The sequence below is a fragment of the Aquitalea sp. ASV11 genome (genome assembly GCF_016429185.1).
GTDB classification, from domain to species: Bacteria; Pseudomonadota; Gammaproteobacteria; order Burkholderiales; family Chromobacteriaceae; genus Aquitalea; species Aquitalea pelogenes.
Window position 1 is genome coordinate 1 of record NZ_JAELUD010000017.1, and the last position, 56766, is coordinate 56766.

Sequence of the window (56766 nt, forward strand, 5' to 3'; positions counted from 1 at the left end):
CATCAGCAGAATCGGCAGAATCCAGATATAGCCTGCATTTTGCAGCCACACCGGGTGCACCTGTGCGCCACGGCCCCAGATTTGCGCATCGCCGGCCAGACTGCCGAACAGTGGCACGCTGATCACCAGCGGCACCACGATCTGCACCACCGACACGCCAAGATTGCCCATGCCGGCATTCAGCCCCATGGCAAAACCCTTGGACGATTTGGGGAAGAAAAAGCTGGTGTTGGACAAGTGGGACGAGGACGCCGCACCGCCAATGCCGCAGCAGGCCGCCACCAGCAATAGCAGCGGAAAGGGCGCACTGATGTCCTGTACCAGCCAGCCGACGCCAAGCGCCGGAATCAGCAGGAACAGGGTGGAAATGCCCAGCCAGGTGCCGCCGCCCACCCAGCTCCAGATGCAGGCATAAAACAGGCGCATGATGGCACCCACCAGGGGGGGGATGGATACCAGCAGAAACTGCTGCTGACCGGTCATGGCAAAGCCCACTGCCGGCAGATTGCTGACGACAATGCTCCACATCATCCAGACGTTGAAGTTCAGATGCAGGGCGAGGGTGGAAAGCAGCAGATTGCGGTTGGCAATCCTGCGGCCACGGGTCAGCCAGAAAATGATGTTTTCCGGCTCCCAGCGCTTGATGCTGACGGTCATGCCAGAGGTCTCGCAGAAGTCAAAAGGCGCGTCGTTGCAACGCAAGTCGCGCAGTATGAGCGTGACAGTCAGAGGATAAATTGCGATGCATCAACCGGGCTACGCTGAAACTTGCGTAGATGCGTCATGCAATTTCGCGCATCTTCAGGGCTTCCACGATATCCACTGCCACGATGCGGCTGACCCCCTGTTCCTGCATGGTCACCCCCACCAGTTGCTCGGCCATTTCCATGGTGAGGCGGTTGTGGGAAATATAGAGGAACTGGGTGCGTTCCGACATTTGCTTGACCAGATCGCAAAAACGGCTGGTGTTGGCGTCGTCCAGTGGTGCATCCACCTCGTCCAGCAGGCAGAACGGTGCCGGATTGAGCGAGAACAGCGAGAACACCAGGCTCATGGCGGTCAGCGCTTTTTCACCACCGGACAGCAGGTGGATGGTGCTGTTTTTCTTGCCCGGCGGCTGGGCGATGATTTGCACCCCGGCGTCCAGCAAATCCTCACCGGTGAGTACCAGCTCGGCACGGCCACCGCCAAACAGGGTGGGGAAGAACTCGCGCATCTTGGCGTTGACTGCTTCGTAGGTGCCTTGCAGCATCTGGCGGGTTTCGCCGTCGATCTTCTGGATGGCTTCTTCCAGCGTGGCCATGGCCTGGTTCAGGTCCTCGGCCTGGTTGGCCAGGTATTCGCCGCGCTTGCGTGCTTCTTCCAGCTCTTCCAGTGCCGCCAGGTTGACCGCGCCCAGCCCTTCCAGTGCACGGGCCAGGCGGGCGATTTCCGCCGCCAGCGCATTGGGCTTGATGGCGTCGGTCAGGTCGGCCAGCAAGGCGGCTTCATCTGCCTGGGCTTCCTTCAGTTCTTCGGCAAAGCGTTCCATCGCCAGCCGCGCTTCCTGATGCTTGAGCAGCCAGTCGGAGCGCGCCTCGCGCAGGGCTGGCAGCGCGGCATTGGTATCGTGCTGGCGCTGGGTGAGCTGGCGCAGTTGCTCGGTCAGGCCGTTCAGCCGGTCGCGGGTGGCAGCGAGAGCGGCCTCGTGCCGGGTACGCAGTTCGATGGCCTGTTGCATGGCCTCTTCCGGCACGGTTTCTTCCACCACTTCGGCTTCTTCGGCCAGTGTTTCCAGCCGCTCGGCCAGTTGCTGGTCGCGCTCGTCCAGTTCGCGGGCGCGGCGGGCCAGTTCGGCGGTCTTTTGTTCGGCGGTGTGCAGTTCCAGGCGGATTTCATGCAGCTGGCGTTCGGCATCGCGGGTTTTGTTGCGCGCCAGTTGCAGGCCGGTTTCGGCATTCAGCCGGTCCAGCCGTACTTCCTCCAGCTGCACCGCCAGCTCCTCCAGCGTCATGGTGGCTTCTTCGCCCTGCAGTTCGCTTTCTTCGATGTCCAGCTGGGCCTGCAGGCGTTCTTCCTGCAAGCGTTGTTGCTCGGCATGGATGAAGGACAGGCGCGCAGCACCTTGCCGTGCAGCCTGATCCAGCTTGACGTGTTCCAGCGTCACCGCGTTGAGTTCGGCTTCCAGCCGGGTGAGTGCACCTTTTTGTGCGCGTACTGCCTCGGCCAGCATGCCGTTCATGCTTTGCAGCGACTCGCGGCGCTTCTGCAGTCGGTCGATATCCGGTTGCAGTTGCTGCTGGCGAGCCTGGGCGGCTTCCAGCTGCTGCTTGCGCTCCATCAGTCCGCTGCCACTGGCGGCACTGTAAAAGCACACGCTGCTGGCGCTGATCCGATGGCCCTGCGGGGTGAGCAGGCATTCGCCGGCGCGCAGCTGGCCACGACGGCTGATGGCCTGTGCCAGGTCATCGGCCAGGTAGACGCCTGCCAGCCAGTCTTGCAGTGCGGCGTCAAAGGGTGCGCTGGCGGTCAGTTGATCCAGCAGCCGCGGCCAGTCCTGAGCCGGGCTGTGCAAGGGAGCGGCCTGACCATCCACCAGCGTCAGGGCGGCGGGGGGAATGTGCTGGCTGGAGGCGGCACGGGCATTGAGCCGTTCGCCCAGCACTGCTTCCAGCGCGGTTTGCCACTGTGGCGCAACCTGTACTGCCTGCCACAGCTGCGGGACATCGGCCAGGCCTTGCTCGTGCAGCCAGTCGCCCAGTTTTTCTCCGGCAGCTTCGCGTGCCAACACGGCGGCCAGCGCGGCGACTTCGGCTTCGGCGCGCGCCAGTTCGGCGCGTTGCTGTGCGAGTTGTTCATCCAGCTTTTCGCGCTCGGCAGCCAGGTCGGCCAGCTTGGCTTCATCGGCCACCACGCGGGCGCGCACGGCGTCCAGTGCGGCACGGGCGCGCTCGACTTCGGCCTGGGCGGCGGCTTGCTGGTCCTGGTCGGGCAGGTTCAGTTCGGTCAGCTCGCGTTGCAGGGCTTGCTGGCGGCTGGCCAGCTGTTCCAGCGTGCGGCGCTGGTGTTCGCCCTTTTGCCGGGCCAGATCGCGTTCGCGGGTGAGGTTGGCTTGCTGTGCCAGCATTTGCGCTTGCAGCTGGTCCTTGGCGCGGAATTCGGCTTCTGCGCTGGGCAGCAGGTCGGCGCCGTCTTCCAGTGCCATCTGGGCTTCTTCCAGCCGCATTTGCGCTTCTTCGCGCCGTGGTAGCCAGTCGTCCAGCTCCATGGCGGCCTGCTGGCGGCTTTCTGCCAGTTGCTGGCGTTCGTTACGGGCGCTGGCCAGTTCACGTTCTACCCGTACCTGGTTTTGCTGACGATGGCGTTGTTGTTCTTCCAGCCTAGCCAGCGCGGCATTGGCTTCAAACAGTTGCTGCTGGGCTTCGTGCACCGCGTCGCTGGCGGCGTAGTGGCTTTCGCGCACGGTTTCCAGCTCGGTGTCCAGATGGGTGAGTGCCGCTTCCATGGCGGCTTCTTCGGTTTCGATGCGCGACAGTTCGGCGCGGGCATGGGCTTCGTTGCGGCCGGCTTCTTCGCGCCGCGCCAGCGCCAGCAGGTTTTGTTTATGGGTGAGGGTGCCGCGCAGGTCGTGGTACTGGGCGGCTACTTCAGCCTGCTCGCTCAGTCGCTCTACCTGACGTTCCAGCTCCTGACGCAGGTCTTCGATACGCTCCAGATTGGCGCGGGTATCGGCAATGCGGTGTTCGGTCTCGCGGCGGCGTTCCTTGTATTTGGACACCCCGGCGGCTTCCTCCAGATAGGCACGCAGTTCTTCTGGCCGCGCTTCGATGATGCGCGAGATCATGCCTTGTTCGATCACCGCATAGCCACGTGCACCCACGCCGGTGCCGAGGAACAGGTCGGTAATGTCGCGGCGGCGCACCTGCTGGTTGTTGATGTAGTAGCTGGATTCGCCCTGGCGGGTCAGTACGCGCTTGATGGCGACTTCGGCATATTGCCCCCACGGCCCGGTGAGCTGGCCATCTGCATTGTCGAATACCAGTTCCACCGAGGCACGGCTGACCGGTTTGCGGGTAGAGGAACCGTTGAAAATCACGTCCTGCATCGACTCGCCGCGCAGCTGCTTGGCGCTGGATTCGCCCAGCACCCAGCGCACCGCGTCAATCACATTGGATTTGCCACAGCCATTGGGGCCGATCACGGCTACCAGCTGGCCGGGGACCGGAATGCTGGTGGGATCGACAAATGACTTGAAGCCGGACAGTTTGACGTGGGTGAGGCGCAAGGCGTTCTCGCAAGAATTAAGAAGCAACCGCGGCATTTTATCAGGGTGGCGGCTTTTGTTTGCTTTTGCTGCAAGACAAGGGTGCGGATGCTGTTGTGGCTTGGCAGAACTTTTGTCAGATGTGTTGTGCCATAATGCCCTCATGGAACCGTTATCGCTCACCGATCACTTTCTGATTGCCATGCCCAATATGGCCGACCCGCTGTTTGCCCGCTCGCTGGTGTACCTGTGCGAGCATGGCGACCACGGGGCGATGGGCCTGATTGTCAACAAGCCCTCGGGCATTGCCATGGCGCAGTTGTTCGACCAGATCGACCTGCCGCTGGAGATTGACCCCTTGCGCGGCGAGTCGGTGTTCTTTGGCGGCCCGGTACAGCCGGATCGCGGCTTTGTGCTGCATGCTCCGGCGGGCCATTGGCAGTCCAGCCTGGTGGTGAAGGACGACCTGGCGCTCACTACCTCCAAGGATGTGCTGATTGCCGTGTCCGAAGGGCGTGGCCCGCAGCGCATGTTGCTGACCCTGGGTTATGCCGGCTGGTCGGCCGGGCAGCTGGAGCAGGAAATCAGCGACAACAGCTGGCTCACCGTCAAGGCCGATCCGGACATCCTGTTCGACCTTCCCGCCGAGTCGCGTTACGACGCCGCCATGGCCTTGCTGGGCTTCGACCCGTCCCTGCTGTCCGGAGATGTCGGCCATGCCTGAGGGAACGGTACTGGCTTTTGATTTTGGCGAACGTCGTATCGGTGTGGCCATGGGCGAAACCATGCTGGGCATTGCCCATCCGCTGCTTACCATTGATACCGAGATCACCGACGCGCGCTTTGCTGCCATCGGCAAGCTGATCGACGAATGGCATCCCGCCCAGCTGGTGGTGGGCCTGCCCATGCATCAGGACGATACCGAACACCAGATGACCCAGCTGGCACGGCGCTTTGCCAACCGGCTCAAAGGGCGCTTTGGCCTGCCGGTATGGCTGGTGGACGAGCGGCTGACCTCGGTGATTGCCGAATCCATGCTGGCCGAGGCCGGCGTGCGTGGCCGCAAGCAGAAACCGGCGCTGGACCAGGTTGCCGCCCAGGCCATTCTCACCACCTGGTTTGAAAGTCACGGTACGGCCGTCTGAACCTGTCCATCATGCATCTTTCCCCGCGTTGGCAAACTTCCATCCTGATGCTGGCATTCCTGCTCAGCCTGATGGGCCTCATCAACCTGCTGCTGGACCCGGCCCAGGCCGTACGGCACTGGCAGGCTGCTCCCGGTCATGTGGAATCCAGCCGCATCATGGTCAGCAGCCCGGAAGGGCATCCGGACCAGACCCGCTGGGAGCCTTACGTGCAGTACCTCTATACCGTGAATGGCGAGGTCTATCACGGCGACCAGCTGTATGCGGTTGCCACTGCCTTGCCCGGCGATCACAGCAGTGCCGAAGACCTGACACGGCGCTTTCCCACCGGCAAGGCCGTGGTGGTGTATTACAACCCGCAAGAACCGGCGCGCTCGGTGCTGATCCGCGAGGGCGACAGCAGCATCGGCAGTGGCCGTTTCATTCTGGCGGCGCTCAGCACCCTGTTCGGCTGGGCCTTGTGCGACCGCTTGTTGCAACGCTGGCGCCATGTAAGGCGGCTTAGGGCCAGTGCCCATGGTTGAGAAACTGCTGCAAGGCCTGATGTTGCTGGCCGGGCTGGCTGCCTTCGCTTATTTGTGGTGGCTGGGTGCCAAGGGCGATGCGTCGGCCAGTTGGCCCAGTGCCGTTGGTACCGTGCAGGAAAGCCGGCTGGAGCAACGGCAGGTGAATGCCGGCGGCGATCGCGACAATACCTGGGAATATTTCCCGCAGCTGCGTTATGAGTATCAGGTGCAGGGTAAAACCTACCAGTCCGGCAACCGCCGCTTTCCCAATCCCGGCTACAGCCGCAGCCAGCAGGAAGTGGCGGCCATTCTGGCGCGCTATCCGGCAGGCGCACAGGTGCGGGTGTATTACAACCCGGCCAATCCGGCCGATGCTTGCCTGGAAACCGGCCAGCACTGGACGGCATGGGTTGGCAAGGCCATTGCCTTGCTGATTGTCGCGGTGGCGGCCTGGCTGCTGTTGCGCGCTGATTAAGCGGCTGCAGCCGCTTGATGCCATCTGCCGGGCTGATGGTTTTCCTCCGGCAAATCACTCCCGGATTGCCCTGTCCGGGGATAAAGCAATTTATCCCCCCGTCTGATTCAGCCATAATGCGGTAAAAACCAAGCTGCATGGCGTTTGCATTGACGCCATGTCATTACAAGGGGGGACCGACTATGTTGGCCATCATCGGAGGCAGCGGCCTGGCCAAGCTGCCCTTACTGGAAGTAACCCACCGCCAGGTGGTGCGCACACCCTATGGCGACCCGTCCTGCGCACTGACATTCGGCCATATCGGCCAGCAAAACGTGGTGTTCATTGCCCGTCACGGTCACGGTCACTCGCTGGCCCCGCACGAAATCAATTACCGCGCTAATATCTGGGCGCTGCACAACCAGGGCGTCAAGGGCATCCTGTCCATCGGTTCGGTCGGTGGTATCCGCGCCGACATGGGGCCGGGCACCCTGGTGGTGCCGGACAACATCATCGACTACAGCTGGGGCCGCAAGCACACCTTTTTTGATGGCCCGGAGCGGCCGGTGGTGCATGTCGACTTCAGCAATCCTTACGATGATGCGCTGCGCGGCAAGCTGATCGCCGCCGTCAATGCTACCGGCAAACCGGCGGTGAATCAGGGCGTGTATGCCTGCACCCAGGGCCCGCGACTGGAAACCGCAGCGGAAATCCTCAGGTTGGAGCGGGATGGTGCCGATATTGTCGGCATGACCGGCATGCCGGAGGCCTGCCTCGCCCGTGAAATGAACCTGCCTTATGTCCATCTGTGCCTGGTGGTGAACTGGGCGGCAGGCAAGGGCGGCAGTGCCACGGTGAATTTCGACCCGGCCACGGCCGAAGCCGGCATGAATGATGTCACTGCCGTGCTGCTGGCCTTGTTGTCTGCCAATACCCCGGCCTGAGCCCGGCCCGGCTTTGCTGGCATGGCCTAGATATGGAGAAGGTAATGTCTTCGGTTCGATATGATTTCTTTGATGCCATTTTCGCGCCGCGGCGCGAGCAGCCGCTGATTCTGCATGACGGCGTCAGTGTCAGCTATGGTGAGTTTCTTGACCGGGCCATCCGCCTGCTGAACCACCTGGTGCAGCAAGGTGCCCGCCATGGCGACCGTATCGTCATCGGGCTGGAAAACCGGCCAGAGTATCTGGAGCTGATGCTGGCGCTGGCGCTGGGTGGCATGACTGCCTGCCCGGTGGACCCGGACATTACCGTCGCCCAGCTTAACAAGACCCGCCAGGTGGTCAGTGCTGCGATGAGCATCACCTCCTACGACCAGCTGGCCTATTCACTGGACAACAGTCTGCCGGACTGCGTGGCACAGGGGGATATGGACCAGCCATTCCTGGTGGTGTTTTCCTCCGGTACCACGGGTGCGCCCAAAGGCATTGTGCAATCGCTGGGCAATTTCTTTGCCGCTGCGGGGGCATTTGCCAGTGCGGTGGGACAGCAGCCGGGGCAGATTACCCTGCATAACTGGCCGATGTTCTATAACGCCGGTCTGTTCAACCTGTTTGCCTGCCCTTTGATGACCGGTGGCTGCATCGCGGTCTGCCCGCGCTTCAGTGCCAAGTCCATGGGCGGGTTCTGGGAAGATGTCGCGCGTCATCAGCCAGACTATCTGTATCTGTCGCCCACCATGGCCGCTTCCTTGAGCAAGACCTACAAATTCTTCAAGGCCGATCTGGCACCCTTGCAGCGCGCCAGTGTGATTTCCACCAGCTCCATTCTTTATCCGGCCATCAAGGACGAGTTTCTTAAGGTGTGTGGTGTGGAAATCCGCCCTTGCTTCGGCATTACCGAACTGGGTGGCTCGTTTACCATCGGTCACGGCCAGAGTGCTCCTTTCTCGGTGGGGCAGGTCATGGCGGGGGTCACGGTCAGCATCGACTGCGCAGCAGATGGCGAACTGCTGGTGCAGTCGCCTTACATGGCGCTGGGCTATCTGGGCGCGGAGGGGCATATCGAACCCTTCGATCGCAGTCAGCCTTTCCGTACCGGGGACCTGGGCCATCTGGAAGCCAATGAACTGTTTGTCTCCGGCCGTCGCAAGGACTCCATCAAGAAAGGCGGCGAGCTGATCAACTTGTCCGAAATCGAAGACATGGTCCATGCGGCGGGCCTGTGCGAAGAATGTTATGCAGTGGGCAAGCCGGACCTGTTCTGGGGTGAAACCTACGATGTGTTTTTCATTCCGCGCGCCGATGGCAATGCCGAAGCCATTCGTGATGCACTGATTCGTCTGTTCAATGGCGCGCTGCCACAGGTGCAGCGGCCGGATCAGGTGCGGGCGGTGGACAGCATTCCGCGTACCGCTTCGGGCAAGCCCATCAAGCGGCTGATCAGCTATCAGGCGGTGCAATGACACAAATGCTGTTGACTCACGACCCGCGTACCGGCACTGCTGTTGCACGCCATGCCTGCACCGATGCCACGCAGATTGACCAGATATGCCAGCGTGCCCGGCAGGCCTTTTTCCAGCACTGGCGTACCCTGCCTGCCGCCAGGCGTAGCGAGGCCCTGCTCAGTGTTGCCCGCCACCTGCGCGAACACATGGAAGACTTTGCCACCGCCGAAGCGGCCGATACCGGCAAGTCGCTGGCCACCGCCCGTGGCGAGGTGAGCGGTGCTGCCGGACTGTGGGAATATGCCGCCGCCCTGGCGCGTGTGGAGCATACCGAAACCCTGGGCAGTGCCACCGGTAGCGGACTGGCCCTGACACTGCGCGAGCCGATGGGGGTGGTGGGGCTGATTGTGCCGTGGAATTACCCGCTGATCACCACCGCCGAGCGCATGCCCTTTGCACTGGCTGCCGGTTGCTGCGTCATTCTCAAGCCCAGTGAACTGGCGGTCGGCTCGCTGGCCCTGCTGGTCGCCCATTTGCAGCAGAACCCCTTGTTTCCTGCCGATGTAGTGCAGGTGGTGTACGGCGTGGGCAAGGAAGCCGGTCAGGCACTCACCCGTCACCCGGCAGTCGACATGATTGCCTTTGTCGGCTCCACCGCCACCGGCCGCGCCATCGAAACGTCCGCAGCCAGTTGCGGCAAGCGTGTCACGGCTGAATTGGGCGGCAACAACCAGGTGCTGGTGTATCCCGATGCCGATCTGGCCGCTGCCGCGGACGGCGTGATTGCCGGCGCTTTGCGCAATGGCGGACAAGCCTGCATTGCCGGCACCCATGTGCTGGTGGACCCGGCAGTGGCCGATGAATTTGTCAGCCAGCTGCAGCAGGCCTTGCAGCGTCGTTTTCCAGCCAGCAGCGGCGATGCCGTGCCCGAGGGATTGCAGCCCATGATCACCCTGGCACACAAGCAGCGCATTCAGGCGCTGGTGCAAGCCGGTCTGGCACAGGGGGGCGTGGCCTTGCCCGGCTCCCGGCTGGATGGTCCCGGTCATTACCTGGGGCCGGTACTGATCGACCACGTTGCACAGGACTCACTGTTGCGTCAGCAGGAGCTGTTCGGCCCGGTCATCACCATTTGTCGTGTCGCTGCCAGTCAATTTAATGCCATTGTTGCCGATAACCAGTATGGGCTGGCCGTCTATGTCTGGACGGCGGCAAGCAGCACGGCCTTGCAGGCGGTCCGGCAGTTACGTGTCGGACGGATCTGGGTCAATGCCGATCCGGAATTCTGGCTGCCGGAGTTACCGGTAGGCGGTTTTGCCGATTCCGGCGTAGGGCGCGAAGGGGGCATCCGGGCGCTGGATACCTACTCCCTGCCCAAGGCTGCCATCATTTACTGAACAAACATCCCGCGTGCCATGCACGGGGGACATTTACCCGGTGTGAGCGGGCTGCAAGCCAGCACAGCGGGTCATCAAGGAGTGAGTCCATGGGTCAGATATCCCGTCCGCTTTCGCTGGTCGAAAAGCTGAAACAGGAGTCGGTACAGGAGTTCATCAACAAATTCCTGTGGAACAAAAGCAATAGCGCACCGTTTGTGGTGGAGCTGGACCCCACGACGGCGTGCAATCTGGCTTGCCATGACTGCATCAGTGCCAATTTGCTCAACCAGGGTGGTATCGATAACGAACGCCTGCTGCGGCTGGCTGAGGAATTCGCCCAGCACGGCGTGCGTGCCGTGGTATTGATTGGCGGCGGTGAGCCGATGGCACATCCCAAATTCGGTGCGCTGGTGGAGTCACTCTATCAGGCAGGCATCAAGGTGGGGGTCACCACCAACGGCACCCTGATGCCACGCTACATGGACCAGTGCATCAACATGACCAGCTGGTTGCGGGTGTCGGTGGATGCCGGCAGCGAAGAGGTGTTTGCCGAATTCCGCCCCCATGCCAGCGGCAAGTCGCAGTTCAATCTGGTGATCGACAACATGCGGCAGATGGCCGCCAGCAAGAAGGGTCTGCTGGGTTATTCCTTCCTGTTGTTATCCAAGTTTAATCCGGACGGCAGCCTGCACCGTACCAATGCGGTCGACATCGAAAAAGCCGCGCAGCTGGCCAAGGACATCGGTTGCGACTATTTCGAAGTCAAACCCGCATTCGACATGATGCACTTCCTGCAGCAGCAGGATTTGTCGGTGGTGGATCTGGTCAATCGCAACCTCAAGGCCATTCACGAACTGGCAGATGACAATTTCAAGATCATCGCGCCATTCACGCTGGAAGAAGCCCTGCGCGGGGTAGGCACCCAGATCAAGCCCTACAACCGCTGCCTGACCGCCGAGCTGCGCACCGTCATCACCCCAAGTGGTGCCTATGTTTGCCCTTATCATCGCGGCAACCTCAACATGCGCATTGGCGACATTGCCAAGGTGTCGCTGGAAGAGCTGTGGCAGGGCGATCGGCGCAAGACGGTGATGAACCGGGTGGACCCGGCGCGTCACTGCACCTTCCATTGCATCCGCCACGAATCCAACCTGCTGCTCGAACGCATGGCCGCCGGTGAGGTGGTGGATAGCGTGTCCGATTTCGACCTGTTCATCTAAGCCTGCCCATGGAATTGCTCAGTCGCGAAGAACTGCTGGCCATTGGCTTTCATACCGTAGGCGAAGGCGTGCGGGTATCACGCCGTGCCGTGTTTTATGTCATTGACGGCCATATCGGCGATGGTGCGCGCATCGACGACTTTGCCATCCTCACCGGCCGGGTGGACATCGGCCCGCGTACCCATATTTCCCCATTCTGCTTTCTGGGCGGCACCGGAGGGCGCATCGTGCTGGAGGAGGGCGTCGGTTTCTCCACCCATGTTAGCGTTTTCACCAAGAGCGACGACTACCAGCAGCAGGCAGATGGCGCGCGCAACAAGGTGGAAGGCGATGTGCTGATCGGCGCGCACACCATCTTTGGTGCGCAGTGCGTCATCCTCCCCGGTGCCGTGGTCGGGCGTCATTGCTCCATCGGAGTGGGCTGTGTGATCAAGGACCAGGTGGCTGATGGCGGGCGCTATGTCAGCATGGGCATCCGCTCGGTACAACTACCCTGAGCCAGCAGACCGGTCTGCTGTGCTTGCAAGGAAAAAGACAGATGGAAGAAATACGCAACTGGATAAGCGATTACCTGCGTGCCGAAGGCAAGACTGATCTGCAAGCAGACCTGCCCCTGTTCGAACAGATCGACTCCTTCAGCGTGGTGGGTTTCCTGATGGCGGTCGAAGAGCGTTTCAGCTGCTTTGAGGACATCACCGCCCAGGCGCTCAGTGGCCTGACGCTGGATGAAATGGCCACCCTGCTGGCACGGTATCAGCACTAGAATCGATCGGCTGGATGGTAATGGCTGATCCTGCTCTTCACCCTGGGAGTTTTCGTGGACAAAAACAGTTTCGATGCGGCGTTGAAGCCTGGATTTCGCGCTGCACTGGCCCCATCAAATACCGCCTTGCGTCAGGCAGAGCATGAGGCGTTCAGCAGCTTGCTGGATGAGCAAGGACAGTTTTTGCCAGGTGCCAGTTTTGTGCGCGATTGTCCCCGGTGTCAGGCACCGTCTGCTAGTGCAAGCCTGCTGTTGCAAGCGCATGGCATGCATTTGCTCCGTTGTGCACGGTGCCGGCTGGTCTACAGCCGGGATGTCATCAACAGCAATTTCGACAGACAGCGTTACCAGGCCAGCCAGGCTTCTGATGCCAATCTTGCATTGAAAATCGATCCACATTACGCCGCGTTGGAGCAAGAAAAAGCACGCTACGTGGTGCAGCGACTTGATAGTATGGTGAAGCGGGGCAAATTGCTGGACATCGGTTCTTCAACAGGTGCACTGCTACGCGCTGCCAAAGCGGCTGGCTGGATTGCACATGGTGTGGAAATCAACCCGGCAGCCGTTGCCTACTGCCAGCAACAGGGGCTGGACGCCATTTGTGGCGAATATCCTTGCCTGCTGCCCTCAGGCTGGACAAACTATGACGCAGTATTGATGCTGGACGTGCTGGAGCATTTGCCAGACCCGCTGGCATTTTTGGCGCGGCTGGCGCAGGACATGCGTCCGGGCGCTTGGCTCGTGGTACAGGTTCCCAACTTCCGCAGCTTGCTGATTACCATGGAAGGCAGCCGTAACAATAATATCTGTCATGGTCACTGGAGCTATTTCGAAGCAGAGACCTTGACTGACATGATGCAGGCGGCAGGGTTTGAAATGCACTTTCTGGAAACATATATCAGCGAGCTGGACCGGGTAAAAGCTTATCCCGACGCAAAGATAGCCGATGCCTGGCAGCAATTGACGCATCAGCGTCTGGCTGATCCGCAAGCACTGACAGTTGATGATGTTCATCAAGCAATGCTGGGTTACAAATTATTTGGACTATTCCAGAAAGTAGCGGCATGACGCTTCCGCGTATACCTTTTGGCAAACCTTTTATTGTTGGCAAAGAGCTGTTTTACATCGCACAGGCGGTGATGAGCAGTTCCATCGCCGGGGACGGTGTTTACAGTCGCAAATGCCAGCATTGGCTGGAGGAGCATCTGGGCACGCCCAAGGCCCTGCTGACCCATTCCTGCACTGCTGCGCTGGAGATGGCGGCCATCCTGGCCGATATCGGCCCGGGTGATGAAGTCATCATGCCGTCCTTCACCTTTGTGTCCACTGCCAATGCTTTTGTGCTGCGCGGTGGTATCCCGGTATTCATCGACATCCGGCCCGATACCCTCAATCTGGATGAAACCCTGGTCGAGGCCGCCATTACCCCGCGTACCAAGGCCGTTGTTGCCGTGCACTACGCCGGCCAGCCTTGCGCCATGGAGGCCCTCAAGGACATCTGCCAGCGCCATGGTTTGCTACTGATTGAAGATGCGGCTCAGGCCATTCTGGCTCAGTCCGAAGGACGTTCGCTCGGGACCATCGGGGATCTGGGCTGCCTGAGCTTTCATGAAACCAAGAACATCATTTGTGGCGAGGGCGGGGCATTGCTGATCAATAACCCGGCCTTGATCGACCGGGCAGAAGTGATCTGGCAAAAGGGTACCAACCGCAAGGCATTCTTCCGTGGAGAAGTAGACAAATATACCTGGGTGGACATCGGTTCCTCCTTTCTGCCCAGCGAATTGAGTGCGGCCTTCCTGTATGCCCAGCTGGAGCAGGCCAAGCGCATCAATGCCCACCGCCGCGCGCTGTACGGCAAATACCTGAGCCTGCTGGAGCCGCTGGCCGCCCGCGGTTTGTTCCGGCTGCCGCTGTCACCGGGCAATCGCCCGGAAAACGGCCACATCTTTTACCTGTTGTGCAGCAGCATGGAAGAGCGTACCGCGCTGATCCGGCATTTGCAGCAAGCAAACATCGCCGCCGTATTTCACTACGTCCCCTTGCATGACTCTCCTGCCGGACAACGCTTTGCCCGTACCAGCGGCGCATTACCGGTAACCAACACAATGGCTGGCCAGCTGCTGCGCCTGCCCCTGTATTCCGAGATGACCATGGCGCAAGTCCGGCGAGTCTGCCTGGCGATCCAGGATTTCTATCTCGCACGTGCGTAAGTCGTTCACACCCATTTCCTTTCGAGGCCTGTATGTCTCAAACCCTGTCCGCAACTGTTCAACACGCCAACGCACCCTATTACATCTATGCGCCACCGTACCGTGAAACCTCCGGCGGTGTGCGTGCGCTCTACCATTTGTGCCATTGGCTGAACGAAGCAGGGCAGGACGCCTATGTCATGCACCAGGATGCCAGCCATGGCCTGAATACACAGGTGCTGACACAGGAAATCTATCAGGCGCATCGTGAAGCCGGGCGCGAGCCGGTGGTCATCTATCCGGAAATCATCCGTGGCAACCCGCTGCAGGCCCGTCATGTGGTGCGCTACCTGCTGAATTATCCCGGTCGGCTGTCTAACACGCCGCTGGACAAGCTGGGCTGGGCGGCCAGTGACATGGTGTATACCCACGGCTGGGACATCGTGCCGGATGGCTGGTCCGCTACCTTGCTGCAAGTGCCGCTGATTGATACCCGGGTATACAACGCCGATGGCGTTGGCCAGCGCCATGGCAAGCTGGTGTGGCTGCATCGCTTTCTGGAAAAGGGCGGCATACCTGGTGACGTGGTGGCTGATGCCACTGAAATCTCCTTCCGCGGCAAGATTCGCAGCCCCAAAGAATTGGCCGAGCTGTATCGCCAGGCCGAGCTGTTTTACACCTACGAGCACTCCACCGGTTGCTTCGAGGCGCTGCTGTGTGGCTGCCCGGTGGTGTATCTGCCCAATCCGCTGATGCTGGATAAACCCTTGCACAGCTATCTGGGTGACGATGGCGTGGCCTGGGGCGACAGCCCGGAAGCCATTGCCCATGCCAAGGCGACGGTACACAAGGTGCGTGCCCATTACGACGCCCTTCACCAGGATTTCCTGCGCGAATTACAAGACTTCATCACCAGCACCCAGGGACGGGTGCAGGCCAAGTCCTATGCCAATGTTGCAGTCCAGTTGGCCATTGGGAAATCCGGCCGAACCGAGCGCCAGTTGCCCGCACCCACGCTCATGCCAGAAGCGCCGGCCTTGCCCAGGCAGCGTTTGCGGGTAGGGGTCCTGTCCGGTGACTTCCTGGATGGTGCCTGCATGCGCCTGCGCCTGCACGATGCCTTCACGCTGCTGTCACCGTGGATTGATACCGCCTACTTCCCGGGCAACTCGGCCTATGCCTGCCGTCGGGAGGAGTTTGACATCGACACCATGGTGCAATGGGCCGATGTCTTCATCATCCAGCGCGGTATTCTGAGCGAACGCAACATCGATTTTCTCAACAAGTGTTTTGCCAGCGGCAAAACCATGATTTTCGAAGCGGACGACTGGTTGCCCGGTATGCCGGCCTCGCACCGCCAGTTCTACGAATTCGACCCTTATGGCCTGCTGCGTTTCTGGCGTGACAAACTGCACCTGTTTGCCGCAGTCAGCGCCAGCACCGAACCGCTGGCGGTACGGCTGCGTGAGCTGAACCCGAATGTCCACCTCATTCCGAATGCCTTGTCGGTCAGCCGTTACGCCAGCCTGCAACGCAGCCCCAAGGGGCCGGATGCACCCATTACCATCGGTTTTGCCGGCACATCCACCCACGCCGACGACATGAAGGTCATCGGCCAGGCCTTGCTCAACATCCAGCAGAAATACGCCCATCTGGTGCAGTTTGTATTCTGGGGGTGCAGCCTGCACGGCCTGGAGGGGGCGGCCAACGTCAAGGTGGTCGGCAAGTCGGTCACCTATGTCGAATACATGAAGGAACTGAACCGGCTGGAAATCGACATCGGTATCGCACCGCTGGAAGACACCGTGTTCAACGAGTCCAAGTCGGACCTCAAATGGCTGGAGTACACCGCAGTTGGTGCCGCCTGTGTGCTCAGTGACGTACCGGCGTATCGCGAGGCCAAGGCACTGGGGCTGGCCGAAGTGGTTGGCAACGATACCGCCAGCTGGGATGCAGCGCTGTCACGGCTGATTGATGACGCCGAGCACCGGCGCAAGCTGCAACAAGCCTCGCAAGAGTACCTGCTGCGCTACGCCACACTGGAAAGCCAGGCCTACCGCTGGGTGGACCTGCTGCGCGAAGTGTTGCCCACGCCCTTGCTCGAACCCCTGGCTGGCTATCATCCCGATCAGCATGGCGTGGTGGAAAGCCAGCGCCTGCAACTGATGTGGCCCAATACCTATCGCGCCTGGCAAAACTGGGACAAATTGCATCAGCTGCGTGAAATCGACGCCGAAATGATGGCCGAACGCATGTTGATGCAGTGGCAGCAGCGGCCGCAGTTCCTGATGCTGATGACCATCCGCGCCAGCGAAGCCGAGCTGCTGGCCAATACCATCGATGCCCTGCAACAGCAGCTGTACAAAAACTGGAAGCTGATTGTCATCGCCGACTGGGACATGCCGGACCCCATTTTCAGCCAGAACGACACCCTGGGCTGGCTGCAGCTGGACACGCTGGATGACCCGCAGTTGTTCACCATGGCGCTCAACGGCTTGCTGGGCGAAGTGCCGGCTGACTGGGTAATGCTGCTGCCGGCCGGCGCCATGCCCGCCCCACAGCTGTTCTTGCGCATGGGTGACACCATCCACGCCCAGCCGCAAGCACTGGCCATTTACACCGACCATGACAGCTATACCCAGCCTGAGTGCCGCGTGCTGCCGCAACTGAAGCCGGACTTCTCGCTGGATTACCTGCGGGCGCAGGATTATGTCGGTGCCGCCGTGGCGCTGTCCTATCAGGGGCTGGCCAGTCTGGGCGGTTTCGAACCCTACCCGGCTTGCGAAAGCTGGAACCATCTGCTGCGTCTGGCCGAGAACTTCGGCCTGAACGTGGTGCAGCATATCGACGAAGTACTGATGCACCTCCCAGCCGAACCCTTGGGTGTGCAGCATCAGCGCGAGGCCGCGCGCCAGGTGGCACTGGAAAATCACCTGCAGCGTCTGGGGATTGCTGCCAGTGTGGTCAACGGCTATGCCGACAACACCCTGCATGTGGAATACCGGGTCAGCGGCACGCCGCTGGTCTCTGTCATCATCCCCACCCGGGACAAGATGGAATACCTGCAGCCATGCGTGGAAAGCCTGTTTGCCCGCACCGGCTATCGTCATTTCGAATTGCTGATCGTCGACAATGGCTCGCAAGACCCGGATACCTTCCGCTTCTACCAGGACTTGCAGCAGGATTACCCGGAGCAGGTCCGCATCATCGATTATCCGCAGCCCTTCAATTTCTCCGCCCAGTGCAATCTGGGGGTGGAACAGGCGCGTGGCGAATACATTGTCCTGCTCAATAACGACACCGAAATCATCCAGCCGGAATGGCTGGAGCGGATGATAGGCATTGCCCAGCGTCCGGAAGTGGGGGCCGTGGGCATCCGGCTGGTGTATCCGGAAAGCGGCAGCATCCAGCATGCCGGTATTGTGCTGGGCTTGCCCGGAGGTGTGCTGTCGGTGGCCGACCACGTGTTTGAAAAGTCGGAGCTGGACACGCCGGGCTATATGAATCGCCTGCTGACCGAGCAGAATTACTCCGCCGTCACCGCTGCCTGCCTGATGGTCTCGCGCGAGAAATACCAGGCAGTCGGCGGCTTTGATGCCGAGCAGCTCACCGTGCTGTTCAACGATGTGGACTTCTGCCTCAAGCTGCAACAGCAGGGCTTGCTGAACGTGTTCACACCCTATATCACCATGGTGCACCACCATGCCAAGAGTATCGGCAAGCTCACTTATGAGCCTGCGGTTGCCCTGGCTGCCGCCGTGCGCGAGCAACAGGAACTGGCCGTGGTGCTCAAGCGCTGGCTGCCACAGCTGGCGCGTGACCCGGCCTACAATCGACACCTGACTTTCCGTACCAAGGACATGGCGTTCGAGCCGACACGGGATGTGAACTGGCTGCCGCACCAGTCTGGCCGCTACAAAGTGCTGGGCTTGCCCATTCCGGGTGGCAGCGGCGAGTACCGGGTTTCCTTGCCCTTCCATGCCCTGCAAGAAGGCGGGCGGCTGGATGTCGCCATGATCTCGCCCGAGAAAGGTGCCGCGCCGCTGCTATCGGTGGTGGAGATGGCACGTTTCAACCCGGACGCCTTGCTGATTCACACCATGCTGACCGATGGCATTTTGCATGCCGTGAAGCAATACCGTGAATTCATGCCGGACCTGCGTCTGGTATTCGGTCTGGATGACCTGGTAGGCGCACTGCCGGAGAAGAGCATTCTCAACCGGGTATGGCGCAAGACCATGCCTGATGCCCGCCCGCGTCTGCGTGCCATGCTCAAGCATTTTGACACCCTGGTGGTGTCTACCGAGCCACTGGCCGACGCCTGCCGCGACATGATTGCAGATATCCGCGTGGTGCCTAACCGTCTGGCACGGCATATGTGGGGCAAGGTGTCTTCATTGCGCGGCCAAGGGAAAAAGCCACGGGTAGGCTGGGTGGGGGCCCAGCAGCATCAGGGCGACCTGTCGCTGATCATTGATGTGGTCAAGCAAACGGCAGATGAAGTCGAATGGGTGTTCATGGGCATGTGTCTGCCGGAAATGCGGCCATACATCGCGGAAGAACACCCTTGTGTTTCTTTCCAGGAATACCCGGAAAAGATGGCCAGCCTGAATCTGGACCTGGCCATTGCACCGCTGGAAGTCAACCCGTTCAACGAGTCCAAGAGCAATCTGCGCTTGCTGGAGTATGGCGTGATGCGCTGGCCGGTCATCTGCACCGATATCTATCCGTATCGCACCAATGACGCACCGGTGTGCCGCGTGCCCAACACCACCGAGGCGTGGGTGGAGGCCATCCGCAGCCGTGTGCATGATCTGGATAGCGCCTATCGGGAAGGAGATGCCCTGCGAGCCTGGGTGGACCGGCATTACTGGATCGAGGATCACCTGGATGACTGGCAGCAGGCACTTTCCGGGCAAGATGTAAAAAAATAATCATCCCGGTACTAAAGTTTGCCAACGGGGGGCCGATAACTAGTCAAGGCCCACACAGTCGCCCCCCCGAATGCTCTAAGGAGAATCATCATGGCACTTACCGTCAACACCAATATTGCGTCGCTCACCGCGCAGAACAACCTGAGCAACTCCAGCACCTCGCTGAATTTGTCCTTGCAACGCCTGTCCTCCGGTCTGCGCGTAAACAGTGCCAAGGATGATGCTGCCGGTCTGGCCATTTCCCAGACCCTGACCTCCGCCATTCGCGGTAACAACCAGGCCATCCGTAACGCCAACGACGGTATTTCCGTAGGCCAGACGGCTGAAGGCGCGCTGGGTCAGATTGCCAACAACCTGCAACGTATCCGTGAAATCGCCACCCAGTCCGCCAACGGCTCGGTTAGCGACACCAACCGTTCGCAGCTGCAAAAAGAAGTTGACCAGCTGACCCAGGAAATTTCGCGTATCGTACAAACCACCCAGTTCAACGGCACCTCGCTGCTGTCTGGTGGTAACACGCTGACTTTCCAGGTGGGTTCGTCCGGTTCGACCGACAACACCGTATCGGTATCGGCATCTGACCTGACCACCCAGTTGTCCTCGTACAACTCTTCGCTGACCAACAGCGCGACCATCAACGTGTTGAGCCAGACCGGTGCCCAGGCCCAGCTGTCGGCTCTGGACGCTGACATCGGTACCGTATCGAACATCCGTTCCACCTTCGGTGCCGTACAAAACCGTTTTGATGCTGTGGTTGCCAACCTGCAAAACTACGTAACCAACCTGACAGCAGCCAACAGCCGTATCGTGGACGTGGACTTCGCGTCGGAAACTGCCAACCTGACCAAGAACCAGATTCTGCAACAGGCCGGTACTTCCATCCTGAAACAGGCTAACTCCCTGTCCCAGTCCGCTCTGACTCTGCTGCAGTAAGCTACAGTAATAGCCTAAGCTGAAGAGCCGGCCTCGGTCAGCATGCTGACCGGGGCCGTTTGTCCGGGAGTCGTTGCCATGCAAATATCATCTACGAACAACCCTGTCCTTCCGCTGACGGCTACGCCGACGGCGCGTCAGCAAAACCAGCTGACTCAGGGCAACACGGCTGATGCCACCGCCAGCTCGGTCACACCCAATACCCCGGGTGGCGTAGTTGCCGTAGGCCAGAGCCAGGCACAAAATGCCACCAATGACGGAACTCAGCAGAAAAAGCCGGATCCACTGGAATTGCAGAATTCAGTCAAGCAACTGAACGATGTGGCCAAGCTGTATTCCAGCCAGCTGGAGTTCTCGGTCGACAAGGAAACCAACATCCAGGTCGTCAAGGTGGTGGATCAGGAGACGCATCAGGTCATCAGGCAGATCCCGTCTGAAGATGCAATCCGCATTGCCAAGGCGATTGACGATTTCAAGGGCTTGCTGCTCAAGGACAAGGCCTGAGTCCGGCAGCGCTCGCATGCAAGGGAGGTAATGCCAGATGGCTTCAATCACGACTAGTGTCGGCACGCTGGATGTCCAGTCTATCGTCAGCCAGCTGATGACCATTGAGCAGCAGCCTTTGCAAGCCAGCCAGCAGCGCTCCAGCAAATACAATACCCAACTGAGTTCGATCGGTCAGATCAGCTCGGCCTTGTCCAACCTGCAGTCCGTGTCTGGCAAGATGTCCACCGGTGCCTTCCTGCAGCAATTCAAAGCCAGTTCCACCGATACCAGCATTGCCAGTGTCACCACCACAAGTGGTGGTACGGCCGGCAGCTATGCCTTGAACGTGACACAGCTGGCCAAGTCGCGCCAACTGGTGTTCGACCAGTTTGGCGGCAGTGCCATTACCGACCCCAAGGCCACGCTGGCCGGTGCACCAACTTCCTTGACGCTCACGATAGCCGGCAAGGATACCGTCATCAACCTGACGCCCAACGCCAGTGACACTGTCAGCCTGCAGTCCATTTCCGACCGTATCAACCAGAGTGGTGCCGGTGTCAGTGCCTCGGTGGTACAGAACAATGGCCAGTACAAGCTGGTACTGGCTTCGACCAATTCCGGCAGTGACAATGCCTTCACCATCAGCGCCGGCGGGACCGATTCGGGTAGCACGTCCGGTTCCACCTTGCTTGGCCTGACGCAAAGCACCACAGCGGCCAGCGAATCTGCCGCAGCATCCGATGCCTTGCTTACCGTCAACGGGGTCAGTGTATCCTCGGGCAGCAACCACCTGACCAATGTCATCTCCGGTGCCAATGTGGACATCACCAAACTGGGTCAGTCCACCATTACCATGACCTCGGACAGCAGTGGCATCACCAGTTCGCTGCAAAGTTTTGTCGACGCCTACAATCAGGTGAAATCTGCGGTAGACTCTGCACGTTCCGGCAGTCTGAAGGCCAATGCCTCGGTGCTGGCCATCCAGCAAAAGCTCACCAGCATTCTCAGCACTCCGGTGCCGGGCGTGGATGCCACGACATCCTACGCCTACTTGTCGCAGGCCGGTATTTCCATCCAGAAGGATGGCACGCTCAAGCTGGACCAGACAGCCTTTAACAAGGCGCTCAGTGCCAATCCTACTGCGGTGGCCAACCTGTTCGGTAACAGCAGCAGTACCGGTTTTGGTGATCGGCTCAGCGCTGCGGTGAATGACTTGCTGGGCCCCAAGGGGGTGATTGAAACCAGCAAGTCATCCATCAACAGCCTGATTACGTCGGAAACCAGTTTGCAAACCAGTCTGAGTGCCAAATTGTCGGCACGCCAGACCATGTATACCCAGCAATACACAGCGTTGAACGCCGTATTGTCGAAAATGCAGCAATCGACCAGCAATCTGGCCAACCTGCTGGCCTAGGACAGCTTAGAACGGTAAATAAACATGCTGAACTCCAAAATGCTCAAGCAGTTCAACAAGGCATATGAAGACGATGCCCTGAAAGCTGCCGTTTACGGTGCCAGCCCGGTGGGCCTGGTGGTATTGCTCTATGAAGGTGCCATCAAGGCCATCAACCAGGCGGGTTATGCCATTGAAGCCCAGCGTTATGATGAAAAGGCGCGCCTGGTTTCCAAAACCATCGACATCATTGATGGCCTGCGCGAGTCGCTGGATTTGCAGCAAGGCAGCGATGCCGCCAATAATCTGAACGACCTGTACATCTACATGAAGCAGCGTCTGAGCATTGCCAACCTCAAGAATGACCTGGAAATCCTGGCCGAAGTCCGCCGGCTGCTGGAAACCATCCTGCCGGCCTGGCAAGAGCTGAATCGTTCCGGCATGTCCGCAGGTGCGGCCAGTAATGCCTACTGATGCCACACGGAACCCAGGACATGCACACGCAGACCCGGTCTGAGCAAATCGGCACCATGTTGCAAACGCTGTCACAAGCGCTGGCAGCCTGTGATGCACGCGATTTCGAGCTGGTGATTCGTCTGGCCGAACAGCAAGAAGCCGAACTGGCTGCCTTCATGCCTTCCCGCAGCGATCTGACCCAGCTTGCCCAGTCTGAAAAGCTGCAACTGGAACAGGTCATTGCCCAGCGTCAGGTCGTGCAGCAACGCATCAGCGAGTGGATTGCGCAGATGCGGGAGGAAATGCAGACAGTCAGTCAGAACAGCCGATTGCTCAAGACCTATACATCGTAATGAGCGGCTTGGGTTACGGCCGGTTTCACCATACACTTAGAAAAAGTGCTGCGTGAGGGGTCCTATCATGTCCGGTTCGCTCTTTTTCTATATCGTCGTGGTCTTGTTGCTGGGTTTGTGCACAGTCTGCGGCTATCTGTATTGGCGCTTGCAGTTGCTGGAAAACCGTCGCGATAGCCTGACGGCCATGTATCTGGATCAGCAGCAGCAGCAAATCAGCACCTTGCAGCGCGATTTGTCACGCCTGATGGCGCGGCTGGAACAGCATTCGCGCAGCGAGCCTGCCAGCCTCAGTCCTTACAACCAGGCTATCGAGATGATCAAGCAAGGCATTCCGGCCTCCGAGGTAGCCAGCCAGTGTGGCATTTCACGCAGTGAGGCCGAGTTGATCATTTCCCTCTACCGAAACAATTCCACCTCATGATTCCATCCCTGCCCACCACCGCTGCTACAGGAACCCTTGCGCCGCAAACGGTCTCTTCGGTACGCCTGCTGCTGGAGGGCGGACGGGCACTGCTGGATGCCAGTGTTGTACCTGCCAAACTCCCCCCGCTGATGCTGGGCGAGCAGGTCAGTGCCCAGGTGGTGGACAGCAAGGATAATGGCCAGCAGCTGTCGGTACTGATCAAGAACAGCCTGTTCAACCTGATCGTGCCGCAGGGCATGACGGTAAGCGGCAACAACCTGTCGCTCAAGGTGGCCACGCTGGCCCCGACCCTCAGCTTTGCCTTGCAGGAGCAAACAAGCGAGGCAGCACAGGACGGCTCGGTTGAAGTGCAGCTCAGTCCGGCATCCAAATACCTCACCGGCATGCTGCAGACCAGCAAGCCCGGACTGCCTGCCACCGATCTGAGTCTGGATGTTGCCAAACAGCAACCGGCCCAGACGGCAGAAACCCTCAAGAACAATGTCAGCCAGAGTGGCCTGTTTTATGAATCGCACCTCAAGGAATGGCTGGACGGGAGGCATAACCTGTCACAGGTGCAGCAGGAACCGCAATCGCGCTTGCTCAGCAAGCTCAATGAGGATCTGGCCAGCCACGACAGCCGCAGTAACACCGCCAGTGCCAGCAGCCTGAGCCCGCGCACGGTGGCGCCCGAACTGGCCAATCTGGTGCAACGCCAGCTGGACATCGTGGAAAACCAGCAACTGCAACTGAATGGCTATGCCTGGCCTGGCCAGCCCATGCAGCTGCAAATACAACAGGAACACACCAACGAACGTACCGGCAGCCTGGGGGCGGATGAAGTCGGGGTGTGGAGTACCTCCCTGTCGCTCAAGCTGCCAGCCCTGGGTGGTGTAGCGGCGCGAGTGCGCCTGGTGGGACAGAATGTGCAGGTTTCCTTTGTGGCCGAGGAAGACGAAGCCAGCGGGTTGATCCAGCAACATGCCGAGCAATTGCAAACCGGCATGGCGGCAGCCGGGCTGACCCTGGCCAACCTGGTGGTGAAAAATGGCACAGTCACCCAAGACTGAAGAAGGCCGCAAATCAGCGGTTGCGCTGGCTTACCGGGAAGGTCAGCGCTCGCCGACCGTGGTGGCCAAGGGCTATGGCCAGCTGGCCGAGCGCATCATCGACCGTGCCAAGGATGCCGGCGTGTTTGTGCACGACTCCCCGGAACTGGTTTCCCTGTTGATGCAGGTGGATCTGGACCGCCACATTCCGGAAGAGCTTTACCGCGCGGTGGCCGAAATCCTGGCTTTTGTTTACTTTCTGGAAAACAAGGCCACCGGTGCCGACTTCGAGTTTGAATCCTGGCTGGCTAGCCGTAAAAACAAGTCCTGACCATTCCTGTTGCTGAAATCCTCCCCTCATGCTGGTAGCCCTTGTCTGTCGTCAAAAGCGCTGCCATGCTTCCCGGCTTTGCGGTAATCTTATGCTTTCCCCCTGCACACTGCTGGAGTAGATATGAAAGTCGGTTATATCGGGCTGGGCATCATGGGATTGCCCTGTGTTTTGAATCTGCTGAAAGCCGGTCATGCCGTGTCGGTGTGGTCGCGTCAGCAGCAAAAGGCAAACGCTGCACTGGAAGCCGGGGCCACCTGGGCAGACAGCCCGGCGCAGCTTGCCGCACAGGTTGATGTACTGATCACCAATGTTTCCGACACCAAGGATGTAGTGCAGGTATTGCTGGGCGAACAAGGCGCGGTACATGGCGCAGCTGCCGGTCTGGTTTGCGTGGACATGAGCACCATCTCGCCGATCGGTGCGCGCGATATCGCCCGGCAACTGGCCGAGCACGGTGTCGACTTCCTGGATTGCCCGGTGTCCGGCGGTCAGGTGGGAGCGGTTAACGGCACCCTCACCATCATGGTGGGCGGCAAGGCTGCGGCGCTGGACAAGGTTCGCCCGGTACTGGAAGCCATGGGCAAGACCATCACCCACATCGGTGACTCCGGTGCCGGTCAGGTAGCCAAGGCATGCAACCAGATTGCGGTTGGCGTGGGAGTGGCTGCAGTTGCCGAAGTGATGAAGCTGGCCAAGGCCTGCGGGGTGGACCCGGCACCGGTGCGTGAAGCCCTGCTGGGTGGCTTTGCCCAGAGCCGTGTGCTGGATATCCACGGTCAGCGCATGATTGATGACAATTATGTGCCGGGCTTCAAGGCGCACCTGCACCTGAAAGACATGGGCATTGTGCTGGATACCGCGCAACAACTGGGCATCCGTTTGCCCGAGGCCGAGCGTGTGGCCGGCCTGATCGGCCAGCTGGTCGAGCAAGGCGAGGGCGAGCTGGATTCTTCAGCCATTGCCCGGCTGATCTGGCAGCAAAACTGATTGCCTGCCGTGACATCTCGAGCCCGCCACCGTGCGGGCTTTTTTATTCCGGCTGCTGCGGTTGCGCCAGCCACTGCTGATGGGCGGCCACGTCCACCGGGCGATAACGTCTGGTAGTGGCAGCAGGGTAATGCTGCAAGTCATTGCCATGTCGTGTGTCGATGCCGGGGCGTATCGGGCGTGGTACAAAGTTACCGCCACAGTTCGGGCAGGCATGCTGTAGCAGTACCACGCAGTCGGCACAGAAGGTGCATTCAAACGAGCAGATACGGGCCAGTGGCGAGTCGGCGGGCAGGGCGCAGCCGCAATGTTCGCAATTCGGACGTAGTTCCAGCATGGTTGGCTCCCGGGAATGATAGAGGCCAGCTTGCCAGCCCTCTACCCGGCTGCACAGGGCAAATACAGCCATCATCACCGCCGGATCGCGCCATGTTGACGGCCGCGGGCTTGCGCAATGCCAGGATCCGCCACATCAGGCCGACCCATGTCAGGCCAGGCAGGAACACGCTTGCTGATGCACAGTGCATGCAAGCCCGGAACGACGCTCTGCTCTGCCACTCTAACTGCTCATGACCTGATGACAGGTCCGCAGGAGAGCGACATGGATGCCATTGATATCCTCAACCTGATGCGCCAGCACCCGCCAGCCGAGCCGGTCAGTCTGACGTCGATTCCATTGATGCTGGCGCAGGCGCTGGTGGCCATTGCCGGCAAGCTGACGGTGACTGAGCTGGAACGCCTGATTGCAGTTGGCGCTGCACTGTGTGCCCACCAGCAAGACCCGCAGTTTGACAGCGTGGCGGCGGATTTGCTGGTCAAGCAGCTTAGCGAACCGCCTTGAGTGCTTTGGCCGGTTTGCTGGTTTGCGGAGCGGATGCTGCCAAGGGCGTGGCTGCCTGGTCCGGCAGGTATTGCACCACCAGCGCCCGCAGAATGCGATAGCCATTTTCCTGCGGTGTGCCCAGACGTTCATGCCAGGTCATGCTGTCTATCGCGGTGCGCATGCCACCATGGCTATTGAGCAGAATGGCGGCCGAGCCGCCAGAGCGCCTGACCTGCTGGGCAAGGGCATGCAGCATGGTGGTGTTGACATAGGCCATGTCGTAATCGCTCACCCGTATCATGCCCATGATGCGGTAACGGTGCGGCGGATCGCCAGCATCCCAGATTTCCACCCCGTCCACGGTGCGTTTGCTGCCGCCTTCGCCGTCGATGATCTTGCTGCCATTGCGGTATTCGAACATCGTATAGTCTGTCGTGGTGCAGGCGGGCAACAAGGCCGTGCACAGTAACAGGCAGGCCATTATGGCCAGGCGGCAGGGTGAAGGGACGGATGTCGGAAAAGAGAAGTGCAGCATTACAGGCAGGGTCCGCCAGCGAGGCATGAATGATGCCCGCATCTTAACGTGCCTCAGACGCCGGCGTGCCGCGCAGACCGGCGCGAAGAAGTAAATAAATGCAAACCAGGCTGTGCACCGGGCCTGGCTAATCCTGCCAGCAGCGTAACTGGTATTGCTGCATGAAGTCCGGGGCATTGAGCAGTGCTTCGGCAAAGCTGCTGTTGGCAATGATCAGTGCCCCCTGACGCAGGAAGGCCGCCCGTACTTCCAAGGCGATGGGTTGACCGTATTTCTTGAAGCGTATCAGGTATTCGATGTCAAACCCGGCTTCTTTTCCTGCCGGGTGCCTGAAGGTGGCGACGGTGGCCGGATTGTCCCAACCGTTGCTGCATTGGCTGATCAGCTGGAACAGGCTTTGCCCGTCAGCCAGCCGGATATGCCGGGAGAAATAGACGGCGGTACGGGCTTCATCCACCCACTGACGTTTTGCATCACCGGCATCACTGGCCAATAAGGGGTTGCGCGGCAAACGCGATTTGCGCACCGCCGGGTCGTCATGGATGAAGCGATGGAACTGGTCGGCTGCCCGGCATTGCTGGCAGCCTTCGGCCTGCAGGAAACGCTGCTCCGCCGGGGAAACCGCTAACCGGACGGCCTGCCGTGACAGGCTGGGAACATAAGGCTGATGCCGGTCTGCCGGAATGGTGTCCAGCATGTCGCCATAGCTGCAGCCCGTCATGCTCAGCGCTGCCGCCATCATCAACCATTGTTTCCGCATGATGCCTCCCTGTATGCCAGTGCGCATTCTAAGGGCTGGGGCAGCACGCGTTGCCGGCCTGGCATGTAAAGAAAGGTAAGGCTCCTGCGGCGGAAAAACCGCGCAAAAAAGCCCCGGCTGGCGGGGCTTGGCTTGATTCACTGCCAGCACGTGACAGCAGACGCAGGTTTACTCGATGTTGAATCTGTTTACTGAGTAGATAGCTGAAAGCATTTCCAGTAAAGGATTGTGCTACTCGCTTTTTTGCCGTGGGTACACCCATGGGTACACGCTAAAAACGAGTGCTTGAGCTAGCACTAGCTTGTTTCATATTTTCCATGTTTCCCGTTAAATTCTCCGTAAACACGGACGCGCCACAATAAAAAAGACCGCTTTTTATAGGGGTCGCAAAATGGAAACTATCTAGCCTTGCGCCTCTGGTAGTCCTCTCGGCGGCATTGGACACAATGCCCGTCTGATGTGTACCGGGGTGAGTCGTGGCCATAGTGGCAGGGCTGGGCGGGCTGATAGAACCGTTCGCCATTTTTGCGGGCCAGTTTTTTGCGCCTTGCCGTGGTCTTGTGCCATTTAGGGGCGAGTGTCGGATATCGCTGGTAAAGCTCGGTCATCCAGTCTGACTGCATGTAAGTCCTTTCTCCGGGTTGCTACTGCTACTTTTGCTACATTTGCTACTTAGCCCAGCGAGAAAAGCTCTGGATGTAGCAGAAGTAGCAGATGTAGCAGTAGCAAATGGGCTTGCTAGTGATTGCTGGTGGGGCTGGCAAGAGTAAAGTGAGTGCCATCAAACACCAGCCATTTGCGCCGGATGAGTTCATCAAGGGCGGCAGTTCTACGCCTGCTGTCTGATCGCATCTTGCCGGGGCCGCGCTGGGCAAGTTGCTGCTTGGTGAAGCATGTCCATTGCTCTGGCTTCTTTTGCAGGAATGCCAGCAAGTCGCGTGCGTCCCTCTCTGTGGCGGATAGCTGGTGTCCGGTGGAAAGCCTCAGCCATTCCGCCAGGCTGTAGTTCACCAAGGCCGCCGCACGGTCTATGTCATCGGGTAGCACTTCCAGCTTGTCGGCTGCGTTCTCGTAGTAACGCCAGACTGCAAACACGGTGGCTACTCTCAGGGCCAGTTCACCTGCACGGCCCCCGAATGCTTGCAGGCTGCCGGTCAGATCGCCATTTTCAGGTGATAAACGGGCCTCGGTCGCGTTGTAGAAAACCAGCCATCTGGCTTTTGCATCTGGCGTGATGGTGGCGGTTGGCAGTACCAGTCCGTCATACTCATTGGTTGGCCATGGGGCATTATTCAGCTTGGTCAAAATCCGCCAGTATTGGCCTGAGCGTGCATCTGCATCTGCCCGCTTGCTTAGTGACGCCTCATCAAGAAAACGCTCACCTGCAAGGCTTGTCGGGCTGCTGAGGATGAAACGAGGCAATAAGCCTTGCTCTCTCAGTAAGGGGTCATTCAGTGATGAGGCAATGACACTCGGTTGGCCAGACAGAAACAGGCCAAAGCGCACGTCAAAGCGATAGCCACTCCCAAGCCCTTGGCCTACACGGTCGCGTTCTACGCCACGGCCATCAAACAGGCGAGTCAGTACCCCCAAGGCCCCTGCACGGGTTTCTGCCTTCATGCTGTGGCCATCAAAAAACTGTGCAGCCTCATCACTTGACCATGACAGGGCAGGACGGCTGCCTTGTACAAAATCGCGGGCAATCTTTTCTAACGTCGAATCGCTGTAGAGCGTGCGCGGATCGCTGGGCAATTTGTTGGTTGGTTCTTCTTCGTTTTTCCGGCTGGCCTTTCGCTCCTGCATGGCTGCGTCATAGTCCTGCTTATGCTTTTGTCGGGCCTCTTTCTCTGCGCTATCTATTGGGCGCGTGGCGAGGCTAAAACAAGCACTCTTGCGGTCGCCACTGTTGGCCAGACTCAGCACAAACAGGCTGCAAGGCATTGGCCCCATCTTGGGGTGATCTGCATTGGCAGTGCGCTGGGCAATGTGTGCTACGGCTGCCAGTACGGCCATGGCTGCCAATGGCTCAGGGGCTTGTACATGCTCGGCAATCGCTTGGGCAGCCTGTTGCATCGCTCCCGGCAGGCAATTGGCAGGCCACTGCGTTGGCAATGTGTCGCGCTCGAAAGATTCCGGCCCGGTGGCTGGTACTTCAATTAACGGCAGTTGGGCTAGTTCGGCGGGCTGGTGTTTTGCAAGCCAGTCCGCTGCATCACCCTTGTCAGGCAGGGATAGGGCAGATACGTCTATAACCTTGGCTGATGCCACACCAGAGGCAGCCAATAAGGGCAGGCAGGCTTGCAGATACTTTGCCCCGGCTTCGTCATTGTCAGGCCAGAAAATGACGCTACGGCCCCTCAATGGTGTCCAGTCGGCTGCATTGGCACTATCAGCGGCCCCGCTGGTGACTGCTACATTGCCTAGCCTTAGTAGAGCATCGGCTGCTTTCTCGCCTTCCACTACAAAAACAGTGTCATCCGGTTGCAGTGCCAGGGCGTACAGGCCATAAAGTGGCTTGCCAGCATCGGGCGCAGATGGCTCACCAATACGGTATTGGCTGCCATCGTGGTGCATCGGTCTGATCCACTTTTGGCCATTGGAATGCTTGCATCTGATCCGCCAGTAAAGCGTTGCCCCGCTGGTGTCGGCGTAAACGTGCAAGGCTTCCAGCGTGTAGCCTCCGGCAATGGTGCTGCTTGCCAATCTGCTTGCGGCTTTGCGTGCGTCCTCGCTGGCGGTAATCACAAGGTTAGTCATGGCTCATTGCTCCCAGCATGGTGGCGGCTTCACGGAAAGTCTGGCCCGTTAATAAACGCTGAAAGGCCAGCACGTCCCCGCCCTTGGCCTGGCAGGCATGGCAGACAAATGCGCCGTTTTCTACGTTTACGCTCAGGCTTGCATGGGCATCATCGTGGAAGGGGCAGCGCGTCATGCGCCACGGCCCACTGCCCCGTAAGTGCATGGCCTGCTGTTGTTCGTAGTACGTAAGCGGTGGCGGTAGCAGATTGCGGTTGAATTGGCCTGATAATGTGCCATCCTGATCTAACGAGAGTGATAGACCCCTTTTCTGGCCCGTTCTGCGGGCTGTTTCTTTTGGTGCTGATTGCTGGCAGCAATATTGGCTAATGGCAAAATTAATCGCATGTTTCATTGCGTTTGGTGTCATGATTTCTTCCTTCGGACGTACCGCGCCCTATTTCCCGTTATCGGCCTTGGGACGCGGCCTCACTGTTTGAATTGTCAGAGTGGATAGGTTTTAGGTTGGGCGTGATCTGGCTATGCCATGCACCAGGACATATAAAGCCATCCGGCGATGTGGTCGGCCATAGTCATCAAATAGTGGTATTCTGAAAGATTGAATTTCATAACCTTGCAGCTTCAATTCATGAATACGGGCTGCCGGATGTAAGATATTCAGATGATTGCGAGCGTGAAACGTCGATACCGGGCCTTGTAATAAGGCCAACAATAAGCGATTGCGTTGTGCAATGCTGCTGGTGTCGGTAAAATTAGCCTTGGTGTCGGCGCTCGTTGCTACTTTGGTAGTGCGGGCGTTTTCTTTATCCACGATGCCCCCTTAAGCCACTTGGCCTTGTTCGTCCAGCCATTGGCGGATAGCCTCGGCACGCCAGGCTGTCACGCGCTCGGACAGTTTGACTGGGGCAGGGAACGTCCCTTGGCGGACACGCCGCCAGACGGTGGAATCAGAAAACGGGATGATCTGGCGCAGGTCTGCAAGCCGGACAAAACCGGTGGCAGGCAGTGCGCCGTAGGTAGCAAGCTGGTTGGCTTGGATTGTGGCAATATGGGTAGTTTTGCCGATAGTTGCAGGGGCTGTCATGTGGGTTCACTCCGTGTTTTGTGGTACGGAGTGGACTCTATCTGGCAGTTGGCACTTAGCCAGGCTAAATGCCGTTTTTTGCTTTTCTTATGATCTCGCGAAACCGTCGGTGTCCAATTGATTTTCGTATGTCATCATCGGTCGTGCCACATAGATAGAAGTATTTCTCATTGTCAGGCTTTTCACTTGAGCAATGAGTCACTTCGGCTTGAGATCACCTCTCTAGCTCGGGCTTGAATGATTCCCAAAGTTCTGCCAGCGTCATGTCTAAGTTATTTTTGTAATAACTAATAATTAGCTCATTGAGTGTTTTTCCATAAATATTTTTCTTTGGGCGAGGGCGGCTTGCTGCGCTCTTTTGTCTCTTTGTTATGTTTTCCCTCTCGGCCTCATCGCTATTAATAGCTGATATTGTTAATGATAGACCGGGTGGTAGTGGATTGTCTTTTTCAAACTGAATGTAATCAGACCTGCTCATTGAGTTTTGGGCTTCAATGTATTTTTTTGCTAGGTTGATCCTTGGGGCCACTTCTGATGCTAATTGAATCATTAATCCGAATGTTTTTAGCGTGTATGGTAGGCACTCTAAAAATTCCTCCTCCGTTGCTTCCCGCTTATATAGCCTCATGGCATCATGATTAATTATTTTTTTTATTTTAACCAGAACATCATCTGGTATGTTTATAAGCTCCCCGTCCAATAAATATTTCATTGGCATGATGCACCCCTTCAAGCGCAAGCCTTCAAATGATGGTGCCACTCACCGGCCGGTGAAGGTGTCCGGCTTTTCCCCCGCTAAGGGTAGTGAGTGGCCAAGCTGGTGTCAGGCTGTTTTCTTCCGGCCCTTGGTAATCGGTGTCACGTTGTACGCTTCGCCCTTGTCCAGGGCATCCAGCAGTCCAGCCCACTTGTTCAGGGCGTCGCGCCGTTCGTTGTAATAGTCATGCCGGTTGTAAATCCCTTCCACGCCCTTGATCTTGTGATTCAGGCAGCGCTCGGCCACGACTGGATCAATGCCCAGCTCGGCCAACTGGGTGCGGGCAGTGCGGCGCAGGTCGTGCACGGTGAAGTCTGGCACGTCGGGCATGTGCGGCTTGACCTTGCCTAAGGCGGTGCCAATGGTGCCTTCATGGATGTGGGGAACCATGCGGTGCTGCATCTTGCGGGCAGGTAATACCCAACTGCTTGGCGCAGCCATTGTGTGAAGCTGTTGCAGCCATTCAATAGCCAAGGCGGGCAGGGGTATATCAATCGGCTTGCCGGTCTTGCTGCGTTCACCGGGTAGGTGCCACACGGCATTGGCTAAATCAAACTCCTCCCAGCGGGCGGCGCACAGTTCCATTTTGCGGACGCACAGCAGCAACAGCAGCCTGATTGACAGGTCATTCTCCACGCTGAAACCACGGGCCAGCTTCATGGCTGCAAACAGCTTGGCAATCTCGTCGCGGGATAGGGCGCGGTCGCGGGCTTCTTCTTTACCGCCTGCATCGTTCAGGTCGAAGGCGCTGGCCGGATTGATTTCCAGAATGTGGCGCTTGATACCGTAGTCAAACATGCGGCGCACCCATCGCAGGGTGTCATTGGCAATGCTGGGCGCTCCCCGTTTGACGATGGTTTGCAGCATGTCATCAATGTGGCGGGGCTTGATGTCCTCCACCTTCATGTGGCCAAGTGCTGGGCCTATGTCCTTGTCGATGCGGCGGCGGATAATATCCGGGTGCTTCCAGCGGCCTAGAATCTGGCGTTCGTAATACTCATTAGCCAGCGCCAGCATGGTAATGGCGTTCTTCTCCTCCTCGATCTTGGCCAAGGCCGCAGCCTTGCGCTCTTGCTTCTCTCCGGCCACGTCATAGCCCAGTGCTACACGGGCGGCCAGTTCGCGGGCAGTCTCGCGGGCCTTGGCAAGGGATAGCTCGGCATAGGTGCCCATGCCCATTGCCCTGGCTTTGCCAGCGAACTTGTAGTGGAAGCGCCAGAACGGCACGGAATAACGCTCAGGAAAGCAAAGGTAAAGCCCATCGCCATCAGATCGTGCGTCGAAGCGCTCCCCTGCCTTGATCCAGGCCTTGATTTGCATGTCTGTCAGCTTTGCCATATTGCGCCCCGAATAGTGAGTGTCAGCCCCAAGCCCTTGCCGCTGCTGGATCAGCAAAAAACAGAACAGCGAATAGGGGTGTGTACACACTTGCCTAAGCTAAATCAGCAGTATGTACACCTATGTGTACACGCCAAGTATGCGCTTTGTTGCGATGGAGTGACACGACCTGAAATGAAAAAAAGCCCCGACTGGCGGGGCTTCTGTTGGTTCGGTGCCACGGTGTGACACGACCTGAAAGTTTACTCGATATTCTGAATCTGCTCGCGCATCTGCTCGATCAGTACCTTCAGCTCGACGGATGCCTGGGTGGTTTCGGTGGAAACCGACTTGGAACCCAGCGTGTTGGCTTCACGGTTCAGCTCCTGCATCAGGAAATCCAGTCGTTTGCCGGTCTGGCCGCCAGCCTTGAGGATGCGTTTGACTTCGCTCAAGTGGGTGGTCAGGCGGGAGAGTTCCTCATCCACGTCAATCTTCTGGGCAAACAGTGCGAATTCCTGCTTGATGCGGTCATCCTCCACATTGCCCAGCGCATCTTGCAGGCGGCTGGACAGCTTGTTCATGTAGGCATCCAGAATCAGGGGCAGCTTGGGCTTGATGGTGGCAATGATGCCTTCCATCGCGGCAACGCGGTCATGCAGGATCTGCTTGAGCTTTTCACCTTCCCGGGCGCGGGAGGCATTGAAGTCCTCCAGGGCGGTGGTCAGGCTTTGCAGGCACAGTTGCTGCAGGACTTCCGGTGCCAGGGTGTTGGTTTTGAGAATGCCTGGCCAGCGCAGCAGCTCGCCCACGGACAGGCCCTTGGCCTGAGGCGCTTGCTGTTCAACCTGGGCGGCCACTTGCAGCAGGCTGGCCAGGAAGTCGCTGTTCAGTTCCAGTGTCGGATTGTCGGCCTCCAGCTGATTGAGACCGACACGACATTCCAGCTTGCCACGGCTGACGCGTGATGCCACCATCTCACGCAGCTGTGGCTCGATGATGCGCAACTCTTCGGGCAGACGCATCTGGACATCAAGATACCGGTGATTCACTGCACGGACTTCCAGGCTGAGCAAACCGCCGGGAAAGTCTCTGCTGATGGATGCAAAGCCTGTCATACTTAGGATCATTGTGGGCCCCCGCTTGTGGTGTCATTAAAATTCAGAACAGGGCCCGAATTGCTGTGCATGCTCAATTCCGGGCCAACGAACACTATAGCAACTGCCATGTCATGACTCAATCCAGCCAACTGACTGCCTTGCCGGTAGGTTATCGCCTGGCCGAGTACACCATTGTCCGCCAGCTCTCTGTCGGTGGTTTCAGCGTCGTTTACCTGGCGCTGGACGATGCAGACCGCAAATACGCCATCAAGGAATACCTGCCGCGCAACCTGGCCCAGCGGGATGAAGAGGGCATGGTGACGGTTCCGCACGAACTGGACCGTGACGCCTTCAATCTGGGCCTGAAATGCTTTTTTGAAGAAGGCCGTATCCTGGCGGAAATCAGCCACAAGAGCGTGGTGCACGTGAGCAATTTTTTCCGTGCCAACCAGACCGTTTACATGGTGATGGAATATGCCGATGGCCGCTCGCTGGGTCGCGAACTGGAACTGACCGGCGGACGCCTGGAAGAGCGCCGGATACGCAAATGGTTTGCTGCCTTGCTGTCCGGCCTGCGCGAAGTACATTTGCACCGCCTGCTGCATCTGGACATCAAGCCGGCCAATATCTACCTGCGCCGCAGCGGCTATCCGCTGCTGCTGGATTTCGGCGCAGCCCGGCAAACCCTGTCACGGCGCGACAAGCATTTCGCCTCCATGTACACCCCCGGCTTTGCTGCGCCGGAACAATATGAAAAAGACCAGCCGCTTGGCCCGTGGACCGATATCTACGCCGTTGGTGCCTGCCTGTATGTCTGCATGGGTGGCAGCACCCCACAGGCTGCCCAGCAGCGCCTGCAAGCGGACAAACTGGTACCGGCCAGCAAGCTGTTTCGCCACTATTATTCCAAAGAGTTGCTCGAATTGACCGACCAATGCCTCAACCTGGCGCCGGATGCCCGTCCTTCCACCGTATTGGCCATACAAAAAAGTTTGCTGGATACCAGTTACAGCCAACCCGAACCGATGCCGGAGCCCGCCGTGGCGGCCAAGCGGCTGGTAGGCTGGATCAAGGGCCTGGCCGGCGGCCGTTCTTCCTGAGGAGCATGCGATGAAATTATCCCTGTATCAGGAAAGCCGCATCGGAGGCCGCTCCTACAATCAGGACCGCCAGGTCATTGCCCACTCGCGTGAGGCGGTAATGCTGGTGGTGGCCGATGGCATGGGCGGACATTTGCAAGGCGAGGTGGCCGCACAAATCACCATCGACCTGATGAGCGAGCTGTTTTACCAGCAGGCAACGCCCAGTCTGTCCCATCCCAACCGCTTTCTGGTGAATGCCATCAGCTCCACACATCAGGCCATTCTGGACTATGCGGCAGATCACCGACTGCCGGAAATTCCCAGTACCACGGTAGTGGCCGCCATCATCCAGCAGGGCATGTTGCACTGGTGCCATGTGGGCGACTCTCGGCTCTACCTGCTGGACGGCAAGCAGGGCATGCGCTTGCGCTCGCGCGACCACTCACAGGTCCAGCGCCTGATTGACCAGGGCAAGCTGACCGAAGAGGGTGCGCGAACCCATCCTGAGCGCAACAAGATCTACAACTGCCTGGGTGCCACTACCGATCCGGATATCGACATTGGCGAAAAGCAGTTGCTGCAGCCTGGTTGTTCGGTGCTGCTGTGTACTGACGGCCTGTGGTCGCAGATCAGCGATAGCGAGATGGAGAAGGTGTTCATCGGCCGGGCGGTAGGACAGGTGATGCCGGCCCTGATGAATGTGGCCGAGCGTCGCGCCGGCAGCAATGGCGATAACTTGTCCGCCGTGGCAGTAACCTTGCTGGATGATGGTGCCGAACTGGCGGGCAAGCCCGATACGCTCGATACAATGGTCACGCCGCCGCGTTATGCCGGCCGCCAGATTCTCGACCCCAATCTGGAGCTGATGCATCAGGAAATCCTGGGTAGCAAACCAGACTGAGATCGCCTTCCGAATTTTCATCAGACAGGTGATGTCGCAGGAGATCACCTGTTTTTGTTTCATACAGGACACCGAAGATGCGACCTTCTCAACGAAATAACGACGCTTTGCGTACCGTTCGTCTTACCCGCCATTACACCAAGCATGCCGAGGGCTCGGTGCTGGTTGAATTCGGTGATACCAAAGTCATTTGCACTGCCAGTGTGGAAGAGTCTGTACCGGGTTTTCTGAAAGGCAAGGGCAAGGGCTGGGTGACGGCGGAATACGGCATGCTGCCACGCTCCACCGGCAGTCGCATGCGGCGCGAATCAGCCGCAGGCAAGCAAAGCGGCCGTACTCAGGAAATCCAGCGTCTGATTGGCCGTTCGCTGCGTGCGGTGGTGGATATGGAAAAACTGGGCGAACGCCAGATCCAGATCGACTGCGACGTCATTCAGGCGGATGGTGGCACCCGTACTGCCAGCATCACCGGTGCTTTTGTCGCACTGCATGATGCCATCAGCGGTCTGATCGCCCAGGGCAAGCTGACACAAAGCCCGCTGCGCGATTTCGTGGCCGCCATTTCTGTGGGCATCCACCAGGGTGAAGTGGTGCTGGATCTGGATTATCTGGAAGATTCCGACTGCGAAACCGACATGAATGTGGTGATGACCGGCAATGGCCGCTTTGTCGAAGTGCAAGGCACCGCCGAGGGCGAACCGTTCAGCGAGGAAGAAATGGCCGCCATGATGCGCCTGGCCAAACAGGGCATCAGCGAACTGATCGCCCTGCAACGACAGGCTCTCGACCTGTAAGCCAGTAACAGACGCTGGCGCTATGTTCGACAGGGGCTTTTGCCCCTGTTGTCATTTCCGGGAACGACCTTGCTGGATGAACTGCTGCAGCTGCTGGTAGAACACCGGGCTGGACAGCGCCATATTGTCTTCCTTGCGGCGGCGCGCAGCCACCGGGGCCGAGCTCTGGATGCCGATCAGCGTCATGCGGCCATTGATGCGTGCCAGAATGGGCGAACCGCTATTGCCTTCCAGCGTGTCGCAGCGGTGGGTCAGGCGGCCATCAGCCAGCAGGCCGGTCGCCTGGCAATTATTGTGAACCAGCAGGTGGGTGAGGTCATCCAGCGGATAACCGCCGTTGGTAACCGTGTTGTGGATGCCTTGCAGCTGCTGTTTCAGTGCCTGGCTGTCGCCGGCAAATACCGGAATCACCCCGCGGCTGCGGCCCAGCGGCTGGCTGAGCCTGACAAAGGCAAAATCGCGCCCGGCGATTTTCTTGGGAATATAGGTACCGTCCGGACGATGCTCCAGCCCGGCCAGAAAAGTCTTGTCCACCTGCACTTCGCGGATGGCGCTTTGCTCGCTGAATTCATTGCCGGCCAGGCCAACCGTGAAGCTGATGGCCGGATCGAAACGCCCATGCTTGTTGATGAAGCAATGCCCGGCGGTCACCACCACATCCTCTGCCACCAGCGTGGCAGTGCACACCAGATGGCTCTTGGTTTCCAGTTGCCCGACAGCCTGCCACACGCCGCTGTCCGGGTCTGTCTTGACGCGATCATCCTTGCCGAAAAACAGCACCAGTTGTTCGGCCGTGGGTTTGGCCTGTGCAGCCAGGGGGAGCAAACAAAGACTCAGGGCAAGCAGGGTAGTGCGCAACATAGGGTGGGTTCCAATGCAATCGGGGCGCCGAAGCGCCCCGAAGGTAAGACTCACAGCCAACCGGGGTCAGCTGTCGTATCCGTGCGAATTACTTGGCAGCGGAAGCGGCTTTTTTAGCCTTTTTTGCCGGAGCGGAAGCTTCAGCAGCTTGGGCTTTCTGAGCGGAAGCGTCGGCTTTCTTGGCAGCGTGCTTTTTAGCGTGGTGCTTTTTGGCAGCGTGCTTTTTGGCCGGAGCGGAAGCGTCAGCAGCTTGTGCTTTCTGAGCGGAAGCGTCTACTTTCTTGGCAGCGTGCTTTTTGGCGTGCTTTTTGTGAGCTTTCTTGGCCGGAGCGGAAGCGTCAGCAGCGGAAGCAGCGGCTTGGGCTTTCTGAGCGGAAGCGTCTACTTTCTTGGCAGCGTGCTTTTTGGCGTGCTTTTTGTGAGCTTTCTTGGCCGGAGCGGAAGCGTCAGCAGCGGAAGCGGCAGCTTGGGCTTTTTGAGCGGAAGCGTCTACTTTCTTGGCAGCGTGCTTTTTAGCGTGCTTTTTGTGAGCCTTCTTGGCCGGAGCGGAAGCGTCAGCAGCTTGGGCTTTCTGAGCGGAAGCGTCTACTTTCTTGGCAGCGTGCTTTTTGGCGTGCTTTTTGTGAGCTTTCTTGGCCGGAGCGGAAGCGTCAGCAGCGGAAGCAGCGGCTTGGGCTTTTTGAGCGGAAGCGTCTACTTTCTTGGCAGCGTGCTTTTTAGCGTGCTTTTTGTGAGCCTTCTTGGCCGGAGCGGAAGCGTCAGCAGCTTGGGCTTTCTGAGCGGAAGCGTCTTTCTTGGCTACTTTCTTGGCTTTCTTGGCCGGAGCGGAAGCGTCAGCAGCTTGGGCTTTCTGAGCTGAAGCGTCTTTCTTGGCTACTTTCTTGGCTTTCTTGGCCGGAGCGGAAGCGTCAGCAGCTTGAGCTTTCTGAGCGGAAGCGTCCTTCTTGGCTACTTTCTTGGCTTTCTTGGCCGGAGCGGAAGCTTCAGCAGCTTGAGCTTTCTGAGCGGAAGCGTCTTTCTTGGCTACTTTCTTGGCTTTCTTGGCCGGAGCGGAAGCTTCAGCAGCTTGAGCTTTCTGAGCGGAAGCGTCTTTCTTGGCTACTTTTTTGGCTTTCTTGGCCGGAGCGGAAGCTTCTGCGGCTTGAGCCTTCTGAGCGGAAGCGTCTTTCTTTACTTTCTTCTCAGCCTTCTTGGCCTTGTGGATAGCTACCGGAGCGGAGGTATCAGCAGCGAAGGAAGCAGTGGAGGTCAGGCCAAAGGCGGCGGTCAGAGCGAGCAGAGCCAGCTTTTTCATTTTTGTAAAACTCCTAAGTTCATCTTGAAAATCAAGTTTGAAGGCGGACAGATAGTCCTATTCAGGGGGGCATCCTAACGGTGCTGCACGGCAACGTCTACCCACGCCATGTTTCTCAATGTAACTAAATGTACATTCTCATGTTGGCCAACGAATAATGAAGCGTGCGCCACCCAAGGGTGAGGTTTCCACCTTCACCTCGCCATGGTGCAGCCGTGCAATGCCGGCAACGATGGCCAGCCCCAGCCCGTGTCCGCCGGTCTTGCGGCCACGGCTTTCATCCAGCCGGATGAAGGGGTCGAACACCCGGTCCCGGTCTTCTTCCGGAATACCCGGGCCGTCATCGTCCACCATGATGATGCAGTTGCGGTCTTCCATGCGAAGCGTGGTCTGGATAGTACTGTTGGCATAGCGGCGGGCATTGGACAGGAAGTTGTCCAGCGCGCGGGTGACCAGATACTGGTCAGCCAGAAAGTTCAGCGTTTCTTCCGCCGGTTCCAGCCAGTTCAGTTCCGGGGCCAGCGTGGCTTGCTCATGAATGCGCTCGCGTGCCCAGCTGACAGCATCAAACTGCGTCAGCTGCAAGGGTGCTTCCGGCCGGTCCAGCTTGGCATGAAACAGCAGTTCTTCTACCAGCGAGTCAATGGCGGACAGGTCTTTTTCGATGGCTTTCTTGGCCGGGGAGTCCTCATCACCTTCCAGCAGGGCCAGCCGGTAGCGCAGACGTGCCAGCGGGGTGCGCAGTTCGTGCGCCACCGCATTGGTCAGTGCCTTCTTGCTTGCCAGCAGGGCGGCAATGCTATCTGCCATATGGTTGAACGCTACGCCGACCTGGCGTACACCGGAACGGCTGGGCAAATGCACCCGGGCGGAAAAATCGCCGCCAGCCAGTTTGCCGGCTGTTTTTTCCAGGGTGACCAGGTCTTTCCAGTGCGGTTGCATCCACAAGAACACCGGAATGGCCAGTGACAAACCCAGCAAGGCCAGCAAGGCGTAATCCACCGACTTGAGCTGATGGAGGAAGAACAGGTAGCGCAAGGGGCCGGCAACCAGCAAGTAATTGCTGTCCTCTATCTTCTGCAGGAACAGGTACTTGTCCTCCAGCATGACGATTTCGCCGTTGTTGAGGGCTTCTTCCGATTCTTCATCCAGCAAGTAGTTGCTCTGCTTTTCCACCGTCACCTTGAAGGTGAAGTCATGGTTGGAGCTTTGGAGGGTTTCGGTCCAGCGATCTTCCGGCACACCGTGCAGGTCGGCTTCGATCAGCGACAGGGTGGTGCGCAGCAAGTCCGACAGATAACGCTCGCCCACATCATCCACTGCCTGCTTGTAAACCGCGCCCACCATGACCACCGCCACCATGAAGCAGGTGACCAGCAGCAGGTAAAACTGGATGAACAGACGACGCATGGATTATTCCCAGCCGGACAAGGAGAACAGGTAGCCGCGGTTGCGCACGGTCTTGATGCGGAAAGGCTCGGTGGGGTTGTCGCCCAGCTTTTTGCGCAGGCGGGAAATGGCCACGTCAATGCTGCGATCCAGTCCGTCATAGCTGACACCGCGCATTTCCTTGAGCAGGATGTCGCGGTTGAGTGTTTCGCCGGCATGATTGGCCAGCAACCACAGCAAGTCGAAGTCGGAGGTGGACAGTGCCACCTTTTCCTTGCCCAGCACCACATCCCGGCTGACCGGGTCGATGGACAGCTGGCCGAATACCAGTTTGCGCTGGGTCTTGACTGGTGCGCTCTCGCTGGCAGCCTGGGCCGGGCGCATATTGCGCAGCTGTGAGCGCAAGCGGGCCACCAGCACCGACGGCGGCGTGGTTTTCAGGATGTAGTCATTGGCGCCCAGTTCCAGCCCCAGAATCTGGTTCATGTCGCTGTCCAGCGAGGTCAGCATGATGATGGGGCCGTCAAAGTTGGGTCGCAGCTCGCGGCAGATGGACAAGCCATCCTTGCCCGGCAGCATGATGTCCAGCAGCACCATGTCCGGTGCCTCTCTTTCAATGGTAGCCAGCGCCGTATCACCACGCGGCTCTATCACGACGTCCATTTCGTGGCGGGCTAGAAAATCGCTGATCAATTCGGCCAGATCAGGGTCATCTTCAACAAATACGATACGGTAGGTCATGCCTGCTCATCCATCCGGTTGACACAATACGGGGGGAGTATGGCCTGAGGCCGACTCAGACTCAACCGTACAGCACGAGGACTTGAATCTGAGTTGGATCAGAACATTCGTAATAACCGGCTGGAATGTACGGTTTTTCTTGCTAATATGCATTTCAGACCATGCCATAAGCATGAAAATAATAATGATTCACATTGCCAATGGGAGAGTGTCAGGATGTTTTTCAAGCGCAATAAACCCACCATTCAAAGCGAGCCGGGCAAGCAGGGCTCTGCGCCCATCCAGGTCATCCGCAGCCGCACCTCTTCGGTAGATAACGACCTGCGTGCCGCCAGCCGGGACGACATCGCCCTGGTACTTGGCTTTATCAATCCGGCAGCCAATCTGGACCAGGTAGCACGTAGTGCCGCCGCAGCCTTTCCCGGTGCCAAGGTGGTGCTGACCACCACTGCGGGCGAACTGTGTTCGCTCAAGGCAAACGACCCGCTGTATCTTCCGGCTAATCCGGGTTGGGACAGCATGGTGTTCCAGCTGTTTGACAAGCAAATCCTGTCTGCCGTGCATGTGGCCAGCGTGCCCCTGGGCTGTGAGGACCTGAAGGCGGGCCAGAGCAAGATGGGGCGTGACGAGCGGGTGCGCCGCATCATGGACAACTTGTCCCGCGTGCAGCCCGGCTTTTCCATGAGCTATCAGGATGGCTTCGTGCTGACCCTGGTGGACGGCCTGTCCAGCAGCGAAAGCTATCTGATGGAAGCCGTGTACGAATCGGAACGCTTCCCCTATCTGTTTATCGGTGGTTCGGCCGGTGGCCCGCTGGACTTCTCCATGACCCGCCTGCATGACGGCCAGAGCGTGCGCGATGGCCATGCGGTACTGGTGTTCATCAAGCTGTCCCCGGCCTATCGCTACGGCGTGTTCAAGTCGCAGAACTTCCAGGAAACCGGTACTGCTTTCACCATTGCCAAAGCCAGTGCCGAACTGCGCACCGTGGAGTCGGTATTCGACCGGGACGGCAAGGTGGCCAATGTGGTGGAAGTGCTGGCGCGTCACTTTTCCTGCAGCCCTGGCGAAGTGGGTGACAGACTGGCCAAGTACAGCTTTGGCATCAAGATCAAGAACGATATGTTCGTGCGCTCGGTGCTGAGCGTGGATGCCCAGAACGGGGTATTGCACTTCGCCTGTGACCTGAGCTTTGGCGAAGAGCTGCACCTGCTGAAACAAGAAGGCCTGGTGGAACGAACCCAGGGCGATTTCAGCCGTTTTACCCAAGGCAAGCCGGCTGCGGTTGGCGGCCTGCTCAACGACTGTATCTTGCGCCGACTCAACAACAGCAGCGCGCTGGCTGGCAGCAATGTCTACGGCGATATCCCGGTGGCCGGTTTTTCTTCGTTTGGCGAGTTGCTGGGGGTCAATATCAACCAGACCCAGACCGCGGTATTTTTCTACCCGGCACGCGATGGCTTTCAGGACGACTTTATCCAGCGTTTCCCCATTCATTACGCCAACTTCAAGAACTACTTTGCCAGCCGCGAAGTATCGCGCGCCCGTTGCATCGACCGGATGAAGTCGCAGGTGATTCACGAATTGCAAGGCTACAAGAGCTTTGCCAGCCAGTTGATGGAAAGCCTGCCGATGTTCCGTCAGGCCTCTGCCGAGCTGGTGACCCACCTGATTGCCATCCAGAGCGAGATTTCACGCTTCTCCGGCAGCGTGGAGCAGGGCAACAAGACCTCAGCCAATGTCAGCTTGCGCATTGTCGAACTGGAAAAAGATGCACGCCAGATTGGCGATGTGATGCTGATGATCAAGAAGATTGCCGAACAGACCAATCTGCTGGCCCTGAATGCGGCGATTGAAGCCGCACGTGCAGGGGAAGCCGGCCGTGGTTTTGCCGTGGTGGCGGACGAGGTACGCAAGCTGGCCAACAACACCCAGTCCAATCTGGATGCAACCGGTGGCGCAGTGGAACACGTGATGAGCGGCGTGGCGCAAGTGGGCGTGGACATGCGGCTGATGAGCGAACATGTCAGCAGCTTTGCCGGCGAAATGCAGCAGGTGGTGAGCTTGCTGGGCAAGCTGACCGCTTCGTCCAACAGCAGTCAGGAGCAGCTGGACCAGATGGTGGGCAGTACCGGTGAACTCTACGAGCGCATGCGCAAGGTTGACCAGGATATGGAAGCCATTCTGGAGCTGGAACGCTGAGCTGAAACACGACAAACCAGATCCCCGATCTCCAACCGCCGCCTTGCGTTTGCAAGCGGCGGTTTTTTATTGCCTGTAGCTGTGGCGTTACGCAAGGGGAACTTTTTTGCAACGAAATGTAACAGCCGGAATGCTGCGCTGCACCGCGAATGCACATGGCTTAAAGCGTTGCTGTTGCTGCAATAAATCTGACATTTGCGCCTTGATGCAAATCAAATATGCACCATTTTGGCGCGTATTTATGCCAATGAAGAGTCGCTGCCAGCTTGCTAAGGTGAATAAAACTGATTTTTAATAGCGCGCCCGTCACTGTGACAAATTGTCGCAGTCTTGTCAGCCCACTCTGCAAATCAGGCAGTGGGGAGATGGTGACGACGCACATTTTCTTCAAGCAGGTCCACCCAGCACAGATGGAACCGGCGACCCGGTCCAATCCCGGCACGCAAGAGGTGTGCCGCGTGTGCGGCCGCGGGTCATGACACGGCTGCAGTGTCGTGTGGAATGGTAGTCAAACAAACGGTATTCAACGGTAACAAGGCCGCCTGTAAGGGCCTTGTTCTTGGTGCGGGGTTCCCGCATCCGACATGCACGACGGCGTCTGCTGACATGACGCCGTCCCTCGCCGCGGCGAGCAAGGAATCTTTAACCCGTAAAGTCGTATGATGAGAAACTCTAGACCCACCCGCCTGTTGTGGGGGCTTTCTCCAGTCGTGACTGCACTGCTCACCGGTTGTCAGGGTGGCATTCTTGACCCGAAAGGGCAGGTCGCAGCGGATGAGAAATCCCTGATCATCACCGCCACTGTGCTGATGTTGCTGGTTGTCATTCCGGTCATCGTGATGACTTTCCTGTTTGCCTGGAAGTATCGTGCCAGCAACAAGGACGCCATCTACACGCCCAAGTGGTCCCACTCCAACAAGATCGAGGCCGTGGTCTGGATCATCCCCATCATCATCGTCAGCTGTCTGGCCGTGGTGACCTGGAACACCACGCACAAGCTGGACCCGTACCGCCCGCTGGATTCGGACAAAAAGCCGATCAACGTGCAGGTGGTTGCCATGAACTGGAAGTGGCTGTTCATCTACCCGGATCTGAACATCGCCACCGTCAACCAGCTGGCCTTCCCCAAGAACGTCCCGGTTAACTTCCGCATCACTTCCGATGCCGCGATGAACTCCTTCTTCATCCCGCAGCTGGGTGGCCAGATTTACGCCATGGCCGGCATGGAAACCAAGCTGCATCTGATCGCCAATGAAGCCGGTACCTACAAGGGCATGTCGTCCAACTACAGCGGCGCCGGTTTCTCCGGCATGAAGTTCAATGCCATTGCCACCGAAACGCCCGAGCAGTTCGATGCCTGGGTACAGAAGGTGCGTGCTGCTGGCAAGTCGTTGAATGCAGATGCTTATCTCGCGCTGGCCAAGCCGAGCGAGAACAATCCGGTGGCGTTCTACAACATGCCGGAACCGCGTCTGTTTGATGCCGTGCTGCACAAGTACATGGCAGGCCGCCAGTCGCTGGCTGCCACCGACGACGAACTGAAGCTGGCCGCGCTGACCAAGCGTCTGTGCGAAACCCCGGCCGTCAAGGAGTAATAATCGATGTTGTTAGGCAAACTGACTCTGGATGCCATCCCCTACAAGGAACCCATCATTGTGGCCGCGCTGTCCGGCGCCGGCCTGCTGGGCCTGGTGGTGATGGCGCTCATTACCAAATTTGGTAAATGGGGCTATTTGTGGAAAGAGTGGCTGACTTCGGTCGACCACAAGAAGATTGGCGTGATGTACATCGTTGTCGCCATGATCATGCTGCTGCGCGGCTTTGCCGATGCACTGATGATGCGTGCCCAGCTGGCCATGGCCACCGACGGGCATCTGGGGGTATTTCCGCCAGAACACTACGACCAGATCTTCACCGCGCATGGTGTGATCATGATCATCTTCATGGCCATGCCTTTCATGACCGGCCTGATGAACATCGTGGTGCCGCTGCAAATCGGCGCGCGCGACGTGGCCTTCCCCTTCCTGAACTCGCTGAGCTTCTGGCTGCTGGTGTCGGCGGTGATCCTGGTCAACCTGTCGCTGGGTGTGGGTAACTTTGCCCGTACCGGCTGGGTGGCCTATCCGCCGCTGTCTGAGCTGGGGTTCAGTCCTGACGTGGGGGTGGATTACTACACCTGGGCGCTACAGATATCCGGTATAGGGACGACGCTGACGGCGATCAACTTCCTGGTCACCATCATCAAGATGCGCGCACCGGGCATGAAGCTGATGCAAATGCCGATCTTCACCTGGACCTGCACCTGGGCCAACGTGCTGATCGTGGCTTCCTTCCCCATCCTGACCGGCGCCCTGGCCATGCTGAGCCTGGACCGCTACCTGGACTTCCACTTCTTTACCGCGGAAGCCGGTGGCAACGCCATGATGTACCTGAACCTGTTCTGGGCCTGGGGCCATCCTGAAGTTTACATTCTGGTGCTGCCGGCTTTCGGTATCTTCTCCGAAGTCATCTCCACCTTCTCCGGCAAGCGCCTGTTTGGCCACACCTCCATGATCGTCGCCAGTGGCGTGATTTCGGTGCTGGGCTTCATGGTGTGGCTGCACCACTTCTTCACCATGGGTTCCGGTGCGGATGTGAACGCCTTCTTCGGTATCGCCACCATGGTGATTTCAGTGCCGACCGGCGTGAAGCTGTTCAACTGGCTGTTCACCATGTATCAGGGCCGTATCCGCTTTACCCCGCCGGTACTGTGGACCATGGGCTTCATGGTGACCTTCTCCATCGGCGGCATGACCGGCGTGCTGATGGCCGTTCCTGGTGCTGACTTTGTGCTGCACAACAGCCTGTTCCTGATTGCCCACTTCCACAACACCATCATCGGTGGCGCGGTATTCGGCTATCTGGCTGGTTTCTCTTACTGGTTCCCCAAGGCCTTCGGCTTCAAGCTGAATGAAAAGCTGGGCAAGGCAGCCTTCTGGTTCTGGCAGAGTGGCTTCATGTTTGCCTTTATCCCGCTGTACATCCTGGGCTTCCTGGGCATGACCCGTCGTCTGAACCATACTGATAATCCGGCTTGGGACCCGTGGCTGTACATCGCCTGCGTGGGCGCCGTGCTGATTGCCTGCGGTATCGGCTGCCAGCTGCTGCAGATCGTGGTGAGCATCCGCGACCGCAAGAAACTGGCCGACGTGACCGGCGACCCGTGGAATGGCCATACCCTGGAGTGGTCCACTTCCTCCCCGCCGCCGTTCTACAACTTCGCTGTTGTGCCGCATGTGCATGATATCGACGCCTTCACCGACATGAAGGAAAAGGGCGAGGCTTACAAGGTGCCGCAGAAGTACGCACCGATCCACATGCCGAGCAACACCGCCACCGGCGTGTACATCGGTGGCTTCACCACCCTGCTGGGTTTTGCCTTGATCTGGCATATCTGGTGGCTGGCGATTGTCGGCCTGGTGGGCATCATCGGTGCCATGCTGGCCCGTGCCTACGACAACAATCTGGACTACTACGTACAGCCGGATGAAGTGGAAGCAATCGAGCGTGCCCACTTTGAAAAAATGGGCATTGATGTGGACAACTACAGCGAACGCGATGCAGACAAGCCGCGTCGTGGCAGCCGTCCCACCACTACTGCTTAACAGGTTGAGCCAAGATGAGTACTTATGTAGAACACGCGCACGACGCGCATGATGACCACGAGCACCACGACAGCGGTTCGCAGACCGTGCTGGGCTTCTGGTTCTATCTGATGACCGACTGCATTCTGTTCGCCACGGCTTTTGCGGCTTATGCAGTGCTGTATCGCAACATCGCCACCGGTGTTTCGGGCAAGGAAATCTTCGAGCTGCCTTATGTGATGGGTGAAACCGCAGCCCTGCTGCTGTCCTCCATCACCTACGGTTTTGCCATGATTGCCGGTTACAAGGGCAACAAGTCGGCCGTGCTGGGCTGGCTGGCCGTTACCTTTGCCTGCGGTGCCGTGTTCATCGGCATGGAAGTGAACGAGTTTCACCACCTGATCGCCGAAGGCCATGGCCCGAATGTCAGCGCCTTCCTGTCCTCTTTCTTCGGCCTGGTTGGCCTGCACGGCCTGCACGTGACCGCCGGCCTGCTGTGGATGGCGGTGATGATGTTCGAAGTGGCCAAGACCGGCCTGACCGGCCGCGCCATGACCCGCCTGAGCTGCCTCAGCCTGTTCTGGCACTTCCTGGACATCGTGTGGATCTGCGTGTTTACCGTCGTGTACCTGAAAGGAGCCATGTAATGAGTCAGGCTCATGAACACGCCGCCGACCACGGCAGCGTAAAAAGCTACCTCACCGGTTTCGTGCTGGCTGTCATTCTCACTGCCATTCCGTTCTGGATGGTGATGAGCGGCAACTTCACCAAACAGGCCACCGTTATCGGCATCTTCGGCTTCGCCGTGGTGCAGATCATCGTGCACCTCAAGTACTTCCTGCATCTGAACTTCACCAAGGAAGGCAAGCTCAACAGCTTCTCCTTCCTGTTCACCGCGATGATCATCGTGATGCTGGTTGGGCTGTCGGTGTGGATCATCTCCACCGCCGATGCACTGATGTTGCGCTGAGCCGGGACGTGATGAAACTCAAGCGCTATTTGCAGGTGACCAAGCCGGGCATCATCTTCGGCAACCTCATCTCCACCGTGGGTGGTTTCTTGCTGGCATCGCAGGGTAGGCTGGACTGGACCCTGCTGCTGGCCACGGTGGCCGGGTTGTCGCTGGTGGTGGCCTCCGGCTGTGCCATCAACAACTGCATCGACCGCGATATCGACGCACGTATGGCCCGCACCCAGAAACGGGTGCTGGTGACCGGCGACATGAGCCTCAAGGCAGCGCTGGCACATGGTTTTGTGCTGGGTGTTGCCGGCTTTGCCACGCTGGCCATCTGGACCAACATGCTGGCGCTGGCCTGTGCTGCGTTTGGCTTCGTGATCTATGTTGGCGTGTACAGCCTGTACATGAAGCGCAAGTCGGTATATGGCACCCTGGTGGGCAGCCTGTCCGGCGCAGTACCGCCGGTGGCGGGCTACTGTGCCGCCAGCGGCCGCTTTGACAGCGGTGCTGCCATCCTGCTGCTGATGTTCTGCCTGTGGCAGATGCCGCATTCCTACGCCATCGCCATCTTCCGCTTCAAGGACTACGAAGCGGCGAAGATTCCGGTGCTGCCGGTGGTGAAGGGCATTTCCGAGGCCAAGCAACAGATCGTGCTGTACATCCTGGCCTTTGCCGTTGCCACCTTGCTGTTGGTGTTCTACGGCTATGCCGGTTATGGCTACCTGGCCGTGGCCTGTGCCACCAGCCTGTGGTGGCTGAAGATGGCGCTGTCCGGTTACAAGGAAAGCACTGACGACCGCGTTTGGGCGCGTCAGGTGTTCTTCTTCTCCATCATCACCGTCACCGCACTGTCGGTGATGATGGCGGTGGATGGCCAGGTACCGGCCCATATCGGCTGGATGCTCTGAGTCCTGCTCACATCAGATCAAACCTCCGCTGGCAGCCCGCCTGTCGCGGAGGTTTTTCTTTGTCCGCCTGCTTTGACCATGACGAGGCTTGACCCTGCACCAGAGCGCGCCGGATAATGTGCGCCCTGTTAAGTCTCTGTTTTTGCAGCATGTCAGCAGCCGCTGCCCTCTGATGCACCCTGGCCTGCAAGGCCGGGCCCACTAGCCCTGACCACGATGAACGCCACCAAGCCCGTTTTGCCCTCACGCCGTCTGTCTGTCGCCCCGATGCTGGACTGGACCGACCGCCACTACCGCTACTTTGCCCGGCAAATCAGCCGTCACACCTGGCTGTATACCGAAATGGTCACCACTGGTGCGCTGCTGTATGGCGATGTGGAGCGGCATTTGCGCTTTGACGAAGCCGAACACCCGGTGGCCCTGCAACTGGGTGGCTCCGAGCCGTCCGAGCTGGCGCAGTGCGCGCGGTTGGCGCAGCAGTGGGGTTATGACGAGGTGAACCTTAACGTCGGCTGTCCGTCCGAGCGGGTGCAAAAGGGGGCGTTTGGTGCCTGCCTGATGGCCGAGCCGCAACTGGTGGCCGACTGCGTCAAGGCCATGCGTGATGTGGTGGACATCGATGTCACCGTCAAGCACCGCATCGGTATCGACCAGATCGAGCATTACGACTACCTGGCCGGTTTTGTCGACCAGGTGGCTGCCGCCGGCTGCACCACCTTTATCGTGCATGCGCGCAATGCCATCCTCAAGGGTCTGAGCCCCAAGGAAAACCGCGAAATCCCGCCGCTGAAATATGACTACGTCTACCGGCTGAAACAGGAAAGACCGGAGCTGGAAATCCTTATCAATGGCGGGGTAAAAACCAATGCCGAAATCGCCGAACACCTGCGCCATGTCGATGGTGTGATGGTGGGGCGCGAGGCCTATCACAACCCCTGGCTGATGGCGGAGTGGGATGCCGCTTTCTATGGTGATGACAGCAGCGCGGTGACCCGCCAGCAGGTGGTGGATGCCATGCTGCCGTATATCCGTGCCCGTCTGGCCGAGGGCCACAAGCTGCGTAATATTGCCCGCCATATACTGGGCCTGTTCCAGGGCATGCCGGGTGCACGCCAGTGGCGGCGCATGCTGTCCGATGCCAAGCTCTTGGATGGTGCCGACGAAGGCCTGCTGTTGCAGGCATTGGCGGCCATGCCGTCCCGCGTGTCCGACACCGAATAATCCGTGCTGACAGCAGGGTGGACGCGGCATGGTTGGCCGCTTACCCTGCTGTTCTGCTCTGTACGCAACAGGATGAATCCACATGTTCGACAAACTGGTTCTCGCCAGCAATAACGCTGGCAAGCTGCGTGAATTTTCCGCCCTGCTGGCACCGTTGGGTGTCACCGTCATCCCGCAAGGGCAACTCAATGTGCCGGAATGCCCGGAGCCGCATTACACCTTTCTGGAAAATGCGCTGGAAAAGGCCCGTCATGCCAGTCATGTCACCGGTCTGCCGGCGCTGGCGGATGATTCCGGCATCTGCGTGGAAGCGCTGGGCGGCAAGCCCGGTGTGTTGTCGGCGCGCTATGCCGGCGAGCCCAAGTCGGACGAGCGCAATAACGCCAAGCTGATCGAAAAGCTGCAAGGCAAGGACAATCGCCGCGCCTGGTATTACTGCGTGCTGGTACTGGTACGCCATGCCGACGACCCGCAACCGCTGGTGGCCGACGGCATGTGGCTGGGCGAAGTGCAGGATACTGCAGCAGGCGAGGGTGGCTTCGGTTACGACCCCTACTTCTACCTGCCGGAATTCGGCTGCACCGTGGCCCAACTGGCGGCCGAGGACAAGAACCGCGTCAGCCATCGCGGCAAGGCCATGCAGGACATGCTGGGCAAACTGCGTGAGCTGGCATGAGCGTGATTGATCTGTCCGGGCTGAAAGGCGGCCTGCGTGAACTGCCGCCGCTGTCGCTGTATATCCATTTCCCCTGGTGCGTGCGCAAATGCCCGTACTGCGATTTCAACTCGCACGAGCTGAAAAGCGGTAGCGGCCAGACCGTGCAATGGAACCCGCAAGCTGGCGTTGCCAGCGGTGGTTTCGATGAAATGGCCTATGTGGAAACCCTGCTGCGCGATCTGGAATACAGCCTGCCCGCCATCTGGGGCCGCAGCGTCAGCACCATTTTCATGGGCGGCGGTACGCCCAGCCTGTTTTCGGCGCAGGCCATGGACACCCTGCTGGCGGGCATTCGCGCCCGGCTGCGGCTGTCGCCGGAGGCGGAAATCACCATGGAAGCCAACCCCGGCACCTTCGAGGCGGAAAAATTCCGCGGCTACCGTGAGGCCGGCATCAACCGCCTGTCCATCGGCATTCAGAGTTTCAATCCGCAGCATCTGCAAGTGCTGGGGCGGATTCATGATGGCGATGAAGCACGCCGCGCCATCGACATTGCGCTGTCCAGCTTCGACAACGTCAATCTCGACCTGATGTACGCCTTGCCCGGCCAGACGCTGGAACAGGCATTGCAGGATATCGACACCGCCTTGTCGCATGGCATCACTCACTTGTCGGCTTATCACCTCACCATCGAGCCCAACACGCTGTACGCTGTACGCACGCCGCAAAACCTGCCGGATGACGAAGTGTCGGCGGACATGCAGGATGCCATCGAAGCGCGACTGGCCGCTGCCGGTTTCGAACATTACGAAACCTCGGCCTTCGCCCGGCCCGGCAAGCGCAGCCGCCATAACGTCAATTACTGGCAGTTTGGTGATTATCTGGGCATTGGTGCCGGCGCGCACGGCAAGATCAGCAGCCACGAGGGCATCGTGCGGGAAATGCGCCACAAGCAACCTGCGGCCTATATCCAGGCAGTGGCCGACGGCCAGCCGGTGCAAAGCAGCCGCAAGGTGGCGCGCGACGAGCTGCCCTTTGAATTCATGATGAATCTGTTGCGCCTGACCGGCGGCTTTGAAACGCGCCTGTTCACCGAGCGTACCGGTTTGCCTGTATCCTGTATCCGGAATGAATTGCAGCAGGCCATCCAGCAAGGATTGCTGGAGCAGGATGCCACCACCATTCGCCCCACTTTGCAGGGGCAACGTTTTCTCAATGACCTGTTAACCCTGTTTCTCAGGGATGGAGACCAGTAAATGACCAAAGAAATCATCCATACCGAACACGCTCCGGCCGCCATCGGTGCTTACTCGCAGGCCGTGAAGGCTGGCAACACCGTTTACCTGTCCGGCCAGATTCCGCTGGACCCGGCTACCATGACCGTGGTGGAAGGTGGTTTCGCGGCCGAAACCCACCAGGTGTTCAAGAACCTGAAAGCCGTGTGCGAAGCTGCCGGTGGCAGCCTGGACCAGATCGTCAAGCTCAATGCCTACCTGACCGACCTGTCCAATTTCGCTACTTTCAACGAAATCATGGGCCAGTACTTCAGCCAGCCTTACCCTGCTCGTGCCGCCGTTGGCGTGGCCAGCCTGCCCAAGGGTGTGCAGGTTGAAGCCGAAGCCGTACTGTTCCTGGGCTGATCAATGCCAGGGCAGTGAACACAACAGGCGACTTCGGTCGCCTGTTTGCATTGAGGGCAACTGCCAGTTGGTCCGGCAGCCATGGCCAGGAAAATCCCGTTTCATCTCCATTCCACTCCACGGTCCTTGCAGGAGGTGACGCATGATGTGTCATGGCTATCTGGCTTTGCTGTTGTGTGCATTGCCCGTGTCGGCCCAGGTTTTCAAGTGTCTGGGGCCACAAAGACAAATCCAGTATCAGGACCATCCCTGTCCGGCTGATCACCAGGCCCAGTTGATGCAGCAGGGCAGCTTCAGTCTGATCACCAGGGAGTATTACCAGATTCATGGCCGCGTAGTGATGGTGACTGAGGAGCGCAGCAAGCCAAAGCGTGTTCAGCCTCCGGCCTCAAGCAGGCTGGCATCAGCCAAGGCATGTGACAGATTGCAGACCAGCGAGCAGCGTGTGCAGCAAAACCTGTTGCACAGCCGTTCTGCCAAGCAAACAAAGCGTTTCCAGCGCCAGCTTGCCAAGCTGCAACAAGCCTTGCAGGATGCCCGTTGTTCAAGCTGATGGGAGAGATCCATGTCCGGTTTACCGTTCGAAATCGTCAATGTATTTGCCGAAACCATGTTTGGCGGTAATCCGCTGGCAGTGTTTACCGCTGCGCAAGCGCTGTCGGATGCAACCATGCAGGCACTGGCCCGGCAGATGAATCTGTCTGAGTCGGTATTCGTCCTGCCTTCAACCCAGGCCGATGCCCGCTTGCGCATTTTTACGCCAGCCCACGAACTGCCGTTTGCCGGGCATCCCACTCTGGGAGCGGCAGCCGTGCTGTATCACCAGCGGCAATTGGGCGAGAGCTTTGCGCTGGAAACCAATGCAGGGGTGATCCCGATCCGGCATCAGGACGGGCAATTCATCTTGCAGGCCAATCCTGCCAGGGAGCGCGCTGCCGCGCTGGACATCGAAGGTGCCGCTGCCATGCTGCGTCTGCCTGTTTCCGCCATTGCAGCCCCTCCCAGCTGGCTGGATACCGGCAGCGAGCAATTGTTGATACGTGTTGCCAGCGCAGAGGCCGTACTGGCCGCCCGGCCAGACCCGGCCCTGTTTGTCCGGGATGCCTGCCTGTACCCTGGCCGCTGCGTAGCCTACTTGTGGCACGTGTCCAACAACCTCGCTACAGTGCGCCTGTTTTACGAGCAGGACGGCGCTGTGCTGGAAGACCCGGGTACCGGCTCGGCCTGCGCCAATCTGGGTGGCTGGTGCAGCCTGCATCAGACCTATCCTGTGCAATGGCGTGTGGAGCAGGGGGCAGTGCTGCAACGCCCCAATGTGTTGCACTTGACGGTGGATGAGCAGCGTCGTATTTATGTCGGCGGTAGCGTCATTCCATTGGCGCGTGGCGAATTTGTCTTGTGAGCCGGAGCCATGCTTGACGGTTGACCAAGCCCTTGGCATCCTAGAGTCCAAGCTTCAAACTAGCGTTTCAATAAGACAAACAACACGAGGAAAAACATCATGAGCACATTGTGGAAAGTCGCTGTCGCGGCGGTGGGATTCATGGCGCTGTCACACGCTGCGCTGGCAGACAGCCCGATTGGCAGCTGGAAAACCATCGACGACGACACCAAGCAGGCCAAGGCTGTGGTGCAGATCGCCGAAGGTGCCAATGGCGAATTGTCCGGCAAGATCGTCAAGTTGTTCCAGAATCCGGATGTGGTGTGCGAAGCGTGTGATGGCGAGCGCAAGGGCAAGCCGGTCAACGGCATGACCATTCTGTGGGGCTTGAAGAAGGATGGCGATACCTGGGCCAACGGCAAGATTCTGGACCCGCACAATGGCAAGGTATACAGCGCCAAGATGAAACTGGTGGATGGCGGCAAGAAGCTTGAGGTACGCGGTTTCCTGGGCGTTTCGCTGCTGGGCCGTACCCAGGTGTGGGAACGTCAGTAAGCATTCTGTAGCAAGGACAGGGCAGGGCGGCGTGCCAGGGCGGTGCGCCGCCCTGTTTTTTGGTTACAATCGCTGTCGATGACCCATGCCAACGACCTCGCCAACCAGCCACTGAATGTGGCACCCGCTCTGGCCAAGAAGCTGGACAAGCTCGGCCTGCGCCGTCGCCTCGATCTGGTCTTGCACCTGCCATTGCGTTACGAAGACGAAACCCATCTCTATCCGATTGGCGCTGCTCCGTATGGGCAGCCAGTACTGGTGGAAGGACGGGTCATCAGTCATGAAGTGCAGTTCCGCCCGCGCAAGCAGTTGATGGTGCGCCTGGAGGATGCCAGCGGTGTGCTGGTATTGCGCTTCATCCATTTTTATCCCAGCCAGCTCAAACAATTTGCCGATGGTGTGTTGATTCGCGCCATGGGCGAAATCCGTCGTGGCTTTCATGGCGACGAGATGGTACACCCCAAAACCCGCGAAGTGGTCGAAGGCAGCCCGCTGGCGGAAAGCCTCACACCGGTCTATCCCACGGTAAACGGCGTCACCCAGCCCATGCTGCGCAAGCTTATCCGCCATGAGCTCAAGGCCTTGCCGCTGCCGGAAACCTTGCCAGAGCCGGTGATGGCCCGGCTGGGCCTGCAAAGCTTCGCCGATGCCGTGCAGCTCTTGCATTCTCCGCCGCCGGAATACAGTGCCAGCCAGCTGTCCGAGCCAAGCCTGCCGGCATGGCAGCGACTCAAATTTGACGAATTGATGGCGCAGCAGCTTTCCATGCGGCTGGCCTATCGCGCCCGCCGGCAAGGGCAGGCAGCCGCCATCCGAGGCAATGGCCAGCTGCGCCAGGCCCTGTTTGCCACGCTGCCCTTTGCGCTGACCCGTGCACAGCAAAAAGTACTGGCTGAAATCGATGCCGACCTGGCGCAGTCGCACCCCATGCATCGTTTGCTGCAGGGGGATGTGGGCAGCGGCAAGACGGTGGTGGCCGCTCTGGCAGCCCTGACTGCCATTGAGGCCGGTTTTCAGGTGGCATTGATGGCACCCACCGAAATCCTGGCAGAGCAGCATTACCGCAAGTTGTCCGGCTGGCTGGAGCCGCTGGGACTGACCGTATGTTGGTTATCCGGCAGTCAGCGCAAAAAGCAGAAAGAACAGTCGCTGCTGCAGATGGCGAATGGCGAAGCCCAACTGGCAGTTGGCACCCATGCCTTGTTTCAGGATGGTGTCAGCTTTTCCCGGCTGGGGCTGGTCATTGTGGACGAGCAACACCGCTTTGGTGTCGGGCAGCGGCTGGCACTCAAGCAAAAGGGGCAGGAACCCCATCAGCTGATGATGTCGGCCACGCCGATACCGCGTACTTTGGCCATGAGTTTCTATGCCGATCTGGACGTGTCCGTCATTGATGAATTGCCACCGGGCCGCACCCCCATCGTCACCAAGCTGATCAACAGCAGCCGGCGCGAAGAGGTAATCGACTATGTCCACAAGACTTGTAGCGAAGGCCAGCAGGTGTACTGGGTATGTCCCTTGATCGAAGAGTCGGAAACCTTGCAGTTGCAAACAGCGGTGGATACCCATCGGGTACTGGCCGCCCAGCTGGCACAGTGGAAAGTGGGTCTGGTGCATGGCCGCATGAAGCCGGACGAAAAAGCCGCCGTGATGGCTGCCTTTACCAGCCGGGAGCTGCATGTACTGGTGGCTACCACTGTCATCGAAGTTGGCGTGGATGTACCCAATGCCAGCCTGATGGTGATTGAACACGCCGAGCGCATGGGTTTGTCGCAATTGCACCAGCTGCGTGGCCGGGTTGGGCGC

Annotated in this window: 55 protein-coding genes and 2 pseudogenes (1 of these 57 only partly in view); 41 read left to right on the top strand and 16 right to left on the bottom strand. The window is 58.9% G+C overall.

What is annotated here, in order from left to right:
* Positions 1–657, bottom strand: a pseudogene (locus JHD62_RS07840) (nitrite extrusion protein); the annotation flags it as partial.
* A gap of 124 nt (positions 658–781) precedes the next feature.
* Positions 782–4264, bottom strand: coding sequence for a chromosome segregation protein SMC (smc, locus tag JHD62_RS07845; protein WP_199102431.1), 3483 nt, complete (start codon positions 4262–4264; stop codon positions 782–784).
* A gap of 142 nt (positions 4265–4406) precedes the next feature.
* Here smc and JHD62_RS07850 point away from each other — a divergent pair, with 142 nt between their 5' ends.
* The 22 genes from JHD62_RS07850 (at position 4407) to JHD62_RS07955 (ending at position 25619) form a co-directional block, all read left to right on the top strand.
* Positions 4407–4967, top strand: a complete 561-nt coding sequence (locus JHD62_RS07850; RefSeq protein ID WP_045846824.1) for a YqgE/AlgH family protein — start codon at positions 4407–4409, stop codon at positions 4965–4967.
* A complete protein-coding gene (gene ruvX, locus JHD62_RS07855; RefSeq protein ID WP_199102432.1) occupies positions 4951–5388 on the top strand; it encodes a Holliday junction resolvase RuvX in 438 nt (145 codons plus the stop codon). Before JHD62_RS07850 ends, ruvX begins: the two co-directional genes overlap by 17 nt.
* A gap of 11 nt (positions 5389–5399) precedes the next feature.
* Complete coding sequence (locus JHD62_RS07860) at positions 5400–5912, top strand: DUF3592 domain-containing protein (protein WP_199102433.1); 513 nt, start codon at positions 5400–5402, stop codon at positions 5910–5912.
* The gene (locus tag JHD62_RS07865) at positions 5905–6369 is read left to right on the top strand and encodes a DUF3592 domain-containing protein (RefSeq protein WP_199102434.1); all 465 of its coding nucleotides are present in this window, start codon (positions 5905–5907) and stop codon (positions 6367–6369) included. The genes JHD62_RS07860 and JHD62_RS07865 overlap by 8 nt, the downstream gene beginning before the upstream one ends.
* Before the next feature lie 182 nt (positions 6370–6551).
* A complete protein-coding gene (locus JHD62_RS07870; protein ID WP_199102435.1) occupies positions 6552–7292 on the top strand; it encodes an S-methyl-5'-thioinosine phosphorylase in 741 nt (246 codons plus the stop codon).
* Positions 7293–7336: 44 nt separating this feature from the next.
* Entirely contained in the window at positions 7337–8752 is a 1416-nt protein-coding gene (locus JHD62_RS07875) for a class I adenylate-forming enzyme family protein (protein WP_199102436.1), read from the top strand.
* On the top strand, positions 8749–10131 hold the full coding sequence (locus JHD62_RS07880) for an aldehyde dehydrogenase (RefSeq protein ID WP_199102437.1): 1383 nt from the start codon (positions 8749–8751) through the stop codon (positions 10129–10131). Before JHD62_RS07875 ends, JHD62_RS07880 begins: the two co-directional genes overlap by 4 nt.
* Positions 10132–10220: 89 nt before the next feature.
* Positions 10221–11333 (top strand): radical SAM protein, encoded by a 1113-nt coding sequence (locus JHD62_RS07885; protein ID WP_045846802.1) that lies wholly within the window; start codon positions 10221–10223, stop codon positions 11331–11333.
* Between the two features lie 8 nt (positions 11334–11341).
* Entirely contained in the window at positions 11342–11830 is a 489-nt protein-coding gene (locus JHD62_RS07890) for an acyltransferase (protein ID WP_199102438.1), read from the top strand.
* A gap of 41 nt (positions 11831–11871) precedes the next feature.
* Positions 11872–12096, top strand: a complete 225-nt coding sequence (locus tag JHD62_RS07895; protein WP_045846804.1) for a hypothetical protein — start codon at positions 11872–11874, stop codon at positions 12094–12096.
* A gap of 54 nt (positions 12097–12150) precedes the next feature.
* Positions 12151–13164, top strand: coding sequence for a class I SAM-dependent methyltransferase (locus tag JHD62_RS07900; RefSeq protein ID WP_199102439.1), 1014 nt, complete (start codon positions 12151–12153; stop codon positions 13162–13164).
* Positions 13161–14309 carry a dTDP-4-amino-4,6-dideoxygalactose transaminase gene (rffA, locus tag JHD62_RS07905; RefSeq protein ID WP_199102440.1) on the top strand — a complete coding sequence of 383 codons (1149 nt, stop codon included), beginning with the start codon at positions 13161–13163 and terminating at the stop codon, positions 14307–14309. Before JHD62_RS07900 ends, rffA begins: the two co-directional genes overlap by 4 nt.
* Positions 14310–14341: 32 nt before the next feature.
* Complete coding sequence (locus tag JHD62_RS07910) at positions 14342–19222, top strand: glycosyltransferase (protein ID WP_199102441.1); 4881 nt, start codon at positions 14342–14344, stop codon at positions 19220–19222.
* 90 nt (positions 19223–19312) lie between these two features.
* A complete protein-coding gene (locus JHD62_RS07915; protein WP_199102442.1) occupies positions 19313–20155 on the top strand; it encodes a flagellin in 843 nt (280 codons plus the stop codon).
* A 78-nt stretch (positions 20156–20233) separates the two neighbouring features.
* A complete protein-coding gene (locus JHD62_RS07920) occupies positions 20234–20659 on the top strand; it encodes a flagellar protein FlaG (protein WP_062786502.1) in 426 nt (141 codons plus the stop codon).
* 37 nt (positions 20660–20696) lie between these two features.
* A complete protein-coding gene (gene fliD / locus JHD62_RS07925) occupies positions 20697–22055 on the top strand; it encodes a flagellar filament capping protein FliD (RefSeq protein ID WP_199102443.1) in 1359 nt (452 codons plus the stop codon).
* 24 nt (positions 22056–22079) lie between these two features.
* On the top strand, positions 22080–22508 hold the full coding sequence (gene fliS / locus JHD62_RS07930) for a flagellar export chaperone FliS (protein ID WP_062786496.1): 429 nt from the start codon (positions 22080–22082) through the stop codon (positions 22506–22508).
* Between the two features lie 20 nt (positions 22509–22528).
* A complete protein-coding gene (locus JHD62_RS07935) occupies positions 22529–22843 on the top strand; it encodes a hypothetical protein (RefSeq protein WP_199102444.1) in 315 nt (104 codons plus the stop codon).
* 67 nt (positions 22844–22910) lie between these two features.
* Positions 22911–23267: a DUF2802 domain-containing protein gene (locus tag JHD62_RS07940; protein WP_199102445.1), complete on the top strand. Its 357-nt coding sequence runs from the start codon at positions 22911–22913 to the stop codon at positions 23265–23267.
* Complete coding sequence (locus tag JHD62_RS07945; RefSeq protein WP_199102446.1) at positions 23264–24319, top strand: flagellar hook-length control protein FliK; 1056 nt, start codon at positions 23264–23266, stop codon at positions 24317–24319. The genes JHD62_RS07940 and JHD62_RS07945 overlap by 4 nt, the downstream gene beginning before the upstream one ends.
* Positions 24297–24629, top strand: coding sequence for an EscU/YscU/HrcU family type III secretion system export apparatus switch protein (locus JHD62_RS07950; RefSeq protein ID WP_178971217.1), 333 nt, complete (start codon positions 24297–24299; stop codon positions 24627–24629). Before JHD62_RS07945 ends, JHD62_RS07950 begins: the two co-directional genes overlap by 23 nt.
* Positions 24630–24752: 123 nt before the next feature.
* On the top strand, positions 24753–25619 hold the full coding sequence (locus JHD62_RS07955) for an NAD(P)-dependent oxidoreductase (RefSeq protein WP_062786485.1): 867 nt from the start codon (positions 24753–24755) through the stop codon (positions 25617–25619).
* Between the two features lie 43 nt (positions 25620–25662).
* Here the strand turns inward: JHD62_RS07955 and JHD62_RS07960 are convergent, their stop codons facing one another.
* Positions 25663–25956, bottom strand: a complete 294-nt coding sequence (locus JHD62_RS07960; RefSeq protein ID WP_199102447.1) for a DUF1272 domain-containing protein — start codon at positions 25954–25956, stop codon at positions 25663–25665.
* Between the two features lie 264 nt (positions 25957–26220).
* On the opposite strand from JHD62_RS07960, the gene JHD62_RS07965 reads away from it, so the two are divergent.
* Positions 26221–26460 carry a hypothetical protein gene (locus JHD62_RS07965; RefSeq protein WP_045846816.1) on the top strand — a complete coding sequence of 80 codons (240 nt, stop codon included), beginning with the start codon at positions 26221–26223 and terminating at the stop codon, positions 26458–26460.
* Here the strand turns inward: JHD62_RS07965 and JHD62_RS07970 are convergent.
* From JHD62_RS07970 to JHD62_RS08010, 9 genes are all read right to left on the bottom strand, one after another.
* Positions 26444–26863, bottom strand: coding sequence for a hypothetical protein (locus tag JHD62_RS07970; protein ID WP_199102448.1), 420 nt, complete (start codon positions 26861–26863; stop codon positions 26444–26446). The genes JHD62_RS07965 and JHD62_RS07970 overlap by 17 nt on opposite strands.
* A 241-nt stretch (positions 26864–27104) precedes the next feature.
* Positions 27105–27737 carry a hypothetical protein gene (locus JHD62_RS07975; RefSeq protein WP_199102449.1) on the bottom strand — a complete coding sequence of 211 codons (633 nt, stop codon included), beginning with the start codon at positions 27735–27737 and terminating at the stop codon, positions 27105–27107.
* Positions 27738–28475: 738 nt separating this feature from the next.
* On the bottom strand, positions 28476–30494 hold the full coding sequence (locus tag JHD62_RS07980; protein ID WP_199102450.1) for a DUF3987 domain-containing protein: 2019 nt from the start codon (positions 30492–30494) through the stop codon (positions 28476–28478).
* Entirely contained in the window at positions 30487–30903 is a 417-nt protein-coding gene (locus tag JHD62_RS07985) for a CHC2 zinc finger domain-containing protein (protein ID WP_199102451.1), read from the bottom strand. Before JHD62_RS07985 ends, JHD62_RS07980 begins: the two co-directional genes overlap by 8 nt.
* Before the next feature lie 90 nt (positions 30904–30993).
* Complete coding sequence (locus JHD62_RS07990; protein WP_199102452.1) at positions 30994–31305, bottom strand: helix-turn-helix domain-containing protein; 312 nt, start codon at positions 31303–31305, stop codon at positions 30994–30996.
* A 9-nt stretch (positions 31306–31314) separates the two neighbouring features.
* Positions 31315–31578 carry an AlpA family transcriptional regulator gene (locus JHD62_RS07995; RefSeq protein ID WP_199102453.1) on the bottom strand — a complete coding sequence of 88 codons (264 nt, stop codon included), beginning with the start codon at positions 31576–31578 and terminating at the stop codon, positions 31315–31317.
* A 214-nt stretch (positions 31579–31792) separates the two neighbouring features.
* The gene (locus JHD62_RS08000) at positions 31793–32296 is read right to left on the bottom strand and encodes a hypothetical protein (protein WP_199102454.1); all 504 of its coding nucleotides are present in this window, start codon (positions 32294–32296) and stop codon (positions 31793–31795) included.
* 105 nt (positions 32297–32401) lie between these two features.
* Complete coding sequence (locus tag JHD62_RS08005) at positions 32402–33673, bottom strand: site-specific integrase (RefSeq protein ID WP_199102455.1); 1272 nt, start codon at positions 33671–33673, stop codon at positions 32402–32404.
* Between the two features lie 242 nt (positions 33674–33915).
* Positions 33916–34782, bottom strand: a complete 867-nt coding sequence (locus tag JHD62_RS08010; RefSeq protein ID WP_062786467.1) for a YicC/YloC family endoribonuclease — start codon at positions 34780–34782, stop codon at positions 33916–33918.
* 101 nt (positions 34783–34883) lie between these two features.
* On the opposite strand from JHD62_RS08010, the gene JHD62_RS08015 reads away from it, so the two are divergent.
* The 3 genes from JHD62_RS08015 (at position 34884) to rph (ending at position 37529) form a co-directional block, all read left to right on the top strand.
* The gene (locus tag JHD62_RS08015; RefSeq protein ID WP_045846819.1) at positions 34884–35852 is read left to right on the top strand and encodes a serine/threonine-protein kinase; all 969 of its coding nucleotides are present in this window, start codon (positions 34884–34886) and stop codon (positions 35850–35852) included.
* A gap of 10 nt (positions 35853–35862) precedes the next feature.
* The gene (locus JHD62_RS08020; RefSeq protein WP_199102456.1) at positions 35863–36735 is read left to right on the top strand and encodes a PP2C family serine/threonine-protein phosphatase; all 873 of its coding nucleotides are present in this window, start codon (positions 35863–35865) and stop codon (positions 36733–36735) included.
* A 77-nt stretch (positions 36736–36812) separates the two neighbouring features.
* A complete protein-coding gene (rph, locus tag JHD62_RS08025; RefSeq protein WP_199102457.1) occupies positions 36813–37529 on the top strand; it encodes a ribonuclease PH in 717 nt (238 codons plus the stop codon).
* A gap of 51 nt (positions 37530–37580) precedes the next feature.
* Here rph and JHD62_RS08030 read toward each other — a convergent pair whose 3' ends face one another.
* From JHD62_RS08030 to rstA, 4 genes are all read right to left on the bottom strand, one after another.
* Positions 37581–38354, bottom strand: a complete 774-nt coding sequence (locus tag JHD62_RS08030) for a serine protease (RefSeq protein WP_199102458.1) — start codon at positions 38352–38354, stop codon at positions 37581–37583.
* A gap of 124 nt (positions 38355–38478) precedes the next feature.
* On the bottom strand, positions 38479–39684 hold the full coding sequence (locus JHD62_RS08035; RefSeq protein ID WP_199102459.1) for a hypothetical protein: 1206 nt from the start codon (positions 39682–39684) through the stop codon (positions 38479–38481).
* A 138-nt stretch (positions 39685–39822) separates the two neighbouring features.
* The gene (gene rstB, locus JHD62_RS08040; RefSeq protein WP_062786453.1) at positions 39823–41094 is read right to left on the bottom strand and encodes a two-component system sensor histidine kinase RstB; all 1272 of its coding nucleotides are present in this window, start codon (positions 41092–41094) and stop codon (positions 39823–39825) included.
* 3 nt (positions 41095–41097) lie between these two features.
* Entirely contained in the window at positions 41098–41814 is a 717-nt protein-coding gene (rstA, locus tag JHD62_RS08045; RefSeq protein ID WP_045847672.1) for a two-component system response regulator RstA, read from the bottom strand.
* 216 nt (positions 41815–42030) lie between these two features.
* On the opposite strand from rstA, the pseudogene JHD62_RS23050 reads away from it, so the two are divergent.
* The 15 genes and pseudogenes from JHD62_RS23050 to recG all read left to right on the top strand — a co-directional run.
* A pseudogene (locus JHD62_RS23050) lies at positions 42031–43203 on the top strand (FIST signal transduction protein); the annotation flags it as partial.
* On the top strand, positions 43186–44016 hold the full coding sequence (locus JHD62_RS23055) for a methyl-accepting chemotaxis protein (protein WP_370541043.1): 831 nt from the start codon (positions 43186–43188) through the stop codon (positions 44014–44016). The pseudogene JHD62_RS23050 and the gene JHD62_RS23055, both read left to right, overlap by 18 nt.
* Before the next feature lie 710 nt (positions 44017–44726).
* On the top strand, positions 44727–45611 hold the full coding sequence (gene cyoA, locus JHD62_RS08055; RefSeq protein ID WP_231588899.1) for a ubiquinol oxidase subunit II: 885 nt from the start codon (positions 44727–44729) through the stop codon (positions 45609–45611).
* A gap of 6 nt (positions 45612–45617) precedes the next feature.
* On the top strand, positions 45618–47660 hold the full coding sequence (cyoB, locus tag JHD62_RS08060) for a cytochrome o ubiquinol oxidase subunit I (RefSeq protein ID WP_199102461.1): 2043 nt from the start codon (positions 45618–45620) through the stop codon (positions 47658–47660).
* A 14-nt stretch (positions 47661–47674) separates the two neighbouring features.
* Positions 47675–48286 (top strand): cytochrome o ubiquinol oxidase subunit III, encoded by a 612-nt coding sequence (gene cyoC / locus JHD62_RS08065; protein WP_199102462.1) that lies wholly within the window; start codon positions 47675–47677, stop codon positions 48284–48286.
* A complete protein-coding gene (gene cyoD, locus JHD62_RS08070; RefSeq protein ID WP_178971189.1) occupies positions 48286–48609 on the top strand; it encodes a cytochrome o ubiquinol oxidase subunit IV in 324 nt (107 codons plus the stop codon). Before cyoC ends, cyoD begins: the two co-directional genes overlap by 1 nt.
* Positions 48610–48620: 11 nt before the next feature.
* A complete protein-coding gene (gene cyoE, locus JHD62_RS08075; protein ID WP_199102472.1) occupies positions 48621–49505 on the top strand; it encodes a heme o synthase in 885 nt (294 codons plus the stop codon).
* A gap of 216 nt (positions 49506–49721) precedes the next feature.
* Entirely contained in the window at positions 49722–50726 is a 1005-nt protein-coding gene (gene dusA / locus JHD62_RS08080) for a tRNA dihydrouridine(20/20a) synthase DusA (protein WP_199102463.1), read from the top strand.
* An 82-nt stretch (positions 50727–50808) separates the two neighbouring features.
* Positions 50809–51402, top strand: a complete 594-nt coding sequence (gene rdgB / locus JHD62_RS08085; protein WP_199102464.1) for an RdgB/HAM1 family non-canonical purine NTP pyrophosphatase — start codon at positions 50809–50811, stop codon at positions 51400–51402.
* Entirely contained in the window at positions 51399–52640 is a 1242-nt protein-coding gene (hemW, locus tag JHD62_RS08090; protein ID WP_199102465.1) for a radical SAM family heme chaperone HemW, read from the top strand. The genes rdgB and hemW overlap by 4 nt, the downstream gene beginning before the upstream one ends.
* Entirely contained in the window at positions 52641–53024 is a 384-nt protein-coding gene (locus tag JHD62_RS08095; protein ID WP_045847662.1) for a RidA family protein, read from the top strand.
* 142 nt (positions 53025–53166) lie between these two features.
* The gene (locus tag JHD62_RS08100; protein WP_199102466.1) at positions 53167–53577 is read left to right on the top strand and encodes a DUF4124 domain-containing protein; all 411 of its coding nucleotides are present in this window, start codon (positions 53167–53169) and stop codon (positions 53575–53577) included.
* Between the two features lie 12 nt (positions 53578–53589).
* On the top strand, positions 53590–54426 hold the full coding sequence (locus tag JHD62_RS08105) for a PhzF family phenazine biosynthesis protein (RefSeq protein WP_199102467.1): 837 nt from the start codon (positions 53590–53592) through the stop codon (positions 54424–54426).
* 99 nt (positions 54427–54525) lie between these two features.
* Positions 54526–54960, top strand: a complete 435-nt coding sequence (locus JHD62_RS08110; protein ID WP_233160753.1) for a DUF2147 domain-containing protein — start codon at positions 54526–54528, stop codon at positions 54958–54960.
* Between the two features lie 78 nt (positions 54961–55038).
* Positions 55039–56766 carry the 5' portion of an ATP-dependent DNA helicase RecG gene (gene recG / locus JHD62_RS08115; protein ID WP_199102468.1) on the top strand. The gene runs 321 nt beyond the window's last position, so the window shows 1728 of its 2049 coding nt (coding positions 1–1728); the start codon lies at positions 55039–55041; the stop codon falls past the right edge of the window.

What these genes read in the sequence shown, in the direction of transcription:
- JHD62_RS07850 (WP_045846824.1), top strand. Translation starts at nt 4,407, where the DNA reads ATGGAACCGTTATCGCTCACCGATCACTTTCTGATTGCCATGCCCAAT.
- ruvX (WP_199102432.1), top strand. Translation starts at nt 4,951, where the DNA reads ATGTCGGCCATGCCTGAGGGAACGGTACTGGCTTTTGATTTTGGCGAA.
- JHD62_RS07860 (WP_199102433.1), top strand. Translation starts at nt 5,400, where the DNA reads ATGCATCTTTCCCCGCGTTGGCAAACTTCCATCCTGATGCTGGCATTC.
- JHD62_RS07865 (WP_199102434.1), top strand. Translation starts at nt 5,905, where the DNA reads ATGGTTGAGAAACTGCTGCAAGGCCTGATGTTGCTGGCCGGGCTGGCT.
- JHD62_RS07870 (WP_199102435.1), top strand. Translation starts at nt 6,552, where the DNA reads ATGTTGGCCATCATCGGAGGCAGCGGCCTGGCCAAGCTGCCCTTACTG.
- JHD62_RS07875 (WP_199102436.1), top strand. Translation starts at nt 7,337, where the DNA reads ATGTCTTCGGTTCGATATGATTTCTTTGATGCCATTTTCGCGCCGCGG.
- JHD62_RS07880 (WP_199102437.1), top strand. Translation starts at nt 8,749, where the DNA reads ATGACACAAATGCTGTTGACTCACGACCCGCGTACCGGCACTGCTGTT.
- JHD62_RS07885 (WP_045846802.1), top strand. Translation starts at nt 10,221, where the DNA reads ATGGGTCAGATATCCCGTCCGCTTTCGCTGGTCGAAAAGCTGAAACAG.
- JHD62_RS07890 (WP_199102438.1), top strand. Translation starts at nt 11,342, where the DNA reads ATGGAATTGCTCAGTCGCGAAGAACTGCTGGCCATTGGCTTTCATACC.
- JHD62_RS07895 (WP_045846804.1), top strand. Translation starts at nt 11,872, where the DNA reads ATGGAAGAAATACGCAACTGGATAAGCGATTACCTGCGTGCCGAAGGC.
- rffA (WP_199102440.1), top strand. Translation starts at nt 13,161, where the DNA reads ATGACGCTTCCGCGTATACCTTTTGGCAAACCTTTTATTGTTGGCAAA.
- JHD62_RS07910 (WP_199102441.1), top strand. Translation starts at nt 14,342, where the DNA reads ATGTCTCAAACCCTGTCCGCAACTGTTCAACACGCCAACGCACCCTAT.
- JHD62_RS07915 (WP_199102442.1), top strand. Translation starts at nt 19,313, where the DNA reads ATGGCACTTACCGTCAACACCAATATTGCGTCGCTCACCGCGCAGAAC.
- JHD62_RS07920 (WP_062786502.1), top strand. Translation starts at nt 20,234, where the DNA reads ATGCAAATATCATCTACGAACAACCCTGTCCTTCCGCTGACGGCTACG.
- fliD (WP_199102443.1), top strand. Translation starts at nt 20,697, where the DNA reads ATGGCTTCAATCACGACTAGTGTCGGCACGCTGGATGTCCAGTCTATC.
- fliS (WP_062786496.1), top strand. Translation starts at nt 22,080, where the DNA reads ATGCTGAACTCCAAAATGCTCAAGCAGTTCAACAAGGCATATGAAGAC.
- JHD62_RS07935 (WP_199102444.1), top strand. Translation starts at nt 22,529, where the DNA reads ATGCACACGCAGACCCGGTCTGAGCAAATCGGCACCATGTTGCAAACG.
- JHD62_RS07940 (WP_199102445.1), top strand. Translation starts at nt 22,911, where the DNA reads ATGTCCGGTTCGCTCTTTTTCTATATCGTCGTGGTCTTGTTGCTGGGT.
- JHD62_RS07945 (WP_199102446.1), top strand. Translation starts at nt 23,264, where the DNA reads ATGATTCCATCCCTGCCCACCACCGCTGCTACAGGAACCCTTGCGCCG.
- JHD62_RS07950 (WP_178971217.1), top strand. Translation starts at nt 24,297, where the DNA reads ATGGCACAGTCACCCAAGACTGAAGAAGGCCGCAAATCAGCGGTTGCG.
- JHD62_RS07955 (WP_062786485.1), top strand. Translation starts at nt 24,753, where the DNA reads ATGAAAGTCGGTTATATCGGGCTGGGCATCATGGGATTGCCCTGTGTT.
- JHD62_RS07960 (WP_199102447.1), bottom strand. Translation starts at nt 25,956, where the DNA reads ATGCTGGAACTACGTCCGAATTGCGAACATTGCGGCTGCGCCCTGCCC.
- JHD62_RS07965 (WP_045846816.1), top strand. Translation starts at nt 26,221, where the DNA reads ATGGATGCCATTGATATCCTCAACCTGATGCGCCAGCACCCGCCAGCC.
- JHD62_RS07970 (WP_199102448.1), bottom strand. Translation starts at nt 26,863, where the DNA reads ATGTTCGAATACCGCAATGGCAGCAAGATCATCGACGGCGAAGGCGGC.
- JHD62_RS07975 (WP_199102449.1), bottom strand. Translation starts at nt 27,737, where the DNA reads ATGCGGAAACAATGGTTGATGATGGCGGCAGCGCTGAGCATGACGGGC.
- JHD62_RS07980 (WP_199102450.1), bottom strand. Translation starts at nt 30,494, where the DNA reads ATGACTAACCTTGTGATTACCGCCAGCGAGGACGCACGCAAAGCCGCA.
- JHD62_RS07985 (WP_199102451.1), bottom strand. Translation starts at nt 30,903, where the DNA reads ATGACACCAAACGCAATGAAACATGCGATTAATTTTGCCATTAGCCAA.
- JHD62_RS07995 (WP_199102453.1), bottom strand. Translation starts at nt 31,578, where the DNA reads ATGACAGCCCCTGCAACTATCGGCAAAACTACCCATATTGCCACAATC.
- JHD62_RS08000 (WP_199102454.1), bottom strand. Translation starts at nt 32,296, where the DNA reads ATGCCAATGAAATATTTATTGGACGGGGAGCTTATAAACATACCAGAT.
- JHD62_RS08005 (WP_199102455.1), bottom strand. Translation starts at nt 33,673, where the DNA reads ATGGCAAAGCTGACAGACATGCAAATCAAGGCCTGGATCAAGGCAGGG.
- JHD62_RS08010 (WP_062786467.1), bottom strand. Translation starts at nt 34,782, where the DNA reads ATGATCCTAAGTATGACAGGCTTTGCATCCATCAGCAGAGACTTTCCC.
- JHD62_RS08015 (WP_045846819.1), top strand. Translation starts at nt 34,884, where the DNA reads ATGACTCAATCCAGCCAACTGACTGCCTTGCCGGTAGGTTATCGCCTG.
- JHD62_RS08020 (WP_199102456.1), top strand. Translation starts at nt 35,863, where the DNA reads ATGAAATTATCCCTGTATCAGGAAAGCCGCATCGGAGGCCGCTCCTAC.
- rph (WP_199102457.1), top strand. Translation starts at nt 36,813, where the DNA reads ATGCGACCTTCTCAACGAAATAACGACGCTTTGCGTACCGTTCGTCTT.
- JHD62_RS08035 (WP_199102459.1), bottom strand. Translation starts at nt 39,684, where the DNA reads ATGAAAAAGCTGGCTCTGCTCGCTCTGACCGCCGCCTTTGGCCTGACC.
- rstB (WP_062786453.1), bottom strand. Translation starts at nt 41,094, where the DNA reads ATGCGTCGTCTGTTCATCCAGTTTTACCTGCTGCTGGTCACCTGCTTC.
- rstA (WP_045847672.1), bottom strand. Translation starts at nt 41,814, where the DNA reads ATGACCTACCGTATCGTATTTGTTGAAGATGACCCTGATCTGGCCGAA.
- cyoB (WP_199102461.1), top strand. Translation starts at nt 45,618, where the DNA reads ATGTTGTTAGGCAAACTGACTCTGGATGCCATCCCCTACAAGGAACCC.
- cyoC (WP_199102462.1), top strand. Translation starts at nt 47,675, where the DNA reads ATGAGTACTTATGTAGAACACGCGCACGACGCGCATGATGACCACGAG.
- cyoD (WP_178971189.1), top strand. Translation starts at nt 48,286, where the DNA reads ATGAGTCAGGCTCATGAACACGCCGCCGACCACGGCAGCGTAAAAAGC.
- cyoE (WP_199102472.1), top strand. Translation starts at nt 48,621, where the DNA reads ATGAAACTCAAGCGCTATTTGCAGGTGACCAAGCCGGGCATCATCTTC.
- dusA (WP_199102463.1), top strand. Translation starts at nt 49,722, where the DNA reads ATGAACGCCACCAAGCCCGTTTTGCCCTCACGCCGTCTGTCTGTCGCC.
- rdgB (WP_199102464.1), top strand. Translation starts at nt 50,809, where the DNA reads ATGTTCGACAAACTGGTTCTCGCCAGCAATAACGCTGGCAAGCTGCGT.
- hemW (WP_199102465.1), top strand. Translation starts at nt 51,399, where the DNA reads ATGAGCGTGATTGATCTGTCCGGGCTGAAAGGCGGCCTGCGTGAACTG.
- JHD62_RS08095 (WP_045847662.1), top strand. Translation starts at nt 52,641, where the DNA reads ATGACCAAAGAAATCATCCATACCGAACACGCTCCGGCCGCCATCGGT.
- JHD62_RS08100 (WP_199102466.1), top strand. Translation starts at nt 53,167, where the DNA reads ATGATGTGTCATGGCTATCTGGCTTTGCTGTTGTGTGCATTGCCCGTG.
- JHD62_RS08105 (WP_199102467.1), top strand. Translation starts at nt 53,590, where the DNA reads ATGTCCGGTTTACCGTTCGAAATCGTCAATGTATTTGCCGAAACCATG.
- JHD62_RS08110 (WP_233160753.1), top strand. Translation starts at nt 54,526, where the DNA reads ATGAGCACATTGTGGAAAGTCGCTGTCGCGGCGGTGGGATTCATGGCG.